Origin of the sequence: Kushneria konosiri, assembly GCF_002155145.1 — a bacterium.
Lineage (GTDB): Bacteria > Pseudomonadota > Gammaproteobacteria > Pseudomonadales > Halomonadaceae > Kushneria > Kushneria konosiri.
The window spans coordinates 1,152,351-1,210,021 of the sequence record NZ_CP021323.1; the positions used below are offsets into that span (position 1 = coordinate 1,152,351).

At 60.6% G+C, this 57,671-nt stretch carries 51 protein-coding genes (1 of these 51 only partly in view); 21 read left to right on the forward strand and 30 right to left on the reverse strand.

The window, feature by feature from the left end; all coding sequences use genetic code 11:
• The 3 genes in view from B9G99_RS05405 to B9G99_RS16955 are tightly spaced (at most 22 nt apart) and all read right to left on the reverse strand, a layout consistent with a single transcriptional unit that may run on beyond the window.
• Positions 1 to 1,397, reverse strand: the 5' portion of a protein-coding gene (locus tag B9G99_RS05405; protein WP_086621085.1) for an NAD-dependent succinate-semialdehyde dehydrogenase. 52 nt of this gene lie to the left of the window's left edge; the window shows 1,397 of its 1,449 coding nt (coding positions 1-1,397); it begins with the start codon at positions 1,395 to 1,397; the stop codon falls past the left edge of the window.
• 22 nt (positions 1,398 to 1,419) lie between these two features.
• Positions 1,420 to 2,841 carry an APC family permease gene (locus tag B9G99_RS05410; RefSeq protein ID WP_086621086.1) on the reverse strand — a complete coding sequence of 474 codons (1,422 nt, stop codon included), beginning with the start codon at positions 2,839 to 2,841 and terminating at the stop codon, positions 1,420 to 1,422.
• 5 nt (positions 2,842 to 2,846) lie between these two features.
• Positions 2,847 to 3,236 carry a hypothetical protein gene (locus tag B9G99_RS16955; protein ID WP_227876020.1) on the reverse strand — a complete coding sequence of 130 codons (390 nt, stop codon included), beginning with the start codon at positions 3,234 to 3,236 and terminating at the stop codon, positions 2,847 to 2,849.
• Positions 3,237 to 3,243: 7 nt separating this feature from the next.
• Here B9G99_RS16955 and B9G99_RS05415 point away from each other — a divergent pair, with 7 nt between their 5' ends.
• The gene (locus tag B9G99_RS05415) at positions 3,244 to 4,473 is read left to right on the forward strand and encodes an aminotransferase-like domain-containing protein (protein WP_335617631.1); all 1,230 of its coding nucleotides are present in this window, start codon (positions 3,244 to 3,246) and stop codon (positions 4,471 to 4,473) included.
• 36 nt (positions 4,474 to 4,509) lie between these two features.
• On the opposite strand, the gene B9G99_RS05420 is transcribed toward B9G99_RS05415, so the two are convergent.
• From B9G99_RS05420 to B9G99_RS05435, 4 genes are all read right to left on the reverse strand, one after another.
• Positions 4,510 to 5,682, reverse strand: coding sequence for an ABC transporter ATP-binding protein (locus B9G99_RS05420; protein WP_086621087.1), 1,173 nt, complete (start codon positions 5,680 to 5,682; stop codon positions 4,510 to 4,512).
• Positions 5,683 to 5,689: 7 nt separating this feature from the next.
• Entirely contained in the window at positions 5,690 to 6,565 is an 876-nt protein-coding gene (locus B9G99_RS05425) for a carbohydrate ABC transporter permease (RefSeq protein ID WP_086621088.1), read from the reverse strand.
• A complete protein-coding gene (locus B9G99_RS05430; RefSeq protein ID WP_086621089.1) occupies positions 6,562 to 7,461 on the reverse strand; it encodes a carbohydrate ABC transporter permease in 900 nt (299 codons plus the stop codon). The genes B9G99_RS05425 and B9G99_RS05430 overlap by 4 nt, the downstream gene beginning before the upstream one ends.
• 101 nt (positions 7,462 to 7,562) lie before the next feature.
• Complete coding sequence (locus B9G99_RS05435) at positions 7,563 to 8,843, reverse strand: ABC transporter substrate-binding protein (protein ID WP_227875945.1); 1,281 nt, start codon at positions 8,841 to 8,843, stop codon at positions 7,563 to 7,565.
• A 283-nt stretch (positions 8,844 to 9,126) separates the two neighbouring features.
• Here B9G99_RS05435 and B9G99_RS05440 point away from each other — a divergent pair, with 283 nt between their 5' ends.
• Both B9G99_RS05440 and B9G99_RS05445 read left to right on the forward strand, forming a co-directional pair.
• On the forward strand, positions 9,127 to 9,990 hold the full coding sequence (locus B9G99_RS05440; RefSeq protein ID WP_227875946.1) for an arginase family protein: 864 nt from the start codon (positions 9,127 to 9,129) through the stop codon (positions 9,988 to 9,990).
• Positions 9,978 to 10,733: a 3'-5' exonuclease gene (locus B9G99_RS05445; protein ID WP_086621090.1), complete on the forward strand. Its 756-nt coding sequence runs from the start codon at positions 9,978 to 9,980 to the stop codon at positions 10,731 to 10,733. Before B9G99_RS05440 ends, B9G99_RS05445 begins: the two co-directional genes overlap by 13 nt.
• Positions 10,734 to 10,744: 11 nt before the next feature.
• On the opposite strand, the gene B9G99_RS05450 is transcribed toward B9G99_RS05445, so the two are convergent.
• The 6 genes from B9G99_RS05450 to dnaA form a co-directional block, all read right to left on the reverse strand.
• Positions 10,745 to 12,301, reverse strand: coding sequence for an ATP-dependent nuclease (locus B9G99_RS05450; RefSeq protein WP_148663911.1), 1,557 nt, complete (start codon positions 12,299 to 12,301; stop codon positions 10,745 to 10,747).
• Positions 12,265 to 12,528, reverse strand: a complete 264-nt coding sequence (locus B9G99_RS05455) for an AAA family ATPase (protein ID WP_086621092.1) — start codon at positions 12,526 to 12,528, stop codon at positions 12,265 to 12,267. The genes B9G99_RS05450 and B9G99_RS05455 overlap by 37 nt, the downstream gene beginning before the upstream one ends.
• A gap of 106 nt (positions 12,529 to 12,634) precedes the next feature.
• A complete protein-coding gene (gyrB, locus tag B9G99_RS05460; RefSeq protein WP_086621093.1) occupies positions 12,635 to 15,052 on the reverse strand; it encodes a DNA topoisomerase (ATP-hydrolyzing) subunit B in 2,418 nt (805 codons plus the stop codon).
• Between the two features lie 13 nt (positions 15,053 to 15,065).
• Positions 15,066 to 16,163: a DNA replication/repair protein RecF gene (gene recF / locus B9G99_RS05465; RefSeq protein WP_086621094.1), complete on the reverse strand. Its 1,098-nt coding sequence runs from the start codon at positions 16,161 to 16,163 to the stop codon at positions 15,066 to 15,068.
• A 93-nt stretch (positions 16,164 to 16,256) separates the two neighbouring features.
• Positions 16,257 to 17,360, reverse strand: coding sequence for a DNA polymerase III subunit beta (dnaN, locus tag B9G99_RS05470; RefSeq protein ID WP_086621095.1), 1,104 nt, complete (start codon positions 17,358 to 17,360; stop codon positions 16,257 to 16,259).
• 95 nt (positions 17,361 to 17,455) lie between these two features.
• Positions 17,456 to 19,003 (reverse strand): chromosomal replication initiator protein DnaA, encoded by a 1,548-nt coding sequence (dnaA, locus tag B9G99_RS05475; protein ID WP_086621096.1) that lies wholly within the window; start codon positions 19,001 to 19,003, stop codon positions 17,456 to 17,458.
• Positions 19,004 to 19,335: 332 nt separating this feature from the next.
• Here dnaA and rpmH point away from each other — a divergent pair, with 332 nt between their 5' ends.
• From rpmH to B9G99_RS05495, 4 genes are all read left to right on the forward strand, one after another.
• Positions 19,336 to 19,470, forward strand: coding sequence for a 50S ribosomal protein L34 (gene rpmH, locus B9G99_RS05480; RefSeq protein WP_086623304.1), 135 nt, complete (start codon positions 19,336 to 19,338; stop codon positions 19,468 to 19,470).
• A 25-nt stretch (positions 19,471 to 19,495) separates the two neighbouring features.
• Positions 19,496 to 19,873, forward strand: coding sequence for a ribonuclease P protein component (rnpA, locus tag B9G99_RS05485; protein ID WP_086621097.1), 378 nt, complete (start codon positions 19,496 to 19,498; stop codon positions 19,871 to 19,873).
• Positions 19,874 to 19,951: 78 nt separating this feature from the next.
• Positions 19,952 to 21,640, forward strand: a complete 1,689-nt coding sequence (yidC, locus tag B9G99_RS05490) for a membrane protein insertase YidC (RefSeq protein ID WP_086621098.1) — start codon at positions 19,952 to 19,954, stop codon at positions 21,638 to 21,640.
• Between the two features lie 73 nt (positions 21,641 to 21,713).
• On the forward strand, positions 21,714 to 22,742 hold the full coding sequence (locus B9G99_RS05495) for an NUDIX hydrolase (RefSeq protein ID WP_227875947.1): 1,029 nt from the start codon (positions 21,714 to 21,716) through the stop codon (positions 22,740 to 22,742).
• Here the strand turns inward: B9G99_RS05495 and B9G99_RS05500 are convergent.
• Positions 22,736 to 23,377 carry a hypothetical protein gene (locus B9G99_RS05500; RefSeq protein ID WP_148663912.1) on the reverse strand — a complete coding sequence of 214 codons (642 nt, stop codon included), beginning with the start codon at positions 23,375 to 23,377 and terminating at the stop codon, positions 22,736 to 22,738. The two genes, B9G99_RS05495 and B9G99_RS05500, sit on opposite strands and share 7 nt — an antisense overlap.
• A gap of 30 nt (positions 23,378 to 23,407) precedes the next feature.
• On the reverse strand, positions 23,408 to 24,328 hold the full coding sequence (locus B9G99_RS05505; protein WP_086621100.1) for an aldo/keto reductase: 921 nt from the start codon (positions 24,326 to 24,328) through the stop codon (positions 23,408 to 23,410).
• A gap of 184 nt (positions 24,329 to 24,512) precedes the next feature.
• On the opposite strand from B9G99_RS05505, the gene nadA reads away from it, so the two are divergent.
• The 3 genes from nadA (at position 24,513) to pgm (ending at position 28,265) form a co-directional block, all read left to right on the forward strand.
• A complete protein-coding gene (gene nadA / locus B9G99_RS05510; protein ID WP_086621101.1) occupies positions 24,513 to 25,634 on the forward strand; it encodes a quinolinate synthase NadA in 1,122 nt (373 codons plus the stop codon).
• Entirely contained in the window at positions 25,631 to 26,512 is an 882-nt protein-coding gene (gene nadC, locus B9G99_RS05515; protein ID WP_086621102.1) for a carboxylating nicotinate-nucleotide diphosphorylase, read from the forward strand. Before nadA ends, nadC begins: the two co-directional genes overlap by 4 nt.
• Before the next feature lie 88 nt (positions 26,513 to 26,600).
• Positions 26,601 to 28,265 (forward strand): phosphoglucomutase (alpha-D-glucose-1,6-bisphosphate-dependent), encoded by a 1,665-nt coding sequence (gene pgm / locus B9G99_RS05520; protein ID WP_086621103.1) that lies wholly within the window; start codon positions 26,601 to 26,603, stop codon positions 28,263 to 28,265.
• Positions 28,266 to 28,339: 74 nt separating this feature from the next.
• Here pgm and B9G99_RS05525 read toward each other — a convergent pair whose 3' ends face one another.
• Positions 28,340 to 28,972, reverse strand: a complete 633-nt coding sequence (locus B9G99_RS05525) for a flavin reductase family protein (RefSeq protein ID WP_086621104.1) — start codon at positions 28,970 to 28,972, stop codon at positions 28,340 to 28,342.
• Positions 28,973 to 29,142: 170 nt separating this feature from the next.
• Here B9G99_RS05525 and mnmE point away from each other — a divergent pair, with 170 nt between their 5' ends.
• Together mnmE and B9G99_RS05535 are read left to right on the forward strand one after the other, a co-directional pair.
• Positions 29,143 to 30,504: a tRNA uridine-5-carboxymethylaminomethyl(34) synthesis GTPase MnmE gene (mnmE, locus tag B9G99_RS05530; RefSeq protein ID WP_086621105.1), complete on the forward strand. Its 1,362-nt coding sequence runs from the start codon at positions 29,143 to 29,145 to the stop codon at positions 30,502 to 30,504.
• 89 nt (positions 30,505 to 30,593) lie between these two features.
• Complete coding sequence (locus B9G99_RS05535; protein WP_086621106.1) at positions 30,594 to 31,490, forward strand: PhzF family phenazine biosynthesis protein; 897 nt, start codon at positions 30,594 to 30,596, stop codon at positions 31,488 to 31,490.
• Between the two features lie 13 nt (positions 31,491 to 31,503).
• Here the strand turns inward: B9G99_RS05535 and B9G99_RS05540 are convergent, their stop codons facing one another.
• Complete coding sequence (locus B9G99_RS05540) at positions 31,504 to 32,673, reverse strand: MFS transporter (RefSeq protein WP_086623306.1); 1,170 nt, start codon at positions 32,671 to 32,673, stop codon at positions 31,504 to 31,506.
• 168 nt (positions 32,674 to 32,841) lie between these two features.
• Here B9G99_RS05540 and B9G99_RS05545 point away from each other — a divergent pair, with 168 nt between their 5' ends.
• Positions 32,842 to 33,903 (forward strand): lipoate--protein ligase family protein, encoded by a 1,062-nt coding sequence (locus B9G99_RS05545; protein WP_086621107.1) that lies wholly within the window; start codon positions 32,842 to 32,844, stop codon positions 33,901 to 33,903.
• 58 nt (positions 33,904 to 33,961) lie between these two features.
• Here the strand turns inward: B9G99_RS05545 and B9G99_RS05550 are convergent, their stop codons facing one another.
• A complete protein-coding gene (locus B9G99_RS05550; RefSeq protein WP_086621108.1) occupies positions 33,962 to 34,855 on the reverse strand; it encodes a cation diffusion facilitator family transporter in 894 nt (297 codons plus the stop codon).
• 165 nt (positions 34,856 to 35,020) lie between these two features.
• Here B9G99_RS05550 and B9G99_RS05555 point away from each other — a divergent pair, with 165 nt between their 5' ends.
• The 5 genes from B9G99_RS05555 to B9G99_RS05575 all read left to right on the forward strand — a co-directional run bounded on the left by B9G99_RS05555 (position 35,021) and on the right by B9G99_RS05575 (position 42,367).
• Positions 35,021 to 36,760: an ABC transporter ATP-binding protein gene (locus B9G99_RS05555; protein ID WP_086623307.1), complete on the forward strand. Its 1,740-nt coding sequence runs from the start codon at positions 35,021 to 35,023 to the stop codon at positions 36,758 to 36,760.
• Entirely contained in the window at positions 36,757 to 38,496 is a 1,740-nt protein-coding gene (locus tag B9G99_RS05560; protein WP_086621109.1) for an ABC transporter transmembrane domain-containing protein, read from the forward strand. Before B9G99_RS05555 ends, B9G99_RS05560 begins: the two co-directional genes overlap by 4 nt.
• A gap of 213 nt (positions 38,497 to 38,709) precedes the next feature.
• A complete protein-coding gene (locus B9G99_RS05565; RefSeq protein WP_227875948.1) occupies positions 38,710 to 40,068 on the forward strand; it encodes a paraquat-inducible protein A in 1,359 nt (452 codons plus the stop codon).
• Entirely contained in the window at positions 40,065 to 41,705 is a 1,641-nt protein-coding gene (gene pqiB, locus B9G99_RS05570) for an intermembrane transport protein PqiB (RefSeq protein WP_086621110.1), read from the forward strand. The genes B9G99_RS05565 and pqiB overlap by 4 nt, the downstream gene beginning before the upstream one ends.
• Positions 41,702 to 42,367 (forward strand): PqiC family protein, encoded by a 666-nt coding sequence (locus B9G99_RS05575; RefSeq protein WP_086621111.1) that lies wholly within the window; start codon positions 41,702 to 41,704, stop codon positions 42,365 to 42,367. The genes pqiB and B9G99_RS05575 overlap by 4 nt, the downstream gene beginning before the upstream one ends.
• 101 nt (positions 42,368 to 42,468) lie before the next feature.
• Here the strand turns inward: B9G99_RS05575 and B9G99_RS05580 are convergent, their stop codons facing one another.
• The 4 genes from B9G99_RS05580 to rdgB form a co-directional block, all read right to left on the reverse strand.
• Positions 42,469 to 43,317 (reverse strand): 23S rRNA (adenine(2030)-N(6))-methyltransferase RlmJ, encoded by an 849-nt coding sequence (locus B9G99_RS05580; protein ID WP_086621112.1) that lies wholly within the window; start codon positions 43,315 to 43,317, stop codon positions 42,469 to 42,471.
• A gap of 78 nt (positions 43,318 to 43,395) precedes the next feature.
• A complete protein-coding gene (locus B9G99_RS05585) occupies positions 43,396 to 44,043 on the reverse strand; it encodes a YiaD family glycine zipper/OmpA-like lipoprotein (protein ID WP_086623309.1) in 648 nt (215 codons plus the stop codon).
• A 105-nt stretch (positions 44,044 to 44,148) separates the two neighbouring features.
• On the reverse strand, positions 44,149 to 45,327 hold the full coding sequence (gene hemW, locus B9G99_RS05590; RefSeq protein WP_086621113.1) for a radical SAM family heme chaperone HemW: 1,179 nt from the start codon (positions 45,325 to 45,327) through the stop codon (positions 44,149 to 44,151).
• The gene (gene rdgB / locus B9G99_RS05595; protein ID WP_086621114.1) at positions 45,324 to 45,923 is read right to left on the reverse strand and encodes an RdgB/HAM1 family non-canonical purine NTP pyrophosphatase; all 600 of its coding nucleotides are present in this window, start codon (positions 45,921 to 45,923) and stop codon (positions 45,324 to 45,326) included. The genes hemW and rdgB overlap by 4 nt, the downstream gene beginning before the upstream one ends.
• Positions 45,924 to 46,154: 231 nt before the next feature.
• On the opposite strand from rdgB, the gene B9G99_RS05600 reads away from it, so the two are divergent.
• Positions 46,155 to 46,877: a LuxR C-terminal-related transcriptional regulator gene (locus tag B9G99_RS05600; RefSeq protein WP_086621115.1), complete on the forward strand. Its 723-nt coding sequence runs from the start codon at positions 46,155 to 46,157 to the stop codon at positions 46,875 to 46,877.
• A 105-nt stretch (positions 46,878 to 46,982) separates the two neighbouring features.
• Here the strand turns inward: B9G99_RS05600 and B9G99_RS05605 are convergent, their stop codons facing one another.
• Complete coding sequence (locus tag B9G99_RS05605) at positions 46,983 to 48,533, reverse strand: SulP family inorganic anion transporter (RefSeq protein WP_086621116.1); 1,551 nt, start codon at positions 48,531 to 48,533, stop codon at positions 46,983 to 46,985.
• Between the two features lie 40 nt (positions 48,534 to 48,573).
• Positions 48,574 to 49,206 carry a carbonic anhydrase gene (locus tag B9G99_RS05610; protein ID WP_158521448.1) on the reverse strand — a complete coding sequence of 211 codons (633 nt, stop codon included), beginning with the start codon at positions 49,204 to 49,206 and terminating at the stop codon, positions 48,574 to 48,576.
• A 415-nt stretch (positions 49,207 to 49,621) separates the two neighbouring features.
• Between B9G99_RS05610 and B9G99_RS05615 the strand changes: the two genes are divergently transcribed.
• Positions 49,622 to 50,305: a response regulator transcription factor gene (locus B9G99_RS05615; protein WP_086621118.1), complete on the forward strand. Its 684-nt coding sequence runs from the start codon at positions 49,622 to 49,624 to the stop codon at positions 50,303 to 50,305.
• Between the two features lie 20 nt (positions 50,306 to 50,325).
• On the opposite strand, the gene B9G99_RS05620 is transcribed toward B9G99_RS05615, so the two are convergent.
• The 6 genes from B9G99_RS05620 to B9G99_RS05645 all read right to left on the reverse strand — a co-directional run bounded on the left by B9G99_RS05620 (position 50,326) and on the right by B9G99_RS05645 (position 57,106).
• A complete protein-coding gene (locus B9G99_RS05620; protein ID WP_227875950.1) occupies positions 50,326 to 51,903 on the reverse strand; it encodes a bifunctional aminoglycoside phosphotransferase/ATP-binding protein in 1,578 nt (525 codons plus the stop codon).
• A gap of 74 nt (positions 51,904 to 51,977) precedes the next feature.
• Positions 51,978 to 53,267 carry a glutamate-1-semialdehyde 2,1-aminomutase gene (gene hemL, locus B9G99_RS05625; protein ID WP_086621120.1) on the reverse strand — a complete coding sequence of 430 codons (1,290 nt, stop codon included), beginning with the start codon at positions 53,265 to 53,267 and terminating at the stop codon, positions 51,978 to 51,980.
• Positions 53,268 to 53,391: 124 nt separating this feature from the next.
• Positions 53,392 to 54,015, reverse strand: coding sequence for a thiamine phosphate synthase (thiE, locus tag B9G99_RS05630; protein WP_086621121.1), 624 nt, complete (start codon positions 54,013 to 54,015; stop codon positions 53,392 to 53,394).
• Complete coding sequence (gene thiD, locus B9G99_RS05635) at positions 54,012 to 54,836, reverse strand: bifunctional hydroxymethylpyrimidine kinase/phosphomethylpyrimidine kinase (protein ID WP_086621122.1); 825 nt, start codon at positions 54,834 to 54,836, stop codon at positions 54,012 to 54,014. Before thiD ends, thiE begins: the two co-directional genes overlap by 4 nt.
• Positions 54,836 to 55,270: a protoporphyrinogen oxidase HemJ gene (gene hemJ / locus B9G99_RS05640; protein ID WP_086621123.1), complete on the reverse strand. Its 435-nt coding sequence runs from the start codon at positions 55,268 to 55,270 to the stop codon at positions 54,836 to 54,838. Before hemJ ends, thiD begins: the two co-directional genes overlap by 1 nt.
• 54 nt (positions 55,271 to 55,324) lie before the next feature.
• Positions 55,325 to 57,106 carry a chloride channel protein gene (locus B9G99_RS05645; protein ID WP_086621124.1) on the reverse strand — a complete coding sequence of 594 codons (1,782 nt, stop codon included), beginning with the start codon at positions 57,104 to 57,106 and terminating at the stop codon, positions 55,325 to 55,327.
• A gap of 199 nt (positions 57,107 to 57,305) precedes the next feature.
• On the opposite strand from B9G99_RS05645, the gene erpA reads away from it, so the two are divergent.
• Positions 57,306 to 57,659 (forward strand): iron-sulfur cluster insertion protein ErpA, encoded by a 354-nt coding sequence (gene erpA, locus B9G99_RS05650; RefSeq protein WP_086621125.1) that lies wholly within the window; start codon positions 57,306 to 57,308, stop codon positions 57,657 to 57,659.
• Positions 57,660 to 57,671: the final 12 nt, after the last annotated feature.

Here is a 57,671-nt window from a genome sequence, read left to right on the forward strand (position 1 = left end):
TGGTGCGAACCCTCTCGACCCAGTCCTGACTCCTTGATACCGCCAAACGGGGCCAGCTCGGTCGACAACAGCCCTTCGTTGACGGCGACCATGCCGTACTCGAGCGCCTCCATCACCTGCCAGATGCGCTTGTAGTCGCGGGCATAGAAGTAGGCCGCCAGGCCAAAGGGCGTATCGTTGGCCATCGCAATGGCCTGATCATCCTGGTCGAAACGAAACACTGCCGCCAATGGCCCGAAGGTCTCTTCCCGAGCCACGGCCATCTCGGGGGTGACATCGGCCAGCACGGTCGGGGCGTAAAACGAGTGTCCCAGCGCGTGCGCCTGTCCACCTTCTACCAGTCGAGCGCCCTTGTCGAGCGCATCGCTGACATGGACACTGACCTTGTCGACGGCCGCCTGGTTGATCAGCGGTCCAATGATCGTGCCCTCTTCCATGCCGTTGCCAACCTTGAGTTCCCGCACGCGAGCGGCGAGCTTCTCAACGAAGGCATCGTAGACGCTGGACTGCACCAGAAAGCGGTTGGTGCATACGCAGGTCTGGCCGGCATTGCGGTACTTGGAGGCAATCGCGCCTTCAACCGCGGCATCAAGGTCGGCATCGTCAAACACGATAAAGGGCGCGTTGCCCCCCAGCTCCATGGCCGTTTTCTTGACGGTGGAGGCACACTGCGCCAGCAGTTTCTTGCCGACCGGCGTGGAACCCGTGAAGGAGACCTTGCGCACTCTCGGGTCGGTAGTCAGCACTTCGCCCACTGCGGCAGGGCTTTTGGCGGTGACCACATTGATCGCCCCCTGCGGAATGCCGGCTTCCAGCGCCAGCGCGGCGAGTGCCAGCGCGGTCAACGGCGTCGCCTCGGCCGGCTTGATCACGACCGTACAGCCGGCCGCCAGCGCCGGCGCGCATTTGCGAGTGATCATCGCCAGCGGGAAGTTCCAGGGCGTGATGGCCGCGACCACGCCGATCGGCTCGCGCATGACCAGAATGCGCTTGTCCGCGCCGTGCCCCGGCAGGGTCTCGCCGGCGATGCGCTTGGCTTCTTCAGCGTAGAACTCGATAAACGAGGCGCCATAGCCGACTTCACCGCGGGCTTCCGCCAGCGGCTTGCCCTGCTCCAGCGTCATCAGGCGCGCCAGAGCGTCGGTATTTTCAACCACCAGGTCAAACCAGCGGCGCAGCAGACGCGAGCGCTCTTTTGCCGGCACCTTGCGCCAGTCGGCCATTGCCGTCTCGGCGGCCGCGACTGCCGCGCGAGTCTCCTCGGCGCCGAGATCGGCCACGTTGGCGACCAGCTCCCCGGTCGCCGGGTTGTTGACGGCAAACTGCTGCCGGCCTTCCTGCCACTGATCACCGATCAGGGCGGCGGCACGCTGGTTCTTGAACTCGATATCAAACATTGTCTACCTCATGGATATGATGTCAGCGGTGATAAACGTCCTGCATGACCCGGTCACTGAACGCTCGTCCATAGCGGTTGAGCGCAAAGAAATACATCGCCAGACCCAGAATCATCCAGCCTCCGAACACCCCCCACTCAATACCGGTCAGCGCCGACGGGCTACCCGGCAGATAAAGACAGGCCATACCCAGTGACAGCAGCACCGCCAGCGCGCCGACCACACGACCATTGCTCACCCTGAAGGGACGATCCATCCCGGGCTCACGCTTTCGAAGCACCATGAAGGACAGCGCCACGAACAGATAGGCGATCACGATGCCCAGACCGCCGGCATCCACCAGCCACACCATGGCCGGGCGGCCCATGAAGGGCGCAATCGTCGACAACAGACCGATCATGATGATGGCATTGGTCGGTGTCTTGTACTTCGGATGCAGCTTGCCCAGAAAGGCCGGCAGCATGCCAGAGTGCGCCAGCGCATAGATCGCTCGTGATCCGCCGATATAAAACGCATTCCAGCTGGTGATGATGCCGGCAATGCCTGCCAGAACCATCAGCTTGCTGCCCCATACGCTGCCCATGACGGCCACCATGGCATCCGGGACGGACAGCGAGCTGCCTTCAAGCGCCGGCTGATCCAGCATCAGACTGGTGCCCAGCACGATCAGCGCATACCAGGCCACCGCCATCAGCACCGACGCAATCAGCACCTTGCCGATATCGCGAAACGGCAGATCGATCTCCTCGGCCGCCTGCGGGATCACGTCAAAACCCACGAACAGAAAGGGCGCCATGACCAGCACCGCCATGATGCCGCCGGCGAACCCGCCGCTGGACTCATGGTTGAACAGCGGCGTCATGTTGGCGGCCTCACCGGTAAAGAGCGCGCCGGTGATAAACAGCACACCCACCACCAGAATCAGCCCGGTCACCAGTTTCTGGATCAGCGCCGCGGTGGTGATGCCGACATAGTTGATCGCCATCATGATCAGCGAGCCGATGACACCGACGGCCACCCAGCTGGCCTTGACGTCCCAGCCGGCGACGGTCCAGAGATGGCCCACGTCATAGCCCGGAACAAGCTGCTCGACCACGGTGGGCAGGGCTACCGCCTCAAAGGAAACGACGCTCACATAGCCCAGCACGATGCTCCAGGTACAGACAAAGGAGGCAAAGTGGCCGAGTGCGCGATAGCTGTAGACGTGCTCACCGCCCACCTTGGGCATGGCGGCCGCCAGCTCGGCGTAGGTCAGCCCGACCAGCAGGACCGCAATACCACCGATGATAAAGGCGATGATGGCACCAAGACTGCCGGCATCAAGAATCGCGCCGCCGGTCAAAACGATCCAGCCCCAGCCGATCATGGCGCCGAAGGCCAGTGCCAGGACATCGGTGCGTGCCAGAACGCGCACCAGCTCGCGTGGTTTGGTTGTGCTCTGCATAGGATTTATCCGTCATTATTGTGATCTTTCAGGGCCGGGAGGATGTTGTGCCATGTCACGCGGCCTGTTGTGTCTCCCTGCTCACACGCTACCACTGTCCTGCGCCGGGTACATGAACCACTTGAGCGTTCGGGTAGACCACTACTGAAGTTCCCCACCATAATGACCTTCTCGCCCGCTACCCTGCCCGGACCCGTATCATGCAGCGATCTGTCGAAGAGGCTCTGAGCGATATCGAAATGGCCTGGCAACGCCAGCCCGACCGGCTGAGCAAGCAGGTACGTCTGGAGCAGGCCCTGACGACGCTGATCGAGCAGCAGTGGGTCGATGGTCAGCGTCTGCCGGCCCATCGTCATATCTGTGAGCGTCTGGGCGTGGCGCGTAATACCCTGCATCGAGCTTTTGCAGTCGCGCCGGCTGCTGGCGACCCAGCACGGCCGCGGCAGCTGGAGTCGCCGCCAGGGCGCATCACCCGCCACGGCGCAGGCCGAGCCGGCGGCGCTGTCGCAGCGGGCGCAACGGATTCTGGGCACCAGCGGTGCCAGCCCGATCCAGAGTGGCGCCTTCGTGCCCGGCATTCCCGACATCGCCCGCTTTCCCATGCGGCGCTGGCGCACGCTCTACGCCACCCTGACCGTGCCGCAAAACGCACTGCTGCTCTCCTACTCCAGCGGTGGCTACGGGCCGTTAAAACGCGAGATCGCTGATTTTCTGCGTCGCGGTCGCGGCATCGAATGTGCCCTGGAACAGATCATCATTACCGATGGCACCCACCACGGGCTGGAGCTCTGCGCCCTGGCGCTGGCCGATCACGGCGACCGGGTAGTGATGGACTCGCCCTGCTACTGGGGTGCTCGCAACGTCTTTCAGGCCACGGGGCTTGGCATCGAGCAGTGCCGCTGGCAGCCCGGCAGCGGCCATGTCGACATGTCAGTGATCGCCCCCGCCCCGCGACTCTTGTATCTGACCGGTGCCCGTCACTATCCGCTGAGCGTGCCGGTGCCGATCGAGGACAAGCGCGCGCTGGTCGAGCACCTGTCACCCGATATTGTGATCGAGGACGATTACGAATTTCTTGAGACCGGCCATCGAGAGCTGCTCTTCTCCCCGGATGACGGCCATTCCATTCTGGCCGGATCGTTTTCCAAGCTGATGTTTCCGGGGCTGAGGCTTGGCTATCTGGTCGTGCCCCGCGCACTGAGCAGTGCCATCAACAAGCTCAGAAGCGAGATCTTTCGAGAAGGGCGCATGCTGGATCAGGCCGTGCTGGCAAGGTTCATGGCCGATGGCGACCTGGATCGCTGGTGTCGTCGGATCAACCGGGACTATCTCCAGCGCCAGCATACCCTGCATGACCTGCTGGTCGACCTGCCGGGCGTGATCGATATCTCACTACCGGCGGGTACCATTACGCTGTGCGTGACATTGGCAGGCGACATTGATGATGTGCGCCTGTCACGTTATCTGCTCAACCATTACCGGCTGGTGGTCAAGCCGCTCAGCCCGGTCTGTGCTGACGATGATTCTCGTCGCGGGCTGGTACTGGGCATCGGCATGGTCGAGGGCGAGACGCTGGAACGGCTGGGACAGCAGCTTGCCGAGGGTATTCGCCGATTTGTCGAGGGCCGTTAGCGACCCGCACCTGCCCTCCCCGGACCACCGCTGTCGTCAGGCGTTCTGGCTAAAGGTTTCACCTCGAACGGCCACGTTACTGGCGTCAGCAGCCTCATTGCGAATGCGCGCCTCGGTCTCGGGGTCAAAGGCCACCATGCGCGAGACATCGAAGGCAAAGCGGGTTGACTGTCCCGGACTCAAGGGTAACCCTGGGCGCATGCGGGCGTTGATGCTGCGCCCGCCCAGTTGCGTCACCACGTAAAGATCCGCACCGGTGGGCTCGACCAGCGACACCTCGAGCGTCGCCTCATGGATGTCACCCTCCTCATGATTGGCGCTGGCCGGGTCGGTGATGGCCTCCGGACGTAGCCCGAGCATCACGTCCCGATCACACCACGCCTCAAGCGCCGCGCGATCACGCACGATCGGCAGCGTGACGTCGCCCGACGGTGATGCCATGCGGGCCACCAGCGTCCCGTCGTGGCGCTCAATGCGGGCAGTGACCAGATTCATCGAGGGCGAGCCCATGAAACCCGCCACGAACAGGTTGTTGGGGTCATCGTAGACCGACTGCGGCGTGCCCAGTTGCTGCAGCTCGCCGCCGCGCATCACGGCGATGCGACTCGCCAGCGTCATCGCCTCGATCTGGTCGTGGGTGACGTAAACGATGGTGGTGCCCAGGCGCTGATGGAGCTGCTTGATCTCGGTGCGCATGTCGACACGCAGCTTGGCGTCCAGATTCGACAGGGGCTCGTCAAACAAAAAAAGCTGCGGTTCACGCACCAGCGCCCGCCCCATGGCCACGCGCTGGCGCTGACCACCGGAAAGCTGGGCCGGCTTGCGGTTCAACAGGTTCTCGATCTGTAAAAGCTCGGCGGCACGCTGGATCGCCTCGCGGCGTTTGGCCTTCGGGACCTTGCGCATCTCGAGGCCGAAACCGATGTTGCCGGCCACCGTCATGCTCGGATAAAGCGCATAGGACTGAAACACCATGGCGATATCGCGTCGCGACGGATGCAGATCGTTGATCCGCTCACCGTTGAGCAGAAGCTCACCTTCGCTGATGGCATCAAGCCCCGCGATCATGTTCAAAAGGGTCGACTTGCCACAGCCGGACGGCCCGACCAGCACCAGAAAATCGCCCTTCTCGATGGCGATGTCGATGCCCTTGAGCACATGGGTGTCGCCAAAGCGCTTGTGGACGTTGTGAATATGTAAAAAGCTCATGAATGCCTCAACCCTTGACCGATCCCGACATCAGACCGCGCAGAAAGTATTTGCCCGCCAGGATGTAGACGATCAGCGTCGGCACCGCCGCCACCATCGCCGCCGCCATGTTGACGTTATACGCCTTCACACCCGTGGAACTGTTGACCAGATTGTTAAGTGCCACCGTGATCGGCGCGCTATCGCCGGAGGTAAAGGAGACGCCGAACAGAAAGTCGTTCCAGACATTGGTGAACTGCCAGATGATCGTCACCACGATGATCGGAATCGAGGCCGGCAGCAGAATGCGAAAAAAGATGGTGAAAAAGCCCGCACCATCGAGCTTGGCCGCGCGCACCAGCTCGTCGGGAAAGCTCTCGTAGAAGTTGCGAAAGAACAGCGTCGTAAAGCCGATCCCGTAGACGATGTGTACCAGCACCAGTCCGGTGGTGCTGTTGGCGATGTGCAGGATCCCCAGCACTCGCGCCATCGGCAGCAGGATGATCTGAAACGGAATGAAGCAGCTGAACAGAACTAACCCGAAAACGATCTTGTGGCCGCGAAAGCGCCACTTGGTCAGCACGTAACCGTTGAACGCCCCCAGAAGCCCCGAGATCAGCACCGCCGGCACCACGATCCTGATACTGTTGAAGAAATAGCCGTGCACGCCGCTGCACTCGAGACCGATGCAGGCACTGCCCCACGCCTCGCGCCATGGCGCGAAGGTCCAGGTCTCGGGCAGCGCCAGCATGTTGCCCTGATGAATCTCCTCAAGCGGCTTGAAGGAGGTCACCAGCATCACATAGAGCGGCATCAGATAGGCGATCGCAAACACGGCGAGCACGGCGTAGAGCAGCGCCCGGCCAAGGGTGTTGCGACGCGCCACGGTGGTAGCGGCACTCATGATCGAGGCTCCCTCAGTTCACTGTAGAGATAGGGGATGATCAGCGCGGCAATGACCGCCAGCATGAACACGGCGCTGGCCGCGGCGATGCCCATCTCGTTGCGCGAAAACGCATAGGAGTACATGAAGGTCGCCGGCACTGCGGTGGCATTGCCCGGGCCACCGCCGGTCATGGCCACGATCAGATCGAAGCTCTTGATCGCCAGATGCGCCAGCACCACGATCGCGCTCAGAAAGACCGGACGCAGCTGGGGAATAATGATGCGTAAATAGATTTTCCAGGTCGGCGCGCCGTCGATCTGGGCGGCCTTGATCATTTCGCCATCAATACCCCGAAGACCTGCCAGGAACATCGCCATGATAAAGCCGGTCGCCTGCCAGACGGCGGCGATCACGACGGTATAGATCGCCATTCTGGCGTCGATCAGCCAGTTGAAACTGAAACTCTCCCAGCCGAGCGAGTGCATGGTGCGCTCAAGCCCCAGTCCAGGATTGAGAAACCACTGCCAGGCCGTGCCGGTGACGATAAACGACAGCGCCATCGGATAGAGATAAATGGTTCGCAGCGCTCCCTCGGCGCGAATGCGCTGATCCAGCAAAATCGCCAGCAATAGCCCCAGAGCGGTGCAGGTCACGATATAGAGCAGCCCGAACACCCAGATGTTGTGCAGCGCAATGCCCCAGGTCCAGGAAGACCACAGCCGCGACCACTGCCGGGTACCGGCCCAGGTGTAGTCCGGCAGCATCCCCGAGTCGCTAAAGGAGATCCAGGTCGTCCAGAGAATGAAGCCGTAGACGAAAAAGAGCACCAGCACGAACGACGGCGCAAGCACAAGCCTTGGCAGCCAGTGCTGCAGGCGATCGCCGATGCCCCGCGAAGAGGGTGGTTTCGACATCGAAAACCTCGGGTCAGGATCATGGCCCCGCCGGGGATGGCGGGGCCGGATGCGTCACATCACTACTCGATCAGAACGACCGGACCAGAAACACGACGCGATCAGGAGCGTGCGCCCTGAACTGCCATGGCCAGCTGCTCGGCGGCCACGTCGCTGGGCATGTCGCTGTTGACGAACGAGGAGACGATGTCAAAAACCGCATTTTTCACGCTCGCAGGCGCAGCATAACCATGTGCCATGCTGCCCATCAGCGTGTTGCTCTCGGCAGCCGTTTTCACCTGCTCGTAACCGCGCTGGGCACAGGCATCCAGCTTGTCGGCGGCGAGGTCGGTACGCGCTGGCACCGAGCCCTTGAGCTGGCTGAAGGTGATCTGGAACTCCGGCGAGCCGATGATTTCGGCCATGGTGCGCTGCATCGCCTGCTGCTGTTTATCATCGGTCTTGAACATGATCATCAGATCGCTGTTGAAGGTCACCGCGTCCTGCGTGCCCGGCGTACGGAAGCACATGAAATCCTGCTCCGGCTTGAGCCCGGCATTGAGGAACTCGCCCTTGGCCCAGTCGCCCATGATCTGATAGAGCGCGTCACCATTGATGACCATCGCGGTGGCCAGGTTCCAGTCACGGCCCGGGGAGTTGTCATCCTTGTACTGCAAAAGCTCCCGGAAGCGATCAAACGACCTGATCATGGTGTCGGAATCAAGCGCTTCGGGGTCAAGATCGATCATGGCCTTGCGATAGAAGTCGGCACCGCCGGTGGCCAGCACCACGTTTTCAAACACGGTCGCGTCCTGCCACGGCTGTCCGCCGTAGGCCAGACCGGTATGACCAGCGTCCTGGGCCTTCTTCATCGAGGCCATGAACTCTTCCCAGGTGTTGGGCTGCTGGATGCCGAGCTCATCCATCATCGATTTGTTGGCCCACACCCAGTTGGTGGAGTGAATCTCGAACGGCGCGGCAATCCAGTGACCGTCGCTTTTGGCGAACTGCTGGATCGGCTGCGGGAAGACCTCATCCCAGTTGCCGGCCTTTGCCACGTCATCCAGCGAACTCAATGCATCGCGGTCAGCCCAGTCCTGAGCGTCGTAGCCCAATACCTGCGCCGCCGTAGGAGGATTGTTCGACGTGATACGCGAGCGCAGCACGGCCATCGCGTTGGTACCCGCACCGCCCGCGACCGGCATGTTCTTCCAGCCGATGCCGTCGTCGGCCAGCTGATCCTTGAGCGCGCCCAGGGCCTTGGCCTCACCGCCGGAGGTCCACCAGTTGAGTACTTCAACCTCGCCCTTGCCGGTGCTCTCCTGAGCGAAAGCCGTCGACGACAGCGCAACGGCCAGCGGTATTGCACCCGCCATCAGGTATTTATTGAGTCTTGTGATCATTGGGATGTCCCTTGTCTTGTTGTTGAGGCGGGTCGATATCGTGCTCGGGGGGACCCACGAGGTCGGGCGCAAACGTGGGCGGTAAAGAACTATTACTCAGGCATTAGCGGGTCACAATACAACCATCGACGCAGGGCCTTGAGCCGTCTCTCGCATCTCAGGGGCGATAAATGGCGGCAGGGTGACAAGCGCTGATGCCGTACTGGCTTTTATGCGTCGCCCATGGATGTGATCGGCCGGGCACCGTGGCATGATCACTCCCTTTCCCTGACATGGAGACATCATGGTGCAGCAGCCTCCCATCACCGCGCCGGCGCCCCTGGTCTGTTTTCAGGGCAACTGTGCCGGGCGCAACACCCTGGGCATGGCCGGCGCACTGGCGCTTGCTCGGCATCTGGCCCGGCATCTGGAGATTCCGCTTCAGACGCTCGGGGCGCCGGGGCGCGCGCTACCGGGCGGCTGGGAGCAGGTGCTGGAGGCCATTACACCCGATTTCATCTCGATGGGTCGCTATCTGGAAAAGAGCCTGATCACAGGGAAACACCCGGTACTGACCATGAGCCGCTGCGCCGGCGGACTGGCGACCCTGCCCGTGGTCGCGCGTCAGCACCCCGGCGCCTGCATTGTCTGGCTGGATGCTCACGGCGATCTCAACACACCACGGACGACCGGATCAGGCTATCTCGGCGGCATGGTGATTGCCGGGGCCGCCGGACTCTGGGACAGCGGTCTGGGCAGTGATCTGAGTCTGGATCAGGTGGTTCTGGCCGGCGCCCATCAGCTCGACCCCGACGAGCAGGCCCTGATCGATGATGGGCTGGTCTACCACCTGCCCCCTTCTGAATTGAGCGCCGAGACGCTACGCCAGGCCATCAACGGTCGCCCGGTCTATATCCACCTGGACTGCGACGTTCTCGATGCAGGCGTAGTGCCCACCGATTATCAGGTCGAAGGCGGACTCTCACCGGAGGCACTCGGTGCCTTGATGACCGCCCTGTGTGAAGAAAACGTCATCGGCATGGAGATTGCCGAGCTCGAATCCCACTGGCCAAACCAGTCGGAACCGGCCGATCTGACGACACTGGTCGAGATACTGGCGCCGCTGGCCAAAAGGCTCTTGTCCGTTGATGCACCATGCGCGCCCTGATCCACGACTTTGAAACGTCCGGCGGCCGGGCTCGCGACTGCGGCGTGGTACAGCTGGCCGTGCTGGGAGGCGAGCTGGAAAGCGACGGTGTTTTTGATCAACAGTGGCAGTCAAGCGAGTGCTATCACCCGGGCGGGCCGATCGATCCGGCGACCACTCGGGTGCATGGCTTTCATGACAGGGATGTCGCGCACTGCCCTGACTATCGCCATGCCATCCCGCAGGTCTATCGCGAGGCCGCCCGCCAGGGGTTTGATGCGCTGGTGATCGGCTACAGCAATACCGGTTTCGACAACGTGATCGCGCGCCGGCTGGGCTGTCGTCCAGGGCGCAGCCTGGATCTGTTCATTCCCGCCTATCGGCTCAAAAAGCGCGACGGTCTGGTAAGCGCTTCACTGGGCAACATGTATCGCGAACTGACCGGTGACGAACCGACCCACGCCCACGATGCGCTCTTTGATGTGACCATGACCGCAGCGCTGGTCCCGCCGCTGATGGCGCGCTTTGGTTTTACCGAATTTTCCCCCTTTCTCGACTGGGCCACCACCGGACAGCCCGTGCCCGGCATGCGTCTACGCCATGGCCCTGCACGCGGACACACCATCGAATCACTCGATGATGGCGCTCTGATCCAGGCGCTGACCGGCTGGCGCGGTGGCAGTATCGATGTGCTGGCCTCGCTCGAGGCTGAATACGCCAGACGTAGATTATCGAAAAAACCCATTCAGTCCCGTCTTTTCTAAAAAAGCTGTATTTATAGCAGCCCCTTCAAAAAAACAAAAAAATCTGTCCTATCGATAGCCTTACTTCTCTTATAAAGTTTACTATTCACAGTTTCTGAAGATAAACCATAAAGTTGCAACTGGTTTTTAACACTTGCCATAAGGACTTTCCCATGGCAATTTTCAAAGCTTATATTTTCGTCACCACTTTGAGGTAGCCATTTGTTCCTTTTAGGTGCATTTCTTGGCAGCCCAAAACAAATTGCTTTTTCTTTGACTCTCTGCGATCCGTATATTTGGCTTTCTATTTTTTCTCTAGCTCTATCTATTTTTATAGGCAACTTATGCCTTTTCTGCTTTATAGCTTCAATAACTATTGAAGAAGCCTCTTCATCGCTCAAGCTTAAAACTTCAGAAAGATGATCGCTTTGGCAAAAGTAATGCTCCATATCATTATAATCTGTCATAATTTCATAAATTATAGAACTATTCGCATTCTCAATTTCCAGCCACTCATTAAATCTATTTTTTTCGAAATTCACTTCACCTTCAGTTCTAAAATCTCTATCTCTATGTATCACTATAAAAACATTTTCTATCTTGTCAGATAGCAAAACTGCTAGTCTACGAGCAGCAGCAAGATTTTCACAGCCATTATATGACAAAAAAGCCACATTATCTTTGAACCCTGAACTTTCTAAGTACTCTCGAATAAAGAATTGATCTTTATCTTCCGTTAACAGGATTATTTTAGTTGTTTTCTCAAACAACGACTTTCCAAAACCAAGTGCTCCTATTTCTGTAAGAAGCGGTGTCAGCTTATCAGAAGAATTCTCAATTCTGGACCCACTATCCAACCAAACCAACGAGCAGTTATCATGGTTTTCGATAAGATTCATCAGATGAGGAGAATGAGTTGCAAGTATTATCTGAGTACTACCTTCTTTCGAAAGTTCGCTTAGTGCTAAAAACAGCTTATTCTGGCTGTCAGCGTGTAGATGAGCGTCTGGTTCATCTAACACCAACACTTTTGGCATAAAGAAACAAGCATATGCAAAAATCTGTATAACCTGTAAAACACCTGTCGCTGCTAAATCTATCGGTATTGAGTTACCTTTATTAGAAACGTAAACCTCGATGAAATGATCGACGTCTATGTCATAAGCAACTTCAACTTCCATTCCTGGATAGCAGGAATTCAAAAAGGCGTAAAACCTTCTCCTTTTTTCAGCGACATCGAACACGTGATAAAGAATAGATCTCAGATATAAATTTGAATCTCCATGCATAGCTAAATGGCGCAACGCGCCTTGTGTTTTAAGCTCTTCGCTCCGAGCCAAACCAGAAAGGCCGGGAACCAGTACCGAAAACATATTTATGTGGCTGCTCAAAGTATCTGCAAAAATTAAGCTTCCCTTTGTTGCTAAAGATAAATTAGCATTTTTTCCTCTTTTCACTTCTACGCTATATTCTAAACTGCTTTGTTCTTCATCTAACTCATATTCGAATTTTATAGAAAAACCCGTTTGTTGAGTCGCTGGAGCCCCTTTCTTTAAATCAAGAATATTTTTTGTAGGTCTATATGGCACATCTTCATTTGAAAGTGATTTAGCAAAGTCGGGGCTACCATTTTTTTATCTATACGTTTTCTAGCTCCTTGCATCAAAGAAGCTACTACCTGCACTGCTTGCAAAACACTACTTTTCCCGCTTCCATTTGCTCCAACAATACAAGTAATTGGCTTCGTTTCTATTTCCACAAAACTTATTTTCTTAAAATTTTCAACCTTTATTTTTTTTAAAGAGATGTTGGACATTTGGCACCATAAATATTTTATCTTAATAAGGATATTCTTATTAAAAATCGCTAAAAAAGGATAGCTTTTGGCTATCCCTTTAAACTAAAAAATCGTGCTTCTCTGATCAGATGTCCAGATTCGCGACCAGCGCGTTCTGCTCGATGAAGTCACGACGCGGCTCGACCTCATCACCCATCAGGGTATTGAACATCATGTCGGCGCCGATGGCGTCCTCGATGGTCACCCTGAGCATGCGGCGGCTGTCCGGGTCCATGGTGGTTTCCCACAGCTGATCCGGGTTCATCTCGCCCAGCCCCTTGTAGCGCTGAATGCTGAAGCCGCGACTGGCCTCGGCCATCAGCCAGGTGAGGATGTCATGGAAGTTCTCGACCGGCTTTGACCGCTCGCCGCGGGCAATGTAGGCGCCCTCTTCAAGCAGACCATCGAGTGCGCGGTTGAGTGCGACCATGGCGGCGTAATCGGCCGACTGGAAAAAGCCCAGACCCAGCGGATAATCGGTTTCCACACCATGGGCGCTCAACACCGCCGCCGGCAGATAGAGACCGCGCTCTTCGCTATACACCAGACGGAAGGTATAGCGCGGGCCGCCTTCATAGGCGATGCGCTCATCGAGATCCGCCTGCAGGGCATCAGACCAGCGCGTCATGGCCTCCTTGTCGGCCAGCATCTCTTCACTGACCGGGTCGGCGTAAATCAGACGCTTGAGCACGTCAGCCGGATAGACACGCGCCAGACGATCCAGACGGTCCATCACGTCACGATACTGGTGCACCAGCTTCTCGAGATGCTCGCCACCGATTCCCGGCGCATCAGCGTTGACGTGCAGCTGCGCACCGTCAAGGGCGGTGGTGGTCAGGTGCTGGATCAGCGCCGCCTCGTCCTTGAGATACATCTCGTTCTTGCCGCGCTTGATCTTGTACAGCGGCGGCTGGGCGATAAAGATGTGGCCACGCTCGATCAGCTCCGGCATCTGACGGAAGAAAAACGTCAACAGCAGGGTTCGAATGTGCGAGCCGTCGACATCGGCGTCGGTCATGATGATGACCGAGTGATAGCGCAGCTTGTCGGCGTTGAACTCTTCACGTCCGATGCCGCAGCCCAGCGCGGTAATCAGCGTGCCGACCTCGGCCGAGGAGAGCATCTTGTCAAAGCGCGCCTTCTCGACGTTGAGGATCTTGCCCTTGAGCGGCAGGATCGCCTGGGTACGACGATCACGCCCCTGCTTGGCACTGCCGCCGGCAGAGTCACCCTCGACCAGATAGAGCTCCGAGCGGGTCGGGTCCTTCTCCTGACAGTCGGCCAGCTTGCCGGGGAGCCCGGCAATATCGAGCGCGCCCTTGCGGCGTGTCATCTCACGTGCCTTGCGGGCGGCGTCGCGGGCGCGGGCGGCATCAATCATCTTGTTGACGATCGCCTTGGCGTCAGCGGGGTTTTCCAGCAGATAGTCGGAGAGCTGACGGCTCATCTCCTGCTCGACCGCCGTTTTCACCTCGGAGGAGACCAGCTTGTCCTTGGTCTGCGAGGAGAACTTCGGGTCGGGCACCTTGACCGAAATGATGGCGGTCAGACCTTCACGGGCATCATCACCGGAGGTCGCGACCTTGGATTTCTTCTGCAGCTCCTCGGCCTCGATGTAGCTGTTGAGGCTGCGAGTCAGCGCACCACGGAAACCCGCCATGTGCGTGCCGCCGTCGCGCTGCGGAATGTTGTTGGTGTAGCAGAAGATGTTTTCGCTGTAGCTGTCGTTCCACTGCATCGCCACTTCCACCACAATGCCATCCTCGCGTTCGGCATTGAAGTGAAACACCGGATTGATGGTGGTGCGATTGGCGTTGAGATGATCCACGAAGGCACGCAGACCGCCCTCATAGTGAAACAGCTCCTCGCGACCGTCACGCTCGTCGAGCAGACGAATCGCCACACCGGAGTTCAAAAAGGACAGTTCGCGCAGGCGCTTGGCCAGAATGTCGTAGTGAAACTCGATGTTGGCAAAGGTGTCTGCCGAGGGCTTGAAGTGGATCTGGGTGCCGGAACGCTCGGTATCGCCCACGATCGCCAGCGGCGACTGCGGCACACCGTGGTGATAGATCTGCTCGTGCACCTGGTTCTTGCGCCAGATGGTGAGCTTGAGCTGCTCGGAGAGTGCATTGACCACCGATACGCCCACGCCGTGCAGTCCGCCGGACACCTTGTAGGAGTTGTCGTCAAACTTGCCGCCGGCGTGGAGCACGGTCATGATCACTTCCGCCGCCGACACCCCTTCGGAGTGGATATCGGTCGGGATGCCACGGCCGTCATCGGAAACAGTCACGGACTCATCGGGGTGAATGACGACCCGGATTTCGCTGCAGTGGCCGGCCAGGGCCTCGTCGATCGAGTTGTCGACGATTTCAAACACCATGTGATGCAGGCCGGTGCCATCATCGGTATCGCCAATGTACATGCCCGGGCGCTTGCGTACCGCGTCCAGTCCTTTAAGAACCTTGATACTCGATGAGTCGTAAGCCTGTGGTTCGCTCATTGATGCTCCCGGGTCATCGTGCCGTCGGCATGTTTGCCAGACGACCCTGTTTCACGTGAAACCTTTTTACATCGGTATCGGCATGCCAGTGCCCTTCAAGCGAGGCAGGCTCGATACCGGTCAGAAAGGTCTGACAATTCATCTGTTCCAGCAGCCGACAAAAGGCGCGACGGTGCTGCTCGTCAAGTTCGGCGGCCAGATCATCGATCAGATAGAGGCAGCGGTGACGGTCTTCCTGATCAAGAAGACGCCCCTGCGCCAGTTTCATGGCGCTGACCACCAGTTTCTGCTGTCCTCTGGAAAGCACTTCGGACGCCGGATGGCGGCCCATGCGCAGACGCAGATCGGCGCGCTGAGGCCCCTGCTGGGTAAACTTCATCTGACGATCGGTCGCCACGCTCTCCAGCAGAATCTCTTCGAGCGGCCGGTTTTTATCCCAGCCTCGGTAGTAGCGCAGGGACAGCTCCGGCAGATCGATCAGCTCGGTTAGTGTTGCGTTGAACACATCATTAAAGCGCGCCATCCAGTCATTGCGCATGGCGTCCAGTCGATCGCTCCAGCGCGCCAGTTCGCGGCTCCAGAGGGCCAGCGACTGTTCATCAATTCTATCATGTCTGAGCAGCGCATTCCGATGTTTGAGCGCACGTCTTGCGCGGCGCCAGACATCGAAAAAATCGGGATAAACGTAAAATACGCCCCAGTCGAGAAACTCGCGCCGCGCAGCAGGTGCCCCTTCGATCAGCCGAAAGGCATCCGGGTTGATCAGTTGCATGGGAAGATGACGCGCCAGCTCGGCAATGCGGTCGATCTTCTCACCGGCCACCCGCACGTTGAGGCCATCACTGTCGCGACGTCGCTCCACGCCCAGCGGCAGTGCCGGATCGCCGGTCAGACGGCCAAACAGCGTCATGGCCTCCTGATCGTGAGTGATGGCATGCTTGAGCTGACGGGTACGAAACGAGCGCCCCATGCCCAGAATATGTAGACCTTCCAGCAGACTGGTCTTGCCGCTGCCGTTGTCGCCGAAGATCAGATTGACGTGCGCGCCCGGCTGCCAGGTTACGGCGGGCAGGTTGCGCAGTCCCTGAAAATGAAGATGATCAAGCGGCATGACGATCCCGAAGGGACGCGCGCCCGGCCGAAGCCGGGCGCTGACGTGGCAGACAGGCTGACAGATGGTTTGACAGGCGATGTTGCAAAAACGTCAGAGCCGCATCGGCATGACGACATACATGGCATCGCCGCCGCCGGGCGCTTCCAGCAGCGCACTGCTGTTGGGATCGGACAGCGTCAGCTGGACCTGATCGGTGTCCAGCACGCTGAGCACATCGATCAGATAGCCGACGTTAAAACCGATCTCCAGCGCGCTGCCGCTGTAGTCGATCGCCACGTTCTCTTCAGCCTCTTCCTGCTCGGGGTTATTGGCCAGCACTCGCAGGTTGCCCGCTTCCAGATTGAGGCGCACGCCACGGTACTTCTCGTTGGAGAGGATGGCGGTACGCGAGAGCACCTGACGCAGCTCGCCGCGCTGGGCCAGAATCTGCTTGTCGCCGCCCTTGGGAATGACCCGCTCGTAGTCGGGGAACTTGCCGTCGACCAGTCGCGAGGTAAAGGTGTAGGCCCCGGTGCGCACGCGCAGATGGCTGGCGCCCAGCATCAGCGTGATCGGCTCGTCGCTGTCATCGAGCAGACGCGAGAGCTCGACCACGCCCTTGCGCGGTAGAATCAGACGTTGCGGCTCCTCGAGCGAAATATCGGCACTGCGCGAGCAGACCGCCAGACGGTGGCCGTCGGTGGCCACGGTGCGAACCAGATGATCGCGCAGCTCGATGAGCATGCCGTTGAGATAATAGCGCACGTCCTGCTGCGCCATCGCAAAGCCGGTGGCATCGATGAGCTGCTTGAGCGTGCGGCGCGGCAGGGTCAGTTTGGTACTGCCCTGGCCTTCGTCGATGCTGGGAAATTCAGCGGCCGGCAGGGTCGACAGCGTAAAGCGTGAGCGTCCCGAACGCAGCAGTGCCCGGCCCTCTTCGATGGCCAGGGTAATCTCGGACTGATCGGGTAGCGACTTGCAGATGTCCATCAGCTTGCGGGCCGGCACGGTCACCGCACCGCTCTCCTCGACGCTCGAGGGCGCCACGCGACCGATCAGCTCGACCTCGAGATCGGTACCGGTCAGCGACAGCTCGTCATCGCTGACCGTTAATAAAACATTGGAGAGCACCGGCAGGGTCTGACGGCGCTCAACCACGCCCGCTACCAGCGATAGCGGGCGCAGCAGGGCTTCACGCAAAATGGAAAATTTCATGGGGCTCCACTCTTTTCAGGCTCTTGTTCCGGCCACAGTGTTGTCATGTCGATGACCGCTGATGATGTACGCGGCATGCGCCGAACGCTTGATCATCAGCTGGTCAGAAGACGCAGCAGGTTCTTGTAGTCTTCGCGGATATCGGAGTTTTCCTCACGCAGCTCCACCACCTTGCGACAGGCGTGCAGCACCGTGGTGTGGTCACGACCGCCAAAGGCATCGCCGATTTCAGGCAGACTGTGGTTGGTCAGCTCCTTGGCCAGCGCCATGGCGACCTGCCGCGGGCGGGCTACCGAGCGTGAGCGGCGCTTGGAGTGCAGATCGGCCACCTTGATCTTGTAGTACTCCGCCACGGTACGCTGGATATTATCCACACCGACCTGCTTGTCCTGCAGTGCCAGCAGATCCTTGAGCGACTCGCGGATGAACTCCTGGTTGATCGGCTGGCCCATGAAGTGGGAGTCGGCGATCACCTTCTTGAGCGCACCTTCCAGTTCACGAACGTTGGAGCGGATTTTCTGAGCGATGAAAAACGCCGCATCGTGCGGCAGATCCGCCTTCGCCTGCTCGGCCTTTTTCATGAGAATCGCCACGCGGGTTTCAAGCTCCGGCGGCTCGATGGCGACCGTCAGACCCCAGCCAAAACGCGATTTCAGACGCTCCTCGACCCCACTGATCTCCTTGGGGTAGCGATCCGAGGTCAGAATCATCTGCTGACCGCCTTCCAGCAGGGCATTAAAGGTATGGAAGAACTCCTCCTGGGAGCGCTCCTTGCCGGCAAAGAACTGGATGTCATCGATCAACAGCGCATCCACGCTGCGATAAAAGCGCTTGAAATCGTTGATGGCGTTGAGCTGCAACGCCTTGACCATGTCGGCCACGAAGCGCTCGGAATGCAGATAGACCACCCGGGCGTTATCACGAAGGCCGGCCAGGTGATTGCCCACTGCGTGCATCAAATGCGTTTTACCCAGCCCCACGCCGCCATACAGAAACAGCGGGTTATAGGCACCACCGGGATTTTCGGCCACCTGGCGCGACGCGGCCCGCGCCAGCTGGTTGGATTTACCTTCGACAAAGGTTTCGAAGGTAAAGCCCGGGTTGAGCCCGCTTTGATGGCGGATGCTGCCCTCGACCTGCACCTGGCGTTCGCCGCTGTCGCTGCGCCGTCCGCCCGTGGTATTGCCCGAAGGCGGCGCCGCAGGAATTTCGCGCTCGTCCTGATAGTCGCCGCGCGGAGAAGTCGGCGGCGAGGGCGGCATGGGCGCCGAGGACGTTCGTGTCACGCCCGCAGACCAGCTCTCCGGTGCCGGCTGCCCGGCACCGGACTGCGGCGCGGCGCTGCCTGACTCGCCGGAGGCGGCAGGCTTCGGCGCAGGATTGGACACGGTTCGGCGGCTACCGATATCCAGCGAGACCTTGGGCGGACGGCCCTGGGCCAGTTCGCGCATCAGTTCGTTAATGCGCTTTAAATACTTGTCATTGACCCAGTCACGCACAAAGCGATTGGGGGCCAGCAGGGAGAGTTCGTGGTCACTGGAACCGCTTTCGGCCTGCAGGGGACGGATCCAGGTGTTGAACTGCTGAGAGCTCAATTCATCCTGTAAATAGTCAAGACATTGCTGCCAGAGAGCGATGGACACACGCGACCTCTATTGATGGTGAGTCTTGCAAATGGGGCGATAGTGTAACGCCCGTGCACCAGGTTATCCACACCGTGATGGCGCGCCAAACCTCCTGTGGGTAACCTTGTGCTCGCTGTTCTGGCCTCTCAGCTTCGCACGGCGGGCCCTGAAAAAAAGATGCGATCGCCTTGTGCACAAAGTTATGCACAAAATGATCGTTTTCTTGCGTGGATAAAAATTGCACGTCTTCGTTGAATTCTCTAGAATCCCGGCTCTTGACCCCCGTGCGCCTCGATTTTGAGGGCATCGGTGTCACCGATCACTCAAGTCTCAATTCGGGAATCGCAACCATGAAACGTACTTTCCAGCCCAGCGTGCTCAAGCGCAAGCGTAACCACGGCTTTCGCGCTCGCATGGCCACCAAGAACGGCCGTCAGGTCATTTCGCGTCGCCGTGCCAAGGGTCGCAAGCGCCTGAGTGCCTGATCCCTCGACAGGATCGGTCCAGCTTATGACCAATCAGGGATTTCCCCGCGGTCTTAGAATTCTGACCGCCGGGGAATACCGTCATGTTTTCGAACATGCCAGTTTTAGAATTCACGGCAAGGGCCTTCTCGCACTCGCCACACCGAACGATCTCGGTCACGTTCGGGTGGGGCTGGTATTCAGCAAGAAGAACGTACGCCGAGCCGTGGATCGCAACCGTCTCAAGCGCTTGACTCGAGAATCGGTGCGACTGCGCCAGCAGTGGCTGCCAGCCGTGGATATCGTTGTGCTGTCACGCAGGGGCGTTCACGAGATCGACTCGGAAACGCTGGCCAGACAGCTTCACGGTATGTGGCGACGTCTTGAAAAGGACGTCAAGCGCCAGCCGGAACATCAGCAATAATACGAGGCGCGACGAACCGTCGAGTGCGACCCGTCGTTTTCTTGCGCCGCGTCGACATTTTCCCACCGGGCAATCCCAATGGATCTGAAACGACTTCTTTTTGTCATCCCGCTGGCCGTGCTTGCCTATCTGATGATCATTCAATGGAGCAATGATCACGGGCAAAACGACCTGCCGGATGAAGCGCCTCCCGCCCTGTCCCAGCAAAGCAGTGACGTTGAACCCGGTGAGCAGTCGCTCGACGCCCCCGACACGGCCAGTGAACGCGCCAGTACCCCGCAGCCCGGCAACACTACCGAGAGCACCGACAGCGCCGCCGATACCGGAAACACCAGCCTGATCAGTGTACGCACCGATGCCCTTGACCTGCGCATCGACCCGCGCGGTGGCGATATCGTCTATGCCGCCCTGCCCAAGCATCTACAGCGCCTGGATAGCGATGCACCCTTCGTTCTGCTTTCAGATGATCAGCGCCGCAGCTACATCGCACGCTCCGGGCTGCAGATGGAAGGCCACAAGGGGCGAATTACCTTTACCCCCGAAAAAACCCGCTATCAGCTGAGCGATGATCAAAAGACGCTTCAGGTCGACATGCGGGCAACCGTCAACGGCGTGGACATCATCAAGCGCTTCACCTTTGAGCGCGACAGCTATGCCGTCAAGGTCGACTATCTGATCGACAACACCTCTCAGACACCGGTCAGCGCCCGCTTTATCGGCCAGCTGGCCCGTGACAACAGTGATGATCCGACCAGCGGTGCCGGCGTGGGCATGCATGCCTACCTGGGCGCGGCCTTCTCCTCGCCGGATGACCATTATCAGAAGGTCAGCTTCGAGGACATCAAAAACGGCAGTTTCAAGAACGCGGATGTGCGTGGCGGCTGGGTCGCGATGATTCAGCACTATTTCACCACCGCCTGGGCACCCAATCAGGACCAGCAGAACCTGTACTACGCCGACGTCGACCAGCGTGGACGCAATGTGGCGGCCTTTGCCAGCCCGAGCGAAACCGTGGCACCCGGACAGACCGGCGATCTCTCGGCCACCCTTTATATGGGTCCGAAGGAGCATGACCGCCTTGAAGCCGTGGCACCGCATCTACAGCTGACCGTCGATTTCGGCTGGCTGTGGTTCCTCGCCAATCCGCTGTTCTGGCTGCTCACGCATATTCATGCGCTGATCGGCAACTGGGGCTTCTCCATCATCCTGCTGACCGTACTGGTCAAGGCTGTCCTCTTCCCGCTCTCCGCCACCGCCTACAAGTCGATGGCCAAGATGCGCAAGATGGGTCCCGAGATGAAGCGCATCAAGGAACAGCACGGTGACGACCGGCAGAAGATGTCGCAGGAGATGATGAAGTTCTACCAGAAGGAGAAGATCAATCCTCTGGGCGGCTGTCTGCCGATCGTGATCCAGATGCCGGTGTTCATCGCGCTGTACTGGATGCTGATGGAATCCATCGAGCTTCGCCACGCGCCGTTCATGCTCTGGATTCATGATCTTTCGGCGCAGGATCCGTACTTCATCCTGCCGATCATCATGGGTCTGACCATGTTCCTGCAGCAGCAGCTGAATCCGACACCGCCGGACCCCACGCAGGCGAAGATCATGAAGATGCTGCCGATCGTCTTCACCTTCTTCTTCCTGTGGTTCCCGGCCGGTCTGGTGGTCTACTGGATTACCAACAACCTGCTCTCGATCGCGCAGCAGTATTTCATTACCAAACGCATCGAACGGGAAGGCGACAGTAAGGAAACGGCCGCCTGAACCGGAATCCTCGCGTTACCCAGAACCCCTGCTCATGCAGGGGTTTTCTTTATCCGCCACTCATGACCATCTTGTGACACAATGGCGCCCTGTCGAATCCCCTGCTGATTACGAAATGCCTCGGGCCGTCACCACCATGCCAGACAGCGCTGTCATTGCCATTGAACTCTCTGCCGTCGTCGTTGCGATGGAGTCGGCCACCCCCACCGTGTTACTCACGCACTCCACCGACCGCTGTCGCGCACCCATGCTGCCGGCAGGAAGCTTCGACCCCCGTCATCACCGCACCTTTGAACTGGGCCTTCGCGATCGCGTCGCCCGCCAGACCGGTCTGACACTGGATTACGTCGAACAGCTCTATACCTTCGGCGATCAGGATCGTCTTCAACCCGACGCGCCCGGTGAAATCACGCGTCATATTTCCATTGGCCACCTGGGGCTGGTGTCCTATCAGCAGTCACTGCGCGACGACCACACCGTCTGGACCAGCTGGTATGATCATTTACCCTGGGAGGATTATCGCCACGGTCGCCCGGCAATGATCGACATGATCATCGCCCCGGCCCTGTCTCGCTGGACGGCGGCAAGCCCGGACGAGGCGACACGAGAGGCAAGGCGTCAACGCGCGCAGCTGGCCTTTGGATTTGATGGCGCGCGCTGGGTAGATACTCGCGTACTCGAACGCTTCGAGCTTTTATACGAGGCCGGGCTCGCCTCGGAAGCGCAGCGTCATGACGACGTCGAGGTCGTGATCTCCTTGCCGGGAGAACCCTTGATGTCCGACCACCGTCGCATTCTTGCCACCGCCATGGATCGTCTGCGTGGCAAGCTGCGTTACCGACCGGTCATCTTTGATCTGCTGCCCGAGCACTTCACCCTGTCCCAGCTGCAGCTGACCATCGAGGCGATCATTGGCTGCCGGCTGCACAAGCAGAACTTTCGCCGCGCGCTGGACCGCACCGGTCTGGTGGTGCCCACCGGCGCGGTGGATACCACCACCGGCGGCCGGCCGGCCGAGCGCTTTCGCTTTTGCCGCGAGCAGTGGCGCCAGCAGATGGCGCCGGGCGTGCAGACCCCGTTGGCCCACAGCGAATATCAGTAGACGCGCTCCGAAACCCCAGATTCCTGAGATGGCCGATCCGGCCACGCCCAGGCGATCAGCACCATCGCAAGCCCCCCGGCTGGCACGACCATGGGCCACCACAGTTTCAACGTCCAGTGCACCAGCACACTGAAGATGAACCACACCAGCGGGATAATCAGTAACGCCCATCGGGCACGACGGGGCCACGCCAGCAGAAGCACTGCCGTGGATACCGCCGTCATGTCCGGTGTCATCCCGGGCAGCGCGATCGCCCACCACGTGCCGGTTTCGTAAACCGTCATCCATGATAGCGCCAGCAACACCGCGACCCAGCAGATCAGCACGACTGGACGTATGCCGCCCGGGGGAGGACGGAGGGCCAGCAGCGCAAGCAATAGGGCCTCCAGCGCAAAGACCCACGCAAGGGGGCCGATCGGCCAGTTGATAGGCGCATAGAACTGCAGCATGAAAACCGCCGCCGTCAGCCCCCAGCCGGCCGCCATCACAATCGGCACCAGCCGCCGGAGCCCGGACAGGGGCTGAAACAGCAGCACGGGCACGGCGGCCAGTAGTGCCACTACCATCCAGAGCCCGCGACCCGGCCACGCGTTGGCCCGCTCGAAAAGGCGTAGATAGACCTCGGGGGTAAACATCAGGAAATCGCTGAGCGCATACTCCATTCGCTATAGCCCCTGAACGTGGTCGATCATGCGCTGGCGCTGCGCCTCGTCGGGCAGCCGGCCGTAGAGCGCCGCCATGTTCTCGCGCATGTGGGCCAGCTGTGTAGTGGCCGGGATCGCGCAGGTCATGGCCGGGTGCGACACGATAAACTTGAGAAAAAAGCCGGCCCAGCTCGAGATTCCGGCCTCTCCGGCCCAGGCCGGCAGCGGCTGTGACCGGACGCGGTCAAACAGCCGTCCGCCCTGAAAGGGCCGGTTGGCAATGACCGCAATGCCTCGCTCACGAGCCAACGGCAGCAGTCGGTTCTGCGCCGCCCGATCGGCGATGTTATAGGTCAGCTGCACGAAATCGAGCGGCTCGCGCGTCATGATCCGCTCGAGTTCATCGTGGCGTCGTCCGTGGGAGGTGGTCACCCCGATATAGCGCAGCCGACCCTGCGATTTCAGCGCCTGAAGTGTTTCCAGATGGCCTTCCCAGCCCAGCAGATTGTGCACCTGCATCAGATCAAACCGTGCCACGCCCCACAGCGCTTCAGAGTTTTCGACGGCCTCAAGGGTCTCGCCCTCATCACGCGTCCACACCTTGGTGGCAGCAAACAGATCGCGCTGTTCCAGACGCCCGAGCAGATCACCCATGACCGCTTCGGCGGAGCCATACATGGGCGATGAATCCACCACCCGGCCGCCGCGCTGAAAAAAGAGTTCGAGAATCTGCTCGCGCTGATCGAGCAGCATCGGATCACTACCCACGTTGAAGGTGCGCCAGGTGCCCATGCCGATCACCGGCAGAGCTTCACCAGTGGCGGGGATCAATCGGGTGATCGGTTCGTCGCCGGATTCGGCGAAGACCTTCGGCCAGCGCGCCGCCAGACCGGTGGCCGCCAGCCCGAGCAGAAAATGACGTCGCCGTATCGGTAAACGCATAAGGCTCTCCCGAAGAGGGTCAGAGCTTCTTTATAGGTCATGGGTCAGCCCACAGGCGAGCCACAGGGCCTGAACCCTCAGTTCCGGCCAGGCCTTTTCCCTGCTCTGATCGCATTGCTGCGAGGGCCGGAAAACGATAGGCTCAAAAATGCTCATTTTGAGAATAAAGTTCAGGAGCCTGTTCATGACCGTGACGCCTGCCCGCTCGGCGATATCGTCTGCCCTGCAGATTGAAGCGCTGCTGCCCCCCTACAATGCCGAGGTGGCCCGCCATACCGACGCGCTTTATGCCCGGGTGGAAGACCATGTTAGCGCCCAGGACTGGCCGGCCATGGCTTGCCGGGTTCATGCCATCCGAACACTTCAGCGCGAACAGGACGCCGTGATTCTGGCGCACAACTACATGCCGCCGGAAATCTACGCGCTGGTCGGCGACATTCGCGGTGACTCGCTGGCGCTGGCGCGCGAGGCCGCCAAAAGCGAGGCGAGTACCATTGTGCAGGCAGGCGTGCACTTCATGGCGGAAACCTCGAAGATTCTTTGTCCCGACAAGCGGGTGCTGATTCCTGATACTCACGCCGGCTGCTCGCTGGCCGCCTCGATCAGCGGCGCCCAGGTGCGTGCACTGAAATCACGTTACCCGAATGTACCGGTCGTGACCTACGTCAACACCAGTGCCGAGGTGAAGGCCGAAAGCGATATCTGCTGTACCTCCTCCAACGCCTTGAACGTGGTGGAAGCGATCGCTGCCGAATGGGGCGTGGACCGGGTCATCATGCTCCCCGACGAACATCTCGCTCGAAACGTGGCCGCGCGCACGCCTCTATCGATCCTGGTCTGGCAGGGCAGCTGCGAGGTGCATGAGCAGTTCACACCCGCCCAGATAGGGGCCATACGCCGTCGTCACCCGGGTGTGCAGGTGCTGGCGCATCCGGAGTGCCCCACCAGCGTGCTGGACGCCGCCGATTTCTCCGGCTCGACAGCTGCGCTGGAACGCTGGGTCGACGATCATCGACCCGAACAGGTGCTGCTGCTCACCGAGTGCTCGATGAGTGACAATCTGATCAGCCGCCACCCGCAGATCGAGTTTGTGCGCAGCTGTACACTCTGTCCGCACATGCAGCGCATCACGCTGGACGGTATTCTGGACTCGCTTGCCTTCGGCCACCATGAAGTGCATGTCGATGAGAGCGTCGCCGTACGCGCTCGACGCGCCATCGAGGCGATGCTGGCACTGCCGGAACCCGCCACGCCGGCCGATTTCACCCGACCGGCCCGCACGTCTCACGTTGAGGTGGTGTCATGAGCCGACCCAACCACGACATTGCCCCGCTGCCCAATGTGCTGCTCGACCCCATCGTGATCGCCGCGCTGACCGAAGATCTCGGCCGCGGCGGGGATATCACCAGTGATGCGCTGATCGAGGTCACTCACACCAGTCGCCTGCAGCTGCGCCCCCGACGCCCCGGCGTGCTGGCCGGCATGGACGTGCTGGCCCGCGTGCTTCATCACGTCGATACCAACATCCACCTCAAGGTATATCACCGTGACGGTGACGCGCTTGACGCGCTTGAGACCATCGCCACGCTCGAAGGGCCGACCCGGTCGCTGTTGACCGCCGAGCGCACCGCCCTCAATTTCCTGACCCGACTCTCCGGCATCGCCACGCTCACTCGCACCATGGTCGATCAGCTCGAAGGCCGCCCGACAAGGCTTGCCTGCACGCGCAAGACCACCCCCGGCCTGCGCGCGCTCGAAAAGCGTGCCGTGCGTCTGGGTGGCGGCGTCAATCATCGCCTGGGCCTTGATGACGCCATGCTGATCAAGGACAACCATATCGCCGCGGTCGGCAGCATTCGCGAGGCGCTGGCGCGGGCCCGGGCACAGCTTGGGCATCTGCGCATGATCGAGCTGGAAGTCGACACCCTCAAACAGCTTGAAGAAGCCCTCGAGACACCGCCACACGCCATCCTGCTCGACAACATGGGCCTTGAAGACCTGCGCCACGCTGTGACCATGACCCAGGGACGCTGCCTGCTTACGGCTTCCGGCGGCGTCGACGCCCAACACCTGCGCGAGATCGCCGAGACCGGCGTCGACCTGATCGCCGTGGGCGCCCTCACCCACTCGGCGCCACAGCTGGATATCGGATTGGACACGATTGATCAGGACAGTCCCGATTGAGCCATGACAAAAAGGCACAGAGGCATCTGTACAGGGCCTGCTAGAATGGCGCGTAAATTTGTCGTCACGCTTCTCAAAGGATGAAGAGATGAGCATCGATCCCCATGCAGGGCAGCAGCCCGACGAGCAACGCCTCGCCCATCTGCCGCGTCTGGTGTCGCGCTATTACAGCGAGCGTCCCGACGTGTCGGATCCCGCCCAGCAGGTGGCCTTCGGAACCTCCGGCCATCGCGGCTCATCGCTGAAAACGAGCTTCAACGAATGGCACATTCTGGCCACCACCCAGGCCATCTGTGATTACCGACAGGAACAGGGCATCACCGGGCCGCTGTTTATCGGCATGGACACCCATGCGCTGTCGGAGCCGGCCTTTGTCTCCGCCCTTGAAGTGCTGGCCGCCAACCATGTTGAGACCCGCATTGACGCCGGCTGTGAAGAGACGGGCGGCGAGCCGGGCTATACGCCGACGCCGGCGCTGTCCAACGCCATTCTCAATTACAACCGCGATCGCACCAGCGATCTGGCCGATGGCATCGTGATCACGCCGTCGCACAATCCGCCGGTGGATGGTGGCTTCAAGTACAATCCTACCAACGGTGGCCCGGCCGACACCGGCATCACAAAATGGATTCAGGAGCGCGCCAATGCGCTGCTGTCCAATGATCTCGAAGGCGTGAAGCGCGTCAGCTACGCGCAGGCACTGGCTGCACCGACCACCCAGCGCTTTGACTTCATCGACAGCTATGTCTCCGGCCTTGAACAGGTCATCGACATGGCCGCGATCCGCGACTCGGGACTCAAGTTCGGCGTCGATCCGCTGGGCGGGGCCGGCGTGCACTACTGGACGCGCATCGCCGAGCGCTATCAGCTGCCGCTGGAAGTGATCTCCACCACCGTGGACCCGACCTTTCGGTTCATGCGCCTGGACTGGGACGGCAAGATCCGCATGGACTGCTCTTCCCCCTACGCCATGGCCGGTCTGATCGAGAACAAGGACCGCTTTGACGTCTCCTTTGCCTGCGACACCGACCATGACCGTCACGGCATCGTCGCCCGCTCGACGGGGCTTTTGAATCCCAATCACTATCTGGCCGTGGCGATCGAGTATCTCTTTACCCACCGTCCGCAGTGGAGTGACCAGGCGGCCATCGGCAAGACGCTGGTGTCATCGTCGATGATTGACCGCGTTGCCGAGGGCATCGGCAAGCCCGTGGTCGAGGTGCCGGTCGGCTTCAAGTGGTTCGTGGATGGTCTGATGGACGGCAGCCTCGGCTTTGGCGGTGAAGAATCCGCCGGTGCCTCGTTTCTGACCTTTGACGGCAAGCCCTGGTCGACCGACAAGGACGGCATCATTCTGGGCCTTCTGGCCGCCGAAATGACTGCCGTGACCGGCAAGGACCCGGGCGAGCGCTATCAGGCGCTGACCGAGCGCTTTGGCGCGCCGGTCTATGCCCGAGTGGACGCTCCGGCCGATCGCGACCAGAAGGCCCGTCTGGGCAAGCTCTCCCCCGAGCAGGTCACGGCTTCCGAGCTGGCCGGTCATGCCATCACCCGCAAGCTCACCGAAGCCCCCGGCAACGGCGCGGCCATCGGCGGGCTCAAGGTGGAAACCGAGGCGGGCTGGTTTGCGGCACGTCCTTCGGGCACCGAAGACGTCTACAAGATCTACGCCGAAAGCTTTGAAGGCGAAGATCACCTGAAGCGCATTCAGGAAGAAGCCAAGGCGCTGGTGGACGGCGTGCTCAAGGGCTGATACCCCTGCGGCAAACCCCATGAGAAAGGCCGGCGATTGCCGGCCTTTCTTGTCTTCATGGTGTTCGATCCGAGTTACTGACCGGAGTTGTCCGGCCGTTCCATATCAAAGCGCACGCCATCATTGATGGTGTAGTAGGTGGTCGGCCCGCCGGCACGCAGGATCGGCTCGGCCAGCGCGGTCTGATAGATGCCCTCTTCCAGCAGATGCTGATCGATATGCACCCCCACGACCTCGCCCAGCACCAGCCAGTTATCAAGCGTCTCACCGTCGGCGGATTCAAGCTGGATCAGCTGACTCAGCCGGCATTCAAACGACACCGGCGCTTCCAGAACGCGCGGCACCTTCACCACGTTTGAGGCGGCAGGCGTCAGCCCGGAAAGTGCAAACTCGTCCACCTCACTGCCCACGCTGGCACTCGAGGTGTTCATTTTCTCGGCCAGTGCGCGCGTGGCCAGATGCCAGCAGAACTCGCCGGTCGCCTCGATGTTGGCCACGCTGTCCTTCCAGCCGGCGCTGGCAAAACCAATAATCGGCGGCGCGGCACAGAAAGCGTTGAAAAAGCTGTAGGGCGCCAGATTGAGTCGCCCTTCGCTGTTTTGCGAGGAGACCCAGCCGATCGGGCGCGGAGCGATAATCGCCTTGAAGGGGTCATGCGGCAGGCCGTGACCCTTGCGTGGCTCATAGAAGTGGAACTGCTCGGTCATGAACGCTCTCCGGTGTTGCGGTATCGATTAGTCTGCGAACCACTATAGCAACGACCGACCCTGTTCACCGGTACGATCGACCCGCGCTTGCAGCGTTTGATGCCAGCGCCGACAATCGTTGCCCTATCATTCATGCCGCCCTTGCCGGCCCTTGACCCTTCGGAACTTGCATGCTCGATCAGGACACCATCAGTGCGCTGGCCACGCCGCCCGGGCGCGGCGGCGTCGGCATCATCCGCCTCTCCGGCGCCAGAACTGCCGAGATCGCCCGCGCCATGCTCGGCTTCGAGCCCGAGCCCCGACGTGCCCACTACGGCCCCTTTCTGGGCGATGACGGCCAGGTACTCGATGAGGGCATCGCACTGTGGTTCCCCGGTCCTCATTCGTTCACCGGTGAGGACGTGCTGGAGCTTCAGGGCCACGGCGGCCCGGTCATCATGGACTGGCTGCTGGAGCGCACCGTCGCGCTGGGTGCCCGGCTGGCGCGGCCGGGTGAGTTCTCGGAGCGCGCCTTTTTGAACGACAAGCTCGATCTGGCCCAGGCCGAGGCGATCGCGGATCTGATCGAGGCCAGCTCCCGCGCCGCGGCCGAAAACGCCCTGCATTCGCTGCAGGGCGAATTTTCGACCCGGGTACAGGCACTGGTTCAGCGCCTCATCGAGCTTCGCATCTTTGTCGAGGCGGCCATCGACTTCCCCGAGGAAGAGATCGACTTTCTCGGCGACGGTCGGGTGGCCGAAATGCTGGCCGGCGTGCGGGAGAGCCTTGCCGAGGTACGCGCCAGCGCCGCTCAGGGCGCGCTGATGCGTGAAGGGATGAGCGTGGTGATCGCCGGGCGTCCCAATGCGGGAAAATCGAGCCTTTTGAACGCCCTGACCGAGCAGGAAACCGCGATCGTCACCGATATAGCCGGCACCACTCGAGACGTGCTGCGCGAGCATATCCATCTTGACGGCATGCCGCTGCACATCATCGACACCGCCGGGCTGCGCGATACGCCGGACGCGGTGGAAAAAATCGGCGTGCAGCGTGCCTGGGCGGAGATCGAAAAGGCCGACCGCGTACTGCTCATGGTCGACAGCCGCGAAAGCGGTGAACTCGACCCGATGGCGATCTGGCCCGAATTTGTCGAGCGCCTGCCGGACCCCTCAAAGCTCACGCTGGTGCGCAACAAGATCGATGAGAGCAATGAAACCGACGAACCGAGTCTTGCCAGCACGCCGCCGGTGATTCGCCTGTCCGCCACCACCGGTGCCGGTGTGGATCATCTCAAAACGCATCTCAAGGGCGTGATGGGCTTTCAATCGACCAGCGAAGGCCGTTTCTCTGCCCGCCGTCGTCACCTTGACGCGCTGGACCGCGCCGGACAGTCACTCTCCCACGGTGCCGATCAGCTGGCCGGCGCCGGTGCCGGTGAGCTGCTGGCCGAAGACCTGCGCGCCGCCCAGGACGCGCTCGGCGAGATCACCGGTGAGTTCACCGCCGATGAGCTGCTCGGCGAGATCTTTGGTAGTTTCTGCATCGGGAAATAAGCGCCGCTGCAGGCCAGCGGTCAAGGGGTTTATCAGCCACAGGTCATATTGTGCTCGGGGAGACTGCCCCGCACTCAAGGAATGCTGTCATGCCACTTCACGACGTGATCGACCCGCAGGCGTCTTCCATCGACTACCTTCTGCTCGATGTCTTTACCTCGTCTCCCTTCCAGGGCAACCCGCTGGCCGTGTTCCCGGAGGCTGGCGCTCTGAGCGAGCGCACCATGCAGCGTATTGCCCGGGAGCTCAATCTGTCGGAGACGGTGTTCATGACGGCGACCGCCATGCCGGGCGTGTTCGAGCTGCGCATCTTTACTCCCCATCAGGAACTGCCCTTTGCAGGCCACCCCACCATCGGCGCGGCCTGGCTTTTACGCGAGATCGGCTGGCACGATGATCAGACCCCGCTGGTCCTGCGTGAGCGGGCAGGTGAGGTGCCCATCCGCTTTGACGGTGAGCATGCCTGGCTCAGCACGCCCAATGCCCTGAGCGTGACACCGAGCCCGCTGTCCCGCGCAGACGCCGCGGCCCTTTTGGGACTCTCGCCGGAAACGCTGGTCGATGAGCCGGTAATCGGCACCACCTGCGGCTCGCCCTTTCACCTGATCGGACTGTCCTGCGTTGACGCCCTGGCCGGGGCACACGCCACCCCCGCCCTGCTATCAGCCCCCCTGAAGGGCGAACACGGTGCCAATGTCTATCTCTACGTCGAGACAGGTGAACGCCACCTGCGCACGCGCAAGCTGCGCATCACGGATCAGGTGGTGGAAGACCCGGCCACCGGCAGTGCGGCTGCGCCGCTGGCCGGCTATCTGGCGCAGCGCTCATCAGAGTGCGGGACGCTTGAATACATGATCGAACAGGGGATCGAAATGGGCCGCCCCAGCCGTATCGGGGTGCTGGTCGACAAGACCGACCAGCAGATCACGGCCATCCACGTGGGTGGCACGGCCGTGGTCATTGGTGAAGGGCGACTTCGCCTCTAGCAGCGTCTGCCTTTTACGTCATTCGGGCCTGGCGCTCCTGACGCCGTGCCAGGCTCCAGATGACAAGGCCCCCCAGCGCCAGCAGCGCACCCACCACGCCGGTTGAGCGAAAGCCAAAGCCCAGCGCCAGTGCCAGCCCGGCAAGCCAGGGGCCAAGGGCATTGGCCATGTTGAAGGCCACGTGATTAAGCGCCGCCGCCATGTTCTGCGCCTCACCGGCCACATCCATCAGCCGGGTCTGCAGGATGGTGCCAAGCGCCCCACCGATGCCGATACAAAAGACATCAAGACTGACCAGCCAGGGGTTACCTGCCACCAGCGGGAAGACGCCCAGCGCCACCGCACTCCAGATCAAAAGCCCTCCGGCCGTAGGCATCAGTGCACGATCGGCAAAACGCGGCACGACAATGTTGCCGATCGTCATGCCGAGACCGAACACGGCCAGTACCAGCGGAATGGTGGCCGACGACATCTGCGTCACGCTGTCCAGCGTCGAGGTCAGATAGGTATAGACCGAGAACATGCCGCCAAAACCGACCGCACCGATGGCCAGCGTCAGCAGCACGGCGCGGTTTTTCAGCGCACGAAGCTCGCCCTTCGCGCTGCGCTCGCTGGCCACTCCGGTTTTGGGGGCAAACAGGGCAATCATGACCACGGTCAACAGTGCCAGAGTGGTCACCAGCCAGTAGCCCCAGCGCCAGCCCACGGCATTGCCCAGCCAGGTCGCCATCGGCACGCCAACGATGGTCGCTACCGTCAGCCCCAGCATCACCATGCCAACGGCCCGCGTGCGCTTGCCACTGGTCACGACCGACGCCGCCATCAGCGCCGCCAGCCCGAAGTAGGCACCATGCGGCAGACCGCTGAAAAATCGGAACAGCACCAGCGAGCCGTAGCTTGAAGCCAGCGCACTCATGCCGTTGCCAAGCGCAAACAGGCCCATGAGAATCAACAACAGCCATTTGCGATCAATCCGCGCCGCCAGCACGGTAATGACCGGCGCACCGATCACCACACCCAGCGCATAGGCGCTGATGATATGACTGGCCGTGGACGCATCGATCTGCATGTCGTGCTGAATAAAGGGCAGCAGACTCATGGTGGCAAATTCGGTCGTGCCGATGGCAAAGCCACCGGTCGCCAGCGCCAGAAGAACAAGCAGGGGATGGGTATGACGAACCATGACGCCTCGCACTTTAAAGGAAAAACCAATACTCATCGCACGCACCCCGAACGGGATCGTGCCATGGGGCATCGTGTGTGGAACAGGGAGTCGAATCCAGTGATCGCGGTCCGCGGGTCGCGACCGGCTATACTGCTGAAACATTAAACCGGACCGGGATTTTAGACTATGGTCGAAGTGTCACGCCACGGCGAATACAAGGTACCCGGCGGCAAGCTGCTGGTGGCCGACGTTACCGTCAACCAGGGGCGACTCTCTTGCGTTCGACTGTCGGGAGATTTCTTTCTTGAGCCCGACGACGCGCTCGAGGCCATCAATCAGGCCCTGACCGGCGCCAGTATCGCCATGAGCACGGCAGACCTCACCGAGCGGATACAGCAGGCGCTGCCTGAAGGCACCGTCATGGTAGGCCTGTCGGTGCCTGCAGTAGCCACGGTCATTCGTCGGGCGCTGGCCGGGGCCTCCGACTGGCAGGAACACACCTTCAGTCTGATTCATCGCCCACCGGAAGCCCCCACGCTGCACATGGCACTCGATGAAGTGCTGACCCGGGAAGTTGCCGAAGGCCGACGCGGGCCAACACTACGCGTCTGGGAGTGGGACCGCCCGGCCGTGATCATCGGCAGCTTTCAGTCGCTGGCCAACGAAGTCGACATGGACGCGGCCCGAGCGCTCAACATTGAGGTGGTACGCCGTATCAGTGGCGGCGGCGCGATGTTCGTCGAGCCCGGCAATACCATCACCTGGTCGCTGATCGTACCGGAGACACTGGTCGAGGGCCTGTCGTTCGTTGAAAGCTACGCCTTTCTTGACGAGTGGGTCATTCAGGCACTGGGCGACATGGGCATCCGCGCCTGGTATGTGCCGATCAATGACATTACCTCCGAGGGCGGCAAGCTGGCCGGCGCCGCGCAAAAACGCCTGAATGGGGCGGTGCTGCACCACGTCACCATGGCCTATGACATCGACGCCGAGCGCATGATGAAGGTACTGCGCATCGGCCGCGAAAAACTCTCCGACAAGGGCATTGCCAGCGCCGGCAAGCGGGTCGATCCGCTGAGAAGCCAGACCGGGCTGTCGCGCGAGACCATCATCGAGCGCATGGCGGCCTCCTTTGGCGACCGCTTTACGCTGATTCCCGATGATGTTCGCCCTGACGAGATGACCACCGCGCAGGCGCTGGCCGAGTCGAAGTTCCAGAGTGAGACGTGGCTGGCCCGCGTGCCGTAGGCCGAAGGGTCGATAAAAACGATGCGTCGTCAGCCAGGGATCGCCCGTCGAAAACCAGTCAGTCAAAAACAATGTCGGCAGCCTTGTGCTCGGCCTTGTGCTCCGGCTCGACGTGGATGGTAATGCGCACCTCGCCCAGCGCCTGACGAAGGCCGGCCTCGATGCGGTCGCAGATTTCGTGCGCATGAAACACCGTGGTGTCCCCGGGCACCACGAGATGAAAGTCGACGAAAGTGGCGCGCCCGGCATGGCGTGTGCGTACATCATGCGCCTCGACGGCGCCCTCCCCGGTCACGGTAATGACGTGATGAATCAGCTCCAGGGTGTCAGGCGGGACGGCTTCATCCATCAATCCGCTCAGGGATTCCCGGATCACCTTGGCACCCGACCAGAGAATGTTGACCGCCACGATGATCGCGACCAGTGGATCGAGCATCCACCAGCCCGTTGTCATGGCCAGCACGACCCCCACAACGACGCCGGCCGAGGTCACCACATCGGTAAAAAGATGACGCCCGTCGGCGACCAGCGCCGGCGAGCGCTCGCGCCGACCGATGCGAATCAGCACGCGCGACCAGACGGCATTGATCACGGTGGCCACCAGACTGATGACAATGCCCATCAGCGGCAGCTCGAGCGGCTGCGGGTCCATGATGCCGGTGAAGGCCTCGCGCAGGATCAAAAGTGCGGCGATGATGATCATCACCCCTTCCAGTACGGCGCTGAAAAACTCGGCCTTGTGATGGCCGTAGGGATGATTGTCATCGGCCGGCATGGCGGCGACCCGAATGGCGATCAGCGCCGCCACGGCCGTCACCACGTTGACCATGCTTTCGAGGGCATCCGACAGCAGCGCCACGGAGCCGGTCAGTGCGTAGGCCAGTGTCTTGAGCCCGAGCACGGCAAAGCCCACCAGCAGGCTGCCCCAGGCAAGTTTCATCGTGGTCGACAAGACCCTATCCTCATGGTGTTGAGCGCCATAGCCTAATCATCGCCGACGGTACGGACAACGTGAATTCCTGATCGCGATGCATTGTTGGGCCGCCCGAAGAGGCCGCCCTTTGTTACACTGATATTCTGCCCCATCCCGTTCACCCTTCTGATTCGACTCAAACCCATGGCGCTACGCCGACTGCTGCTCGATTTTCTGGCCACTCATCGCCGCGCCTACCTGCTGGCCATCACGACCCTGCTCGCGGTAGGGCTTCTCAACATGGCGCTGCCCTGGTGGGCCGGACAGATCATTGATGACCTCAATGAAAAACGTATCGGCATGCCCGGGCTCTGGCGCAGTGCCGCGGTACTGGTGGCCGTGGCGCTGGCCATGTACGGCCTGCGCTATCTGTGGCGCATGCTGCTTTTTGGCGCCTCTTATCAGCTGGGCGTGGCCCTGCGTGACCGCTTCTATGAAAAACTGACCCGGCTGGACCCGGGCTTTTTCCAGCAGCGGCGCAGCGGTGATCTGCTGGCGCGCTCGACACAGGATATCGATGCCGTGGAAGTGGCCGCGGGAGAAGGCGTGCTGTCCAGCGTCGACGGCGCGCTGACACTGTTACTGGTACTGTCGATGATGATCCTCGTGATCGACGCGCCACTGGCGCTGATCGCCCTGATTCCCTTTCCCTTCATGGCCTGGGGGTTTTACAGGGTGGCCAGCCGGGTGCAGGGCTATTTTGGCCAGTCGCTTGAGTGTTTTTCCGCGCTTAATGACCGCACCCAGGAAGCGATTGCCGGGCTGCGGCTACTGCGCCAGCACTCGATGATCGAAGACGAGATTGAAGACTTTGATCGACGGGCCGAGGCGCACGCCCGAGCCAACTATCAGGTGCAGCGCATGGAGGCCCGCTACGACCCGGTGGTGTTTCTGGCACTGGGCAGCGCGACGCTGGCCACCATCGTTGCCGGCAGCTGGCGTTATCTGAGCGGGGCCATCACGCTGGGCGAGCTGACCAGCTTCACGCTGTATCTGGTCCAGCTGATCTGGCCGATGTTCGCCCTCGGCTGGTGCCTCAATATCCTTCAGCGCGGCGAGGCGGCCGCCCGGCGACTGATCGAGTTCTTCCACGAGCGCGAGACCATCACCGACGAAGGTACGCTGACGAAGGTGTCTTCCCCCACGCTGCACATCAATGTCGAGACCTTTACCTATCCGCTGGCCAGCACGCCGTCGATTTCCGAGCTGAACCTCACCATTGCACCGGGCGAGAGCGTAGGCATCGTTGGCGCTACCGGCAGCGGCAAGTCGACCCTGATTCGTCTGCTGCTGCGCCAGTATCCGCTGACACACGGCACGATCACGCTGGGCGAGCAGTCCCTTGGCGACTATCAGCTCGACGCGCTGCGCGCGATGTATGCCTATGTGCCTCAGGACCCGTATCTCTTTGCGGCAACGCTTGGGGAAAACGTGGCGCTGGGCGTGCCCCACGCCAGCGATGAGGATATTAGAGGCGCGCTGTCGGCAGCGGCCTTCGGACCGGATCTGGAACGTCTGCCCGATGGGCTCGATACCCGCATCGGCGAGCGTGGCGTGACGCTCTCCGGTGGCCAGCGCCAGCGGGTGGCGCTGGCACGTGCCCTGCTATCCCCGGCCCCCATCCTGCTGCTGGATGACACGCTTTCGGCGGTGGATCAGACCACCGAGCAGCAGCTTTTGACCACACTGGAGGCGGAGCGCGAACGCACCTGCCTGATCGTGAGCCACAGGCTGTCGGCGGTGCGCCACGCCGATCATATCGTGGTACTGGATCAGGGCCGCGCGGTCGAACAGGGGCGTCACGAGGCGCTACTGGCGCGGGACGGGCACTACGCCCGGCTATGGCAGGAGCAGCAGATGCGCACGACGGAGAAGCCGTCATGATCAATCGTCGCCTGCTGGCATTGATGCTGCGCCCGCTCATGCACAATCGCCGCCGCCTGCTGCTGGCCCTGCTACTGCTGATGACCGCCACCGCCATGGATGTGATGGGCCCCTGGCTGACCAAGCACTACATCGATATCTATCTGGTGCCACGGGATCTGCGGGTCGAGCCGCTGACCCTGCTACTGGCACTGTATATCGCGACTCAGGGGCTGGCGGCGCTTGGACGCTATCTGCAGACGCTCTATTTTGCCCGCATTGCCCTGGACGCCGTGCACGCCCTTAGAAAGCGCGTCTTTCGCCACGTCATGCATCTGCCGCAGCACGTCCATGACGCCACCCCCACCGGTGAAATGGTGTCGCGGGTGACCAACGATACCGACGACCTGCGTGAGCTCTATGTCGAGTTTCTGGCCACCGTATTGCAGAATCTGATGCTGTTGGTCGGCATCCTGATCGCCATGGCGCTGATGGATGTCAAGCTGATGCTGATTGCCGCCACCCTGATTCCGGTCGCCGCCGTGATCATCTGGGGCTATCAGCGGGCCAGCGGCCCGGCGGCGATGGAGGTTCGCCGCCTGCGCGCCGGTCAGAACGCGCGCATCAATGAGGCGATCGGCGGCATGAGCGTGCTGCAGGCCTTCAACCAGACCGAGCGCTTTCGGGCGCGCTATCACGATCTCAACGTGGCGCAGTATCACGCCCGGCTGCATACCATCCGCATCTCGGCGCTGCTGTTGCGCTCGGCGCTGGATCTGGTGGGGGTGATCATTCTGGCGGCGCTTTTAATCGGCTACGGGCTCGACAGCCTGGTGGGCGGCGCGGAAATCGGCGTGCTGTATGCCTTCGTGACCTGGCTGGGGCGCGTCTCCGAGCCGCTGATCGAGATCACCCAGCGCTTTAACATCTTTCAGCAGGCCGGCGTGGCCGGTACGCGGCTGCTGTCACTGCTGGATCGCCCTCGGGCCGCCAGCGGCGACGATACAAAAGCGATCAAATCGGCCGACTATCGGCTCCAGGCACTGGCGTTTCGCCATCACGGCGCCGAGCGCAATACGCTTGATGACGTCACCCTCGACATTCCAGAAGGCGCCTTTATCGGACTGGTCGGCCATACCGGCAGCGGCAAGTCCACCCTGCTGGATCTGCTGGGCGGGCTGCAGCCGGTCACCGAAGGCCGCCTGCTGCTGGATGGCCGTCCCATCGAGACGCTCTCGCCATCGGTGATCAACACGGTCATGGCCAGCGTCCCGCAGGAGCCCTTCATTCGCTCGACCACGCTCAGAGACAATCTGCTGATGGGTATTGAAGCCGATGAGGCGGCCATGGCGCGTGCCCTCGATGAAGCGCAGCTGCGCGAGCTGATCGACCGCCTGCCCGACGGGCTCGACACACCGCTGGGCGAACGGGGCCTGACGCTGTCGACCGGCGAACGCCAGCTTTTGGCGCTCGCTCGGGCGTTGTTGCGTCAGCCACGCATTCTGCTGCTCGATGAGGCGACCGCCAGCGTCGACAGTCTGACCGAATCGCGCCTTAACCGAGCGCTGGCCGGGCTCAAGGGGCGAGTGACCATGGTGGTGGTCGCCCATCGTCTTTCAACCATCGCCGGCGCCGATGAGGTGGTGGTGATGCAGGCCGGGCGAATCATTGAGCATGGCGTTCCCGGGCAACTGCTCGACAACTCCGACGGCGCCTATTACCGGCTCTGGCATCAGCCGGGCAATGCCCTGAACTGATGTGCCCCTTGCAGGCCACATGACCGCTTGCCGTAACCGGCCGTCGATGCTATTTACGTACCATGATGAATGTTTATCGGCGCCTGAAAGCTTCAAGCGCCGACACGCTCAAGACACGCGACAGCGTCTGAACGTCATGCCAGGCTATATCCTGCAGGTATTAATACTGTTGGCCCTGCTTTAACCGACACCATCCAGTGCTCCTGAACGACATTGACCGGGCTGATTTCGGAGAGAACCATCACCACGTCATCTGAGCCTTCGCGGCCCCTGCGGGTCTGCCATGAATGTGATCTGGTCAGCATCGTGCCGCCGCTGGCGTGCTCGGAAAGTGCCCGCTGCCCGCGCTGTCAGCATGAGCTGATGACGCGCAAGCGTGCCCCGGCCCAGCATGCGCTGGCGCTGGCGATTGCCGCCGTGGTGGCTCTGGTCACCTCGCTGGCCTTTCCGTTCATCTCCTTTTCTGCCAGCGGGTTTGATCGCGCCATCAGCCTGACCGACGCCATGACGATCCTGTCGACCGGCAACTACACCGTACTGGCCGTGGTGCTGTGGATGGTGCTGTTGCTGCTGCCGATGCTCTATCTGGGCATGGTGATCGTCATCCATGGTGCCCTGCTGCTGGGCCGTCGTCCGCCCCGGGGCATGCTGATGCTGCGCACCCTGCGCCACATCGAGCACTGGATGATGGCTGACGTGTTCCTGATCGGCGTGCTGGTCAGTCTGGTCAAGATCCTGTCACTGGCCAGCATCGGCTTTGGCCTCTCCTTCTGGGCCTTTTGCCTGTTCGTGGTTTTGATGCTGCTGATTTCGCGCAGCGTGGATCGCGACTGGCTCTGGAGCGTCATGGCGCCGGAACCGCCACCACCGGAACATGCGCGTACCGGACAGACCGCGCAGGCACAGAAACTGGTGGGATGCCCGGTCTGTGGCACGGTCAATGATTACCATCATCATCGGACATGCTACTGCAGCCGTTGCGGCGAGAAACTGCACATGCGCCGGCGCCACAGCGTGCAGAAGACCCTGGCACTGCTGGTGGTATCGGTACTGCTCTATATTCCGGCCATGGTGCTGCCGATCATGACCGTCTCGAGTCTCAATGACACGACCACCCAGACCGTCATCGGCGGCGTGCTGCTGCTGATCGATCATGGCGACTACCCTATTGCTGCCATCATCTTTCTGGCCAGCGTCGTCATTCCGGTGGCCAAGCTGATGGCGCTTCTCTGGCTTTGCATCAAGGTCGGTCGGCCCCAGCCCTGGCGACCCGAGGTGCGCATGACCCTGTATCGAATTACCGAGTTCATCGGCCGCTGGTCGATGATCGATGTCTTCGTGGTGGCCCTTTTGGCCGCACTGGTTCGACTGGGGGTGTTAATGCACGTCTCTGCCGAGCCTGGCATCATCGCCTTCGGGGGCGTGGTGATCCTGACCATGATCGCCGCCATGAGCTTTGATCCGCGCCTGATCTGGGACGCTGCCGATCATCCGGATCTTGAAAACAACGATATTTCCACATCATCCCCTCAGCCGGCGGTTGCAGGGAAAGCACAGGACACGGGGCAATGAGCGAGACCACCGCGCAGCGAAAGAAGCACCGACATATTTCTCCGGTCTGGCTGATTCCCCTGATTGCGCTGTTGATCGGCGGGTGGATGCTCTATCACACGCTCGCCTCGCGCGGGCCGGAAATCACGCTGATCATGAACAATGCCGAAGGCATCGATGCTGGCAACACCATGATCAAGGCGCGCAACGTCGATGTCGGCGAGGTCACCTCGGTGTCCCTGTCGGAAGATACCTCGCACGCCGTGATCAAGGCCCGGATGAACCCGGGCACCGACCGGCTACTGAATGAGGAGACCCGTTTCTGGGTGGTCAAGCCTCGTATCGGTCGCGAGGGCATCAGCGGATTGAACACCGTACTGTCAGGCGCCTATATCCAGCTTCAGCCGGGGCATTCGGATAACGCTCAGGAGAGCTTCGAAATGCTCGAACAGCCGCCGGTCGCGCCGCCCGACGCCAAGGGGCTGCGCCTGCATCTCACCAGCGCCGCCGCCGGCTCGCTCAACGTCGGCGATCCGGTCCTGTTTCAGGGCTTTACCGTCGGCCGGGTCGAAAACCTCGAGTTCGATACCGAAGACCGCGTCGTGCACTATCAGCTCTTCATCCAGGAACCCTATGAGGACCTGGTGACCAGCAATACCCGCTTCTGGCTGGCGTCAGGCATCAATTTTGATCTGACCTCCGAAGGCTTCTCGCTGGGACTGGGCTCGCTGGAGTCGCTGGTCAGTGGCGGCGTGACCTTTGGCGTACCGGAAGATATTCCGCCGGGCGAACCGGTTGGCGCCGACAGCAACATGGTCTTTTCCCTGTACAGCGATGAAGAGAACGCGCTGCAGGGCAGCTTCAGCCACTATCTACGCTACGTGGTCATGATCGATGACACCGTGCGCGGGCTGTCGCGCGGGGCACCGGTTGAATACCGCGGTGTGCGCATCGGGACCGTGGATACCGTGCCCTATCGCATCGATCTGCTGCAGGAAAACCAGGTCGAGGGGTTCCGCATCCCGGTACTGATTCGCATCGAGCCTCAGCGGCTGCAGGCGAAGGTAGACGAGGAGTCGCTCAAGGACTGGCGGGCACGCATCAGGTCCATGTTTGACCATGGCCTGCGTGCGTCGCTCAAGACCGGCAATCTCTTTACCGGCGCACTCTTTGTGGATACCAATTTCGTGGACAATCCGCCCGAACAGACGCTCACGGAGTACAACGGTGTGACCGTCTTCCCCAGCGAGCCCGGCAGCTTCGCCCAGATCGAACAGAAGGTCACCGGCCTGCTCGACAAGCTCAACAATCTGCCGGTGGAGTCGTCGCTCAACCGTCTGGATTCGACGCTTGCCAGCTCCGAATCGCTGATCAAGGAGCTCAATGAAACGGCCAGCAGCCTCAATGAGGTGCTCAACGACGAGAGTACCCGTGGTCTGCCCAGCGATGTTCAGCGCACGCTGCGCAGCATCGAGCAGACGCTGTCGAGCTACTCGAGTGAGGCACCAGCCTATGGCGAGCTGACCTCGACACTGAAAAGCCTTGAGCAGCTGATGCGCTCGCTGCAACCGGCGGCACGCACCATCAGCGAGAAACCCAATTCGCTGATCTTTAACCGTGGCGAGATTCAGGATCCGCAACCGAGGGCACGCCCATGATGACGCAACTTCTCCACACGTCCTGGCGCGGCGCGGCACTGGTGGCACTTACCGCGCTGGCCGGGTGTGCCGGCCAGGCCACCGAGTTTCACCGCTATACGCTGCCGCTGGCCGATCAGCGTGCGCCCGAACCCGGTATTTCGCTGCCCGACAGCGCCCCGACCGTGGCGGTCTCATCGGTACGGCTGGCCGACTATCTTGACGGCCAGGGGGTGGTCTATCAGATCAGCGACATCGAGGTGAACGAGGCACAGGCCAACCTGTGGGCCGACAGCCTGAGCGCGCAGCTCACTCGCAGCCTGCAACGGACGCTGAGCGACCGACTGAAAGATCATCGCGTACTGGGTGAGACCCTGGCCGGCGATCGCGCCGATACCGGCGTACGAGTCTCGCTGTCCCGTTTTCAGGGACGCTACGACGGCATGGCGGTGCTGGCCGGCCAGTATCAGCTGCGCGATGCCGGCGGCCATCTACTGGCTCAGCAGCCCTTCGAGATCGAGCGCCCGCTCGATGACGATGGCTATCCGGCGCTGGTACGCACCCTCTCGCAGGGCTGGGAAAGTGTTGGTGAGCGGATTGCCGCTGAGATCACGCAGCAGGAGCAAGAGGCCATGGCCACCGCGGGCTCCAGCGCCCGCACGACGCCGGTCGGCTCGCCCTGAGCCGCTCGAAGACCATCACCCCACGGTTTGAAACCCTGCCCTTGAAACAGCAAAAGGCCCGCCATGATGGCGGGCCTTTTCTGGCTTCCAGGAGCAACGCATCAGGGGCGTTCGGGCATCCACCAGTCACTGACATGAGAGGCCTGGTCGCCGTACAGCGAAGCCAGTTCAGCAAACGCGTCATCCAGCTGCGAGTCCAGCTGCCACGGCGGGTTGAGCAGTAAAAGACCTGATCCATAAAGCCCTCGCTCACCGCCAGGATCATGATGCGTCAGTTCGCTGCGCCACACCTTGGCAATATCGTGTCGTTTAACGCCGTCCAGCAGGCGCTGATGCCGCGCGTCTCCCAGCAGTGGATACCAGATCAACACGACCGCGTGGCGCATCTGGCGCACGACCTGTGCAAGCGTTGCGGCCACGGCGTCATACTCATCCTTGACCTCATAGGAGGGATCGATCAGCACGCAGAGCCTGGGCGTTCGAACCGGCAACTGGTGCACCAGCCCGCCGAGGCCGTCGCGTTTGAGCCGCCGTACGTGAGGCGTTTCAATCGAGGCATCCTCAAGGTGGCGATGCTCGCCGGGATGCAGCTCATAAAGGGTCAGACGATCGTTGTCACGCATGGTACGGGCAAACCACCAGGGGGACCCCGGGTAGCGCGACAGCGTGTCCGGATTGTCCTGAAGGGTGGCCAGCGCGTCACACCAGCGTGCCACCAGTCCGGTTTGGCGATCACGCGAGCGCCATAGCGGCAGGACACCGTCACGGTACTCGCCAAGCCTTGCGGTCTCGGGCGCTTCCAGCGGATAGTGGCCTCGCCCGGCATGCGTATCGATCAGGCTCAGAGCCGAGCTCTTTTCCATGAGGCGCTCGATCAGCGCAAACTGGGCCAGATGCTTGTGCACGTCGGCAAAATTGCCGGCATGCCATGCATGTTGATAGGAAAGCACACTCCCTCCTTGAAAAAACATCGCCGCAGTCACGGGACTGCGGCGACGATACGGCCGGCAGAACTGCCGATCCGGTGATCAGCGGTTGCCGTTGGGCACCAGGGTGACCGTGACGCGACGATTCTGTGCCCGACCTTCGGGCGTATCGTTGCTGGCCACGTAGTTGCTGGCGCCGTAGCCCTGCATGATCAGGCGGTTGAAGTTGACACCGCCACGGGCCAGATAGTTACCCACGGCCTGAGCACGCAGCTCGGACAGACGCTGGTTGTAGGCCGCCGCACCGGTAGAGTCGGTGTAGCCGGCAATGTTGACCAGCGTATCGGGGTACTCCTCCAGCACCTTGATGACACCATCCAGCGGGCGGTAAATCTGCGAGGACAGCTCGCTGGAATCGCTGCCGAAGGTGATGGCGCTGGGCATGTTGAGCTGAATCTGATCACCGACACGATTGACGCTCACGCCCGTGCCCTGCATTTCCTGACGCAGCTTGGCTTCCTGAGCGTCCATGTAGTAGCCGACGCCACCACCGGCAGCAGCGCCTACGGCCGCACCGATCAGGGTCTTGTCGAGACGGTGGTTGCCGCTTTTGGTTGCGCCTGCAACGCCACCTACCAGCGCACCGATACCTGCGCCCTTGGCCAGGCTCGAGGTCTGCTGCTCATTGGTATAGGGATTGGTAGTGGTACAGCCCGAGGCGGCCATGACTACGGCCAGTGGTGCCGCCATCCAGATGCTTTTCTTCACGTCCTGCTCTCCTGTGAATACCGTTCGAGGTCTGTCCCCCGACCTTTCTGAATCTGCAGGGCAATCACTGCCCTGTCGTATGACCCGTCACGAGCGGGCCAGAACCGAATCATCGCACAGTGCCAGCAAATCGTTGAGAAACAAAAGCCCCAGCGGGGTGGCCTGTATGCGCGAGTGTGTCTCAAACATCAACTCGCGTGCGATGGCCGCTTCAGTGTGAGCGTCCAGACGCAACTCGTCGAGCCCGGTATGCTGATGCCAGAGCGCGCGAGGGACGCCGTCACTCAGACGCAGGGCGTTCATCAGAAACTCGAGCCCGCGCTCATCGCGCGACAGCCTGCGATGGCCAGCCAGAAAACCACGCGGATCATCATGGCGGGCGAGATAGGTCTCGGGCTGGCGCGTTTTCCAGCGCCGCTCGATCACAAGGCCCTCCTCACCGGGACGCGATATCTTGCCATGCGCACCGGCACCGATGCCCAGATAATCGCCAAAGCGCCAGTAGTTCAGGTTGTGCCGGGCCTCGTGCCCGGAACGAGACCATGCCGAAATCTCGTAGCGCTGGAAGCCAGCCGCCTCCAGACGCGCCTGCCCGGCGTCCTGAATATCGGCCAGCACGTCCTCTTCAGGTAGTGTGGGCGGGTGCGAATAGAAGGCCGTATTGGGTTCAAGCGTGAGCTGATACCAGGACAGATGCGTGGGCGAAAGCGACAGCGCCTGGTCGATATCGGCCATCGCCGTGGCCATGCTCTGCCCCGGCAGACCGTGCATCAGGTCGATGTTGAGCTCGTCGAAACCGACCTCGCGCGCGGTCGCAATGGCGCGTACGGCCTCATCTGCATCATGAATGCGTCCCAGCCGGGCCAGTGCGTCGTTGTCAAAGCTCTGCACCCCCACCGACAGCCGATTGATACCGGCGCGGCGAAAACCGGCAAAGCGCTCACGCTCGAAGGTGCCCGGATTGGCCTCCAGGGTAATCTCGATATCGGGGTCCAGTGTCAGGCGTGCCTCGATACCGGCCAGCAGGCGCTGATAACCGGCGCCGCTGATCAGGCTGGGCGTACCGCCACCAATAAAGATCGACGTCAGCGGCCGTCCCTGCACGTTGATCATCTCGGCATCAAGATCGGCCAGCAGGGCATCGATATAGGCCGTCTCGGGCAGCGCACCCGACAGCGTGTGTGAGTTGAAGTCACAGTAGGGGCACTTGCGCACGCACCATGGAACATGGATATATAGCGCCAGGGGCGGCAGGGAAGACATCAGCGCTCCATCTGCTCAAGCAGGGCGGCCAGCGCGCGACCGCGGTGGCTGATCCGATTCTTGAGTTCGGAAGAAAGTTCAGCCACGCTCAGACCCTGTTCGGGCACCCAGAACAGGGGATCATAGCCAAACCCGCCCTCACCGCGCGGCAGGGAAAGAATTTCTCCGGGCCAGCTGCCCTGAACGATAATGGGCACCGGGTCCTCGGCATGGCGCATATAGACAAGCACGCAGTGATAGTGCGCACCACGCTGACCTTCGGGAACATCGGCCAGCGCCTCGAGCAGCTTCTCGTTATTGGCCCGGTCATCGCCCTGAGCGCCGCTGTAGCGCGCCGAGTAGATACCCGGAGCGCCACCCAGTGCCGTAACGGCCAGACCCGAGTCATCGGCCAGCGCCGGCAGACCGCTGCCCAGACAGGCCGCACGCGCCTTGAGCAGGGCATTTTCAACAAAGGTCAAGCCGGTCTCTTCAACGGCCGATATACCATGGTCGGCCTGAGTGGTCAGTTCCCATGCCAGCGGCTCCAGCAGCGCGCGGAACTCCCGCAGCTTGCCGGCATTATTGCTGGCGACAACGAGAGAGCGTGTAGCAGACATAAGGCATGATCCCTTGGTGTGATTGACGGCCCCATTTTAAAGCGCCATGTCATCACACTGGAACATATTGTTGTGGATTAGCCGACCGAAGCATACCTGGCATGATACAAATAGCGTGATATGAACCAACGAATTGGCCGTCAAAACAGCGCCTGCCCGAGCGATGCTCCAGACGCCGTTTCGGAGTAAGCTTGAGCAAAGCCTCGTCGTTGGCTGTCACAACATGAGCTGATGAACGGGCATCAAGGGGGCACCGTGGATAGTGACGTGGAAAGTGAAAAGAAGGTAGTCGTACTACTGGTGACAGAGATCAACCCGCAAAGCGAGCTGTTCATGCAGTACGTGCGGGACAGGATCGGCTGCGAAGTGGAAACGCTGGCACCGCGCGATGCCGTACCGGCAGAAGATGACATACAGCGTGTGGTGCTGCTTGATGCCGATCATGTCAATGAAAAGGACATGTATCACTGGGAAGAGAGTGCCGCCAGTGACAGCAATACGCTGACGCTGGCCGCTTTTAACCTTGCCGATGAAAACCAGGCCGTCAATCTGGCGACCACCTTTCGGCTGCAGGGCGTGTTCTACCGTCGCGACTCGCTGGCACTGATCTGCAAGGGCATCGCCAAGCTGATCAACGATGAACTGTGGATGTCGCGTAATCTGATGACGCGACTGATTCGTTTCTATCGCCGCCAGCAGATCAACGCGTTCCGACCGGCCAACGGCCTGACGCATCGCGAGCTCGAAATCCTGCGCCTGCTGGGCACGGGCGCGTCCAATACCGAAATCGCGAATCAGCTGTTTGTCAGCGAGCATACGGTCAAGTCACACCTTTACAACATTTTTCGAAAACTCAAGGTTCGTAACCGCATTCAGGCCATGAACTGGGTACGCCAGAACCTGGGCGGAGCGCCGATACCGCCCTCCTCTCGCAGCACGTCGTCCGAGAACTGATCGCCTCCAGTCAGTGTCACGACATGACAAGGGTGCCCCCGACCGTGAGGTCGAGGGCGCCCTTTCAGTGGCTACCCGGCGCTGCTAACGCCATCACCGGACGGACTACGCTGCCGCCATGTTCTCCTGGGTGCCGGCCCCTGTCGGGCGAAGCGCAGGATAACTGGCAGTCAGACCATTGACCTGCTTGAGCTCCACCACGATGTCGCGCTCGTGCGATGAATAGACGAAATTGTCGATGTCTTCCTGAATGTCAGGATCGATGAACCCTGCCTCGCGCGCATCGATGATCAGATGGCTGCCGTCAGGGATTTCGTCCAGATAAAAGCGCACCTTGTCCCGGTTGAGAAAGGAGACATCGGTATGAAAGCGCAGCAGGGCGTGACGGTCATGCTGGGTAAAAGAGACCGACGAGTGATAGTTGGCCCGGACCAGAAAATAGAGCCCGCACAGAAAACCGATGATGACGCCTTCAAGCAGGTTGGTGACCATGATGGCCACTACCGTCACGGCAAAGGGCACAAAACGCTGCCAGCCCTGATGATAGTGCGCAAGGATCGTGGCCGGGCGCGCCAGCTTATAGCCGGTGTGCAACAGCACTGCGGCCAGACACGCCAGCGGAATGAATTCCAGCGCCCCCGCCACAAAAGCCACACTGCACAGCAGCAGCACACCGTGCACAAAGCTGGAAAGGCGCGTCCGTCCCCCCGCCTGCACGTTGGCAGAACTGCGCACGATCACGGCCGTGATCGGCAGACCGCCCACCATGCCACTGACCATGTTGCCGATACCCTGCGCCTTGAGCTCGCGATGAGGAGGCGAGTGACGCTTGAGCGGGTCGATCTTGTCTACGGCTTCAAGACTTAAAAGGGTTTCAAGGCTGGCCACCAGTGCCAGCGTCACGGCCGTCATGTAAACCTGAGGCTTGAGCAGATCGGACACTGCGGGCAGCTGCAGCTGACCGATAAAATCGACCGGCCCACCCAGTCCTGGCAGGGAAATACGCTGCCCGCTATCCAGTGCGCTCGGCAGACCCAGTGACAGTGCCAGTCGATCCATGGCAATAGCGACCAGCACGGCCACCAGAGGCCCCGGGAAACGCTTGATCGCCGCCGGCATGAACGGTTTTTCCCAGCTGACCAGAATCGTGAGCGTCACCGCTGCAATGGCCAGTGCGACCGGCGACAGACCGGAGGCCAGCCCTTCAAGGTTCAAAAGCGAGACATCACTGTCCTGCGAAAGTCCCAGTGCCAGCGGAATCTGGTTCAGAATCAGAATCAGTCCAATGGCGGCCAGCATGCCCTTGATCACGGCCGAGGGAACGAAGGCACCAATCTTGCCAAGACGAAGAAAGCCAAACAGAAGCTGCAGGGCGCCGGCCAACACCGTGGCCATGAAAAGCCCGCTCAAACCGATCTGCTCGACTGCTCCCAGCACGATAACGGTCAACCCGGCAGCCGGACCGGAAACACTCAGGGAAGAGCCGCTGAAAAGCGATACCACGATACCGCCGACAATGCCGGCGATCAGGCCGGCAAGCGGCGGTGCCCCAGAGGCCAGAGAGATGCCCAGACACAGGGGAATGGCGACCAGAAAGACCACGATGCCGGCAGGCAGGTCCTGTGGCAATGTCTTCAATGAAAACGCTTTGCTCATGTTATCCGTCTCTTTTCATGAATAATGACATTACCGACGATCAGACAGCGCATGCCTGAGCGGCCTCGTGGCTTTCACCATTCCAGCGTTTGATTTCACGCAATCTGCCCGTTTCCAGGGCATATACCATCCCGTGTATCGTCGGATACTGATGACGTGACCATTGCGCCTTTATCAAGGGCAGCTCACCAAGCATTGTGACCTGATCGATCACATTCAGCGCCACCATCCGATCAAGACGTTCGGCATCATTGTTCATTTCTGCCAGTTCATTGGCATGCCTTCTTCTAATATCACGGATGCCATCCAGGTGATTATCAAGATGAGAAAACCCGGTATTTTCATCTGTCATTGCGGCCTGAATTCCCCCGCATCGATGATGACCACAAACGATGATATGACGGACCTTTAATACAGCAACGGCGTATTCAAGGACGCTCATGAAGCCCGCTTCATTGGGACAGACCCGATTGGCGACATTGCGGTGAATGAACATTTCTCCCGGAGAGGTATTACAGAGCTGTTCGGCAGGAACACGGCTATCGGAGCAGCCGATCCACAACACTTCCGGAGATTGTCCGGCACTCAAGCGATCAAACATGTGTGGATCGCAATGTTTGACTTCACCGGCCCAGGCCTGATTTTCCAGCAACAATCTCTCGACAAAACGCATCCGGCGCTCCTTTATTTTGTAAACAGACGGTAACAGATCCGTTTCAAATACATCCTTTAGCGCAATTTCCTGTGCACAATGCGCCATTTGGTGTAGATGCGCGTTCTGACCGCTCTCATTCAAAAATTGATCGCCTTATAATCGGGGGCATCTTCAGGACCCCGGTCGCGTCGGCTATCGGTACGATCACCCGAACCACTAGCCCGTTCTAAATGATCGAACTAGAACGTTAGTCGCAAGAGCTTAATCAGCTCTGAACCTTAAGTGCTTTTAAGTAGTTGTTTTGTTTATTTTTTTACTTAATTTTACTTAGCGTGAAGGGTGCCCTGCCGGCGCGCCGGATTTTGGCACATCCCCAGTTTTGATCGCGATCGGGTGTCTGAAGGCCTTCATACTCTTTACCAGGGCCACTTTCATGGATGTGACGAATATTGCACTGATCATGGTGACCAAAAGCAGCCCCCAGAATGAGCTGTTTCTGGACTACCTCCGTCAGCAGCTGGGTTGCCATGTACAGCAATTGCCGACGGACGAGCCACCCGAGCTGCCAGAGCATCTAAGGCACTGTCGCGTTGTGGCATTGCTGGATGATGATCATCTGGAGGAGTCCGTGCTACGCGACTGGACCCAGCAGCTGGGCCAGTATGACGACGCCATTTTCACGGCCTTCAACATGAGTGATGAAGACCGGGCCGTCGCCCTGATGATGCGCATGCCGCTGCATGGAATCTTCTATCGGGGGGATTCCCTTGAGCTGATCAGCAAGGGCATTCGCAAGCTTTTCGAGGGTGAGATGTGGTTGTCACGTCCCCTGATGGAGCGTCTGTTGTGCGCCTACTGGCATCGTCAGCATGACGAGCAGCTGCCGCTGGCAAGCCTGACCCCGCGTGAACAGGAAATCCTGAGCCTGCTGGACAGCGGTGCAAGCAATCTGGATATCGCTGACCGCCTTTCCATCAGCGAACATACGGTCAAGTCACATCTTTATCACGTGTTCAGAAAGCTCAAGGTGAGAAATCGGGCGCAGGCGCTGAATCTGCTACGTCAGCAGCCCACGACCGTGGTTGCCGCGCCCCGCACACGTCGGGACCCGGCCTGATCCACTTCCTGCCGAGACCATCAATTCAGGCGCAGTCGCTCCCTGATCAGTGACACCAGCGTCAGATTGGCGTCCTCGGCCGTGGTATCCAGGTGAATCAGATAGGCCAGCTCATCCTCGCCGAAGGCATCGCGCGAGGCGAGCTGGTAATCAAGCACCTCAATGCCTGCCTCCGACGCCTCACCACGTCTTTTCTGTCGTCGTACGAGACGATCTCGCAGCGTCGCGTCATCGGCTTCAAAACTGATCAAAAGCGCTGCCAGACCACGCTTTTCGGCCTCGTGTCGCAACCGATCACGCTGAGCGCGCTTGAGCGCAGTGGCATCAATACAGACCGGGTAGCCGGCCTCCATCAGCGTACCGCTCAGGGAAGCCAGTCGCTCATAGGTCTGACGGGTCATGTCATCGCTGTAGATGCCGCCGGCCACGCTTGAGCCTGAATCGGCATCGGGTGCCAGTTCACAAAGACGCTTGCGCTCGACATCGGAACGAAGGCGGATGGCACCGAGTGAGCGCACAACCTGTTCGGTAAACCGGCTCTTGCCACTGCCCGAGACGCCAACGCTGATCAAAAGCCAGGGAATGTCGATCTCGCTGTAGCGCTCGGCCAGCGCGATGTAGCTGCGATAGTCCGACAGCGCCGCGTCACGGTCGGCCGGATGCAAATCCGGCTGCTGCAGACGAAACAGCGCCACCTTGGCCCGCACCATGGCGCGATAGGCCTTGTACCAGGGCAGCAGACGAACCAGCTCGTGATCCCCGCTGCCCTCCAGGTAACGATTGAGCACGTGACTCGACAGTGCGTGTTCGCCGCGCGCCTCAAGATCCATCAGCAAAAAGGCCAGTTCACAGCAGACGTCGTTGTAGCGCAGGTCATCGTTGAACTCGATGCAGTCAAAGATCAGCGCCCGACCCTTGTGCTGCACTACATTGGCCAGATGCACGTCCCCATGCGTTTCACGCACGAAGCCCTCGCGTTGACGCTTCATTAATAGCGGTTCGAACCGGTGATACAGCTCCTCGGCGCGCTGGGCCAGTTCCTCCAGACGACGAAGATCGTTTTGATCCTCCAGAAGCGGCCGGATCTGATCGAAGTTCTGCTTCACCGGCGCATGGACCGCCTCGGGCGCGCCAAAGTCACTGTCCGGCGAGACCCGCTCGGCACTCTGATGGAAGGCGACCAGCTGATCGACCATGTCATCCATCATCGTGCGGGTCAGCTCACCATTGGCCTGCAGTGTCGAGAAAAGCCCGGCATTGTCGAACTGTCGCATGCAGATGGCGTATTCAAAGGGTTCGCCGTCGCCATCCAGCACGGGAGCGTCAGGCGTACCGCTGATAGGCACGACCCGCTCATAGAGATCGCCCGCCAGGCGCCGATTGAGCCTCACCTCGTCTTCACAGAAACGGCGACGGCGCGTCAGCGTCGAGAAGTCCAGAAAACCGAAATCCAGCGGTTTCTTGATCTTGTAGGCGTAATCGCCGGTCAGGATGACCCAGGAGATGTGGGTCTCGTAGACCTGCAGGGTCGACACGTCATGATTGAAAAACCGGCCGCTTCTCAGCGCGCTGATCAGTGACTGACTCAAGGGGCTCACTCCGGATCAGTAATGAAAATCGCCCGCCGACACATCGGCGGCAGGCGGGCATGACGCTCGAAAGGCGCCGATGGTCAGGTCAGGGTTGCAAACACTGCCTCGGCGGCCTCGAGCGTGGCATTGATGTCCTCGTCTTCATGAACGCTGGACATGAAACCGGCTTCAAACGGTGAAGGCGCCATATAAACGCCGCGGTCCAGCATCGCCGTAAAGAAGCGTCTGAAACGCTCAACGTCACAGCCGGTCGCGGCCTCGAAATTGTTGACCTCGGCCTGCTCGGTAAAGAAGATACCGAACATGCCGCCGGCGCGATGGGTCAAAAGCGACACGCCAGCGGCGGCCGCCCGCGCCTCGAGACCGTCACACAGCAGATTGACGCGCTCGGTCAGACGCTGATGGAAATCGGGCTGGCGAACCTTTTTCAACAGCGCGATACCGGCGGCCATGGCCAGCGGATTACCTGAGAGCGTGCCGGCCTGATAGACCGGTCCCAGCGGCGAAAGATATTCCATGATGGCCCGCTTGCCGCCAAAGGCGCCGACCGGCATGCCACCACCGACGATCTTGCCCAGACAGGTCAGATCCGGCGTAATGTTGTAGTGTGCCTGAGCTCCGCCCAGCGCCACGCGAAAGCCGGTCATGACCTCATCAAAAATCAACACGGCGCCGGACTCGTCACACACCTCGCGCAGGCACTCCAGAAAACCCGGTACCGGCGGGATGCAGTTCATGTTGCCAGCCACCGGCTCCACGATCACGCAGGCGACCTGATCGCCGATCTCGCGAAAGCATTCGCGCACGCCCTCGACATCATTATAGGAGAGCGTCACGGTATGTTCGGCCAGCGATGCCGGCACGCCGGGTGAGCTGGGTTCACCATGGGTGAGCGCGCCAGAGCCCGCCTTGACCAGCAGCGAATCCACATGACCGTGATAGTTGCCTTCGAACTTGACCACCTTGTCACGGCCGGTATAACCACGAGCCAGACGGACCGCGGACATGGTGGCTTCGGTGCCGGAGTTGACCATGCGTACCATATCGATCGACGGCATGATCTCGCAGATCAGCTCTGCCATATCGGTTTCGACGGCAGTGGGGGTGCCAAAGGAGAGGCCGTCTTCCAGCCGATCACGCACGGCACTCAGTACGTCAGGGTCGGCATGCCCGGTGATCATCGGTCCCCAGGAGCCGACGTAGTCAATATATCGCTTGCCCTCGACGTCAAAGAGATAGGGCCCGCGAGCACGCGAAACAAACATGGGCGCCCGGCCCATGCCCTTGAAGGCACGCACCGGTGAGTTAACGCCACCGGGGATGCGATGCCCGGCACGAGCAAAAAGCGTCTCGGAGGTAATGTGATCCATCTTCGCGCTCCTGTGGAAAAAGGGATTGCAGATCGGCTTGCAAACGGACCGCCTGCTGATTCCGGGTTATCCACACCTCATTGATCGGCGCCAGCCGGGACCGGGTGTGGATAACACAGAGTAATTATCGCTTCATGGCCTGATTGAGCTGACGCACGGCACCGCCCGGATCATCATGGCCGAAAATACCGTGCACCAGCGCAATCAGATCCGCCCCGGCGCTGACCGTGGCTTCAATATTGTCGGCATCAATGCCGCCGATCGCCACACGCGGCAGGCCGAAACGGGCCGCCTGCGCCAGAATCGCAAGCTCCGCCGGCGGCGCATCCGGCTTGGTACGCGACGGATAGAAACGACCAAAGGCCAGATAACTGGCGCCCTCGGAGGCCGACTGTGCGGCAAACTCGAGGCTGTCCTGACAGGTCGCACCGATAATGGCGTCCGGCCCCAGTGCCTTGCGCGCCCGGGCGATCGAGCCATCGCTGCGTCCCAGATGCAGCCCCGCGCCCAGCCGCCAGGCCAGCGCGGCATCATCATTGATGATCAGGGGCGTGTCATAGTGATCGCACAATGCCTTGAGGGCGCGCGCCTGACGCTCACGCCTGCCCTCGTCACCGGACTTGTCGCGATACTGCAACAACGCAATACCGGCATCGAGGGCGGCCTCGCATCGATCGATGAGTGTGGCATCATCCGGCATCAGATGTTCATCGGTCAGGGCGTAGAGTCCCTGCTGCCACTGGGTCATGTCATGCGCTCCTGAATCGGTAAATGAAATGGCCCGCTCAGGCGATCGGGAAGGTGCTGGCCCCGGCCGGGCATCAGGGCACGCTCAAGGCTTTGCCAGGTAAACTGCTGCGCCTTCTCGCAGGCGTTTTCAAGCGTTTCCCCGCGCGCAAGCAGCGCTGCAACGGCACTGGCCAGCGTACATCCCGAACCGTGATAGCTTCCCGGCAACCGCGGCCAGGACCACGTCCTGATGCCTTCGGGCGTGTAGAGTCGATGAGTAACATGGGGTTGATGCGACGCATCTGCAACATCGGTACCGGTGGCCAGCACGGCACCCGCGCCGGTGGCGAGCATTTTTCCGGCCTGACCGGCCGTGTCCTGATCCTCGAGCGCACTTCCCGTCAGCCGGGCCAGCTCTTCGAGATTGGGTGTGACCAGATCGGCCAGCGGCAGCAGCCGTTCGACAAAGGCTGCCCTGAGTAGCTCACTGGAGAGCTCGCGCCCGCCGCCAGCCTTAAGCACAGGGTCGATGATGATCGGCAGTGGTGACAGCATCCGGCACAGTTCAACCGCCGCTTCCAGCGCGGAAAGATCGGCAATCAGACCGATCTTGATCGCGTGGATATCACAGTCTTTCAGCACCGCCCGGGCCGTGGCCAGTATCTCTTCGCCAGGGCGGGGCGTGACGGTGTGAACGTTCACGGTGGTCTGGCACGTCAATGCCGTCGGTACCGTCAGCGCCCAGCCGCCCATGGCGCGGATGGCCTCGGCATCAGCGATCAGGCCGGCACCGCCGGTCGGATCATGGCCGGCCAGAACCAGTACGCAGGGCAGGGACATCAGAACGGCTTGACCACGGAGAAAATCACGATCGCGATCAAAAGGATCGCCGGGATCATGGCAAAGACGCGGTAATAGCCGCCGCCGCGACGGTTGGTACCGGAGGCAAAGCGTTTCATGTGCGCCTTGCAGATATGATGAAAACCGATCAGAAGCACGACCAGTACCGCCTTGACGTAGAACCAGCCTGCGGTCAGGTAGTACTGGAAGTCGAGCGCCAGCAGCCAGATCCCGAACACCAGCGTAAGGATCATGGCCGGTGTCATGATGGCAGCGTAAAGCTTGCGCTCCATGATCTGAAAACGGGTCAGCCCCTGACCGTCTTCCTGGCGCACGGCATGAGCGTGATAGACAAAAAGCCGGGGCAGATAAAAGAGTGCGGCAAACCAGCACGTGAATGAAATGATATGAAAGGCCAGAACCCAGGGGTACATATACGCATCCTCAATAACGGTCGTCAGGTCGTCTCCGATGGGGCCATGGCCCCATCAGTGATAATAGTTTTCTATGGCTTCCCGCGTGATGATACCTGAAACCCGATGCATCATCGGCGCCGTAATGTGTCTGACGTAGAGGGCATCCACCCGCTGATCATCAAGACATGCAAAGGCTTCCGACAGTGTCGCCTGTAGATCGATCGGCGCAAGTTCCAGCCGCTTGCCCGGAATTTCCATCAGATCGATGCTGTCCTCGTGATCCACACCCGCCTGATCCTTCTCTTCCAGCGCACGGGCCATGTCGGCGGCGAGCAATGCCAGAGGTGCCTTGCCGGGTTCACGATCGGCCTTGTGCTGATCGGTCTGACGATGAATCAAGAGCCACGTGGGTCGAGCATCCAGAATGACCCGTGCCCGCTCCCGGGTAATGACCGCGGCCGTAACGGTCACGCTGCGATCCATGACCGCCCCCACACCGACTCTTGAGAGCGCCTGCATCAGGGGCTGTTGCAGCGGATGCTGCGTGCTGCCCTGCCGGGTCATGACGAAAAAGCCCTGCGTTCGCCACGCCACACGCGCCGTCAGGGTGGCACTCAGCACGCTCAGCATGCCATACAGGATAATATCAGGGCTGTGTGTCAGCTCTACCAGCGCCATGATGGCGGCCAGCGGTGCCTGTAACACGGCACCCATCATGGCGGCCATGCCCATCATCACATAGAGGTTCGGCTCACCGACCATCGAGGGAAGCAGCACTGTAGCTCCAAGGCCAAACAGCGCACCGGCAGCCGCTCCCATGACCAGAGTAGGACCGACGATGCCCACCGGAACTCCGCAGGCCAGGGTTATAGCAGTCAGAAACAGCTTGCCCAGCGCCAGTGCCAGCAGCACATCAACACCTGCCTGACCGGTCAGAATTGCTTCGACACTGTCATAGCCAATGCCCTGTACCTGAGGATAGAAACAGGCCACCGCTCCGGTCAGCATTCCGGCCATTAAAAGACGGACAAACCAGGGCAGGCGGGCAAGATGCTCTCCCAGACGTACCAGCCGGATAAAACCACCTGCCATGACACCGATGGCCAGCGCCATCAGAACAAGCCATGGAATATCGAGCAGACGTGGCTCGATGACACCGGGCATCATGAAGGCCGGCGCCGAACCGAAATGAAGCTGAGTAATGACGGCGCCGGTGGCCGAGGCCAGCATCACGGGCATGAAACCGGTCAGGGTATACTCCATCATCACCACTTCCATGGCGAAGATGACCCCGGCGATGGGCGTATTGAAAGAAGCCGAAATCCCGGCCGCCACGCCACAGCCCACCAGCACTCGCAAACTGTTGTGTGGCAGTTTGAGCAGTTCACCAATCCAGCCTGACGCGCCAGCACCCAGATGGATGGCGGGACCTTCGCGGCCGGCTGACAGGCCTCCCAGAAGCGAGACGATGCCGACCCACCACTGATTGAGCCAGTTGTCACGTGCCATGACGCCCTGATGGAAAGAGAAGCGTTCAATGACATGCGAGATGCCGAGTCGCCGCGCACTTTTTTTCTGCCAGCCAAGCCCCAGCCCGATAAGGGTAACAGCCACTACCGGCAATCCTGTTCGAACCGCCACGGGCAGGCTCTCGAAGGCCTCGCCATGACCGTTGGGCATCAGTATCAACGCGCCCAGATCGATCAGCTCTCGAAAGGCAATCATGATGATGCCGGTCAACGCCCCGGAGATCACTGCCAGCAAACACAGTTGCGGCAATGCATCAACGCTTGCCAGCTCGCGTCGAAAATTCTCAAGGCTCAGGCGTGACGTATCCAGAAAACGGCGCGGCAAGCTTTTCCTCCCCAGCAGCACAATGGCGGATCACATTATTCAGCCTATCATTGTTTATGTTCCATGCCTCTTATGACGGGCCCTGACGCACGGCGGTTGACCATCGACAGAGGGGGTGTCGATAATGGTTGTCATGACAGCCCTAGCGCTGATCCATTTCTGACATGTCCCGGACGTGTCATCTCAAAAGGAGGCCGCGATGAGCGGAGCAGAATCCTTTGTTCCGACACCGCTTGTCTTTACCGATGCCGCGGCAGGCAGAGTCAGGGCGCTGATCGAAGAAGAGCGCAACCCGGCCCTTAAACTGCGCGTCTACGTAACGGGAGGCGGCTGCTCGGGCTTTCAGTATGGTTTCGATTTTGCAGAAACCGTTGGAGAAGACGACACCGTCATCGAAAATGGCGATGTCGCCATGGTGATCGACCCGCTGAGCTATCAGTATCTGGTGGGCTCCACGGTGGACTTTGAGGCGGGTCTGGCCGGTGCCCGCTTTTTGATCAAAAACCCCAACGCCACCACAACCTGTGGCTGTGGTGCATCCTTTACGGTCTGATGCTTCCCATGG

Bases quoted from the DNA above. Each gene is read 5' to 3' on its own strand.
- B9G99_RS05410 (WP_086621086.1), bottom strand. From the start codon at position 2,841: ATGCAGAGCACAACCAAACCACGCGAGCTGGTGCGCGTTCTGGCACGC.
- B9G99_RS16955 (WP_227876020.1), bottom strand. From the start codon at position 3,236: ATGCAGGGTATTACGCGCCACGCCCAGACGCTCACAGATATGACGATG.
- B9G99_RS05420 (WP_086621087.1), bottom strand. From the start codon at position 5,682: ATGAGCTTTTTACATATTCACAACGTCCACAAGCGCTTTGGCGACACC.
- B9G99_RS05425 (WP_086621088.1), bottom strand. From the start codon at position 6,565: ATGAGTGCCGCTACCACCGTGGCGCGTCGCAACACCCTTGGCCGGGCG.
- B9G99_RS05430 (WP_086621089.1), bottom strand. From the start codon at position 7,461: ATGTCGAAACCACCCTCTTCGCGGGGCATCGGCGATCGCCTGCAGCAC.
- B9G99_RS05435 (WP_227875945.1), bottom strand. From the start codon at position 8,843: ATGATCACAAGACTCAATAAATACCTGATGGCGGGTGCAATACCGCTG.
- B9G99_RS05440 (WP_227875946.1), top strand. From the start codon at position 9,127: ATGGTGCAGCAGCCTCCCATCACCGCGCCGGCGCCCCTGGTCTGTTTT.
- B9G99_RS05445 (WP_086621090.1), top strand. From the start codon at position 9,978: ATGCGCGCCCTGATCCACGACTTTGAAACGTCCGGCGGCCGGGCTCGC.
- B9G99_RS05455 (WP_086621092.1), bottom strand. From the start codon at position 12,528: ATGTCCAACATCTCTTTAAAAAAAATAAAGGTTGAAAATTTTAAGAAA.
- gyrB (WP_086621093.1), bottom strand. From the start codon at position 15,052: ATGAGCGAACCACAGGCTTACGACTCATCGAGTATCAAGGTTCTTAAA.
- recF (WP_086621094.1), bottom strand. From the start codon at position 16,163: ATGCCGCTTGATCATCTTCATTTTCAGGGACTGCGCAACCTGCCCGCC.
- dnaN (WP_086621095.1), bottom strand. From the start codon at position 17,360: ATGAAATTTTCCATTTTGCGTGAAGCCCTGCTGCGCCCGCTATCGCTG.
- rpmH (WP_086623304.1), top strand. From the start codon at position 19,336: ATGAAACGTACTTTCCAGCCCAGCGTGCTCAAGCGCAAGCGTAACCAC.
- rnpA (WP_086621097.1), top strand. From the start codon at position 19,496: ATGACCAATCAGGGATTTCCCCGCGGTCTTAGAATTCTGACCGCCGGG.
- yidC (WP_086621098.1), top strand. From the start codon at position 19,952: ATGGATCTGAAACGACTTCTTTTTGTCATCCCGCTGGCCGTGCTTGCC.
- B9G99_RS05500 (WP_148663912.1), bottom strand. From the start codon at position 23,377: ATGTTTACCCCCGAGGTCTATCTACGCCTTTTCGAGCGGGCCAACGCG.
- B9G99_RS05505 (WP_086621100.1), bottom strand. From the start codon at position 24,328: ATGCGTTTACCGATACGGCGACGTCATTTTCTGCTCGGGCTGGCGGCC.
- nadA (WP_086621101.1), top strand. From the start codon at position 24,513: ATGACCGTGACGCCTGCCCGCTCGGCGATATCGTCTGCCCTGCAGATT.
- nadC (WP_086621102.1), top strand. From the start codon at position 25,631: ATGAGCCGACCCAACCACGACATTGCCCCGCTGCCCAATGTGCTGCTC.
- pgm (WP_086621103.1), top strand. From the start codon at position 26,601: ATGAGCATCGATCCCCATGCAGGGCAGCAGCCCGACGAGCAACGCCTC.
- B9G99_RS05525 (WP_086621104.1), bottom strand. From the start codon at position 28,972: ATGACCGAGCAGTTCCACTTCTATGAGCCACGCAAGGGTCACGGCCTG.
- mnmE (WP_086621105.1), top strand. From the start codon at position 29,143: ATGCTCGATCAGGACACCATCAGTGCGCTGGCCACGCCGCCCGGGCGC.
- B9G99_RS05535 (WP_086621106.1), top strand. From the start codon at position 30,594: ATGCCACTTCACGACGTGATCGACCCGCAGGCGTCTTCCATCGACTAC.
- B9G99_RS05540 (WP_086623306.1), bottom strand. From the start codon at position 32,673: ATGGTTCGTCATACCCATCCCCTGCTTGTTCTTCTGGCGCTGGCGACC.
- B9G99_RS05545 (WP_086621107.1), top strand. From the start codon at position 32,842: ATGGTCGAAGTGTCACGCCACGGCGAATACAAGGTACCCGGCGGCAAG.
- B9G99_RS05555 (WP_086623307.1), top strand. From the start codon at position 35,021: ATGGCGCTACGCCGACTGCTGCTCGATTTTCTGGCCACTCATCGCCGC.
- B9G99_RS05560 (WP_086621109.1), top strand. From the start codon at position 36,757: ATGATCAATCGTCGCCTGCTGGCATTGATGCTGCGCCCGCTCATGCAC.
- pqiB (WP_086621110.1), top strand. From the start codon at position 40,065: ATGAGCGAGACCACCGCGCAGCGAAAGAAGCACCGACATATTTCTCCG.
- B9G99_RS05575 (WP_086621111.1), top strand. From the start codon at position 41,702: ATGATGACGCAACTTCTCCACACGTCCTGGCGCGGCGCGGCACTGGTG.
- B9G99_RS05585 (WP_086623309.1), bottom strand. From the start codon at position 44,043: ATGGCGGCACCACTGGCCGTAGTCATGGCCGCCTCGGGCTGTACCACT.
- rdgB (WP_086621114.1), bottom strand. From the start codon at position 45,923: ATGTCTGCTACACGCTCTCTCGTTGTCGCCAGCAATAATGCCGGCAAG.
- B9G99_RS05600 (WP_086621115.1), top strand. From the start codon at position 46,155: ATGAACGGGCATCAAGGGGGCACCGTGGATAGTGACGTGGAAAGTGAA.
- B9G99_RS05605 (WP_086621116.1), bottom strand. From the start codon at position 48,533: ATGAGCAAAGCGTTTTCATTGAAGACATTGCCACAGGACCTGCCTGCC.
- B9G99_RS05610 (WP_158521448.1), bottom strand. From the start codon at position 49,206: ATGCGTTTTGTCGAGAGATTGTTGCTGGAAAATCAGGCCTGGGCCGGT.
- B9G99_RS05615 (WP_086621118.1), top strand. From the start codon at position 49,622: ATGGATGTGACGAATATTGCACTGATCATGGTGACCAAAAGCAGCCCC.
- hemL (WP_086621120.1), bottom strand. From the start codon at position 53,267: ATGGATCACATTACCTCCGAGACGCTTTTTGCTCGTGCCGGGCATCGC.
- thiE (WP_086621121.1), bottom strand. From the start codon at position 54,015: ATGACCCAGTGGCAGCAGGGACTCTACGCCCTGACCGATGAACATCTG.
- thiD (WP_086621122.1), bottom strand. From the start codon at position 54,836: ATGTCCCTGCCCTGCGTACTGGTTCTGGCCGGCCATGATCCGACCGGC.
- hemJ (WP_086621123.1), bottom strand. From the start codon at position 55,270: ATGTACCCCTGGGTTCTGGCCTTTCATATCATTTCATTCACGTGCTGG.
- erpA (WP_086621125.1), top strand. From the start codon at position 57,306: ATGAGCGGAGCAGAATCCTTTGTTCCGACACCGCTTGTCTTTACCGAT.